Here is a 57,671-nt window from a genome sequence, read left to right as displayed (position 1 = left end):
GGCGCCGAGGTGCTCAAGCGGCTCAAGGCGCTGCCCGGCTACGGCGACGTCAAGGCGCAGATCTTCCTGGCCCTGCTCGGCAAGCAGCGCGGCCTGAAGGCGACCGGCTGGCAGAAGGCGGCCGGCGAGTTCGGCAAGAAGAACACGTACCTGTCGGTCGCGGACATCACCGACCAGGCGAGCCTGCTCGAAGTGCGCGCGTACAAGAAGCAGATGAAGGCGGCCGCGAAGGCGGCGAAGGCCTAGCGCCGAGGGTTGGTCTGCCCGCGGCCTCGGGTGTGGTGAGGGGCTCACGCCCCCACGCCTGCGCGCGTTCCGCGCGGCTGGTGGGGGCACGCCCCGGCACGCTCCAGCCCGCTGACGAGAACCTACTGCTGCTGCGCCTCGGCGCCGCGCATGTTCACGGTCATGGCCGTCATCAGGTTTCTCTCGTTGAAGTTCGCGGTCACGGAGAACGCGGGGCCCTCGATGTGCACCTGGGTGTCGTTCTCCTGCACGCGCAGGCCGCGGTTGACGGCGTAGGAGCGGAAAGCGCGGCGCTGGTCGAAGAACCGCAGCTCGGCGACGCCCTGCTGCAGCACGCGGGACACGCGCGGGCCTTCCGGTGCGGGCAGCACGAACGAGGGGTGCTCGATGAGCATGCCGATGCGCGTGCCGCCGCCGACCGGGCCCTGGTAACCGGTCCAGCGCTTCATGACGGCCTTCGCGGCCTCCATCATCAGCGACGCGACCCGCGCGGGCTCGGTCGGTGACCCGGGCAGGTCGTCGAACGGGACCTCGGCCTCGGTGAACTCGGGGATGCCGTGTTCCTTGCCGAAGTCGCGCAGCTGCTCGGCGAGCCAGGTGACCTCCGGGCGGTAGCCGGACGGGTTGGCCCACGACCACAACCAGGAGCGCGGGCCGGGAGCGGCGCTGCCGAGCAGGTGCACGGCCGAGGCGGTCAGCGGCTGGTCGCCGCCGAAGCCGAACCGCGGGACGGCGAAGTCGACCTCCCACGGCGGGACCCCGACGGTGTCCATCAGGTGGATCTGGTGTTCGAGCGACAGCAGCGCGGCGTCATCCTGAAGATCGAAAAAGGTGGGCACGGCGGTGACGCTACCGGTCCGGGTCGCCTGGGGTGCCCCGAAAGACGCTTTCAGGGCGTTGCGTGCCAGGAAAGCGTCTCCGGGACGTCAGGCCGGGGTCAGAGCTTGCGGCCGACCGCCGCCGCGCTGCATTCCTCCACCTGGCTCAGCGGGCGCAGGCGCGGGCCGTCCGGCCACCAGAGGTCCGACAGTTCGAAGTCGGCGGGCTTGCCGGGGCCCGGCGGGATGATCTCCAGGCCGGGCAGGAACTCCCGCAGCTGCGCCTTCGTGCGGAACCGGCCGGAACCCATGGGGCTGTGGATGAACACGTCCTCCATGCGCCGCGCGAGTTCGCTGTGGCCCGGGGTCTGCGGGTCGAGGAAGTGCGAGATCGCGACGAAGGAACCCGACGGCAGCTCGTCGATGTACTCCTGCATCAACTCGCCGCCGTTCTCCGCGGTGTAGTGGTGCAGGGTGCCGACGTGCAGCAGGCCGATCGGCTTCGTGAAGTCGAGGTACTTGCGCACGGTCGGGTTCTGCAGCACCTTCTGCGGCTCGAAGATGTCCGCCGCCACGAAGTGCGTGAAGTCGTTGTCCTCCAACAGTGCCTCGCCGTGGGCGATGACCACCGGGTCGTTGTCGACGTAGACGACCCGTGCTTCCGGGTCGATGCGCTGCGCGATCTGGTGCGTGTTCTCGGCGGTCGGCAGACCCGACCCGCAGTCGAGGAACTGGCGGATGCCGCCCTGGTCGGTGAGGAACCGCACGGCCCTGGTCAGGAAGTTCCGGTTCGACCAGGCGAGGTCCTGAGCCTCCGGCGCGACCTTCTGCACCTTGTGGAAGACCTCGCGGTCGATCCCGTAGTTGTCCTTGCCGCCAAGGAACGCGTCGTAGACGCGAGCGATGCTCGCCCTGGTCGGATCCACCCCGACCGGAACCATGCTCGGCGCTTCGTACTTGGACGCCGTGTCGGACATCGCAAACCTCACAGGCAGAAGACACGTGGACCGACCCAGCGTAGCGACGCCTGCCACGTCGGTAAACGAGGGAGTGGATCATGAGAACCCACCCATGCGTGCCCGTGCATCTGCACTTGCGCAGGTGAGAAAGCTGCGCTGACCACCGGCTTTGCCTTGGGGCGCCCGGAAAAGTCACCCGAACGGTCTAGCGACAGCTTGCCACGCAAGGAACTTCACGATCATGAGCCTGTCGTCACGGTCCCCGCGGTGCCGTCGGTCAGCGCGGAAAGTCTCCTGAGGCGGCGCCACGCCGCGGTCGCGCACAGCACGGTGACCAGCGCCAGCAGTGTCGCGAACACGGCAGGCCACCACGTGTTCATGGTGATGGCCAGCAGCACGTTGACCACCGTCGCCGCGAGGTACAGCGTGGCCAGGAACAGCGGGGCGACCGCCGGGTGGCGCACCCATGACGGCGCGGTTCGGCGCGGACGGCGTCGAAGCATCGCACCTCCAGGAGCTCACTCCGGAGATCGCGGTACACCGGCCGTCAGTTACCGCGATCCGATCTCGATCTGATCACCAGGAAAACCAGATCGGGCTCGCCGCGCGGGACCGGGATCTCGAGGGTCTCCACCGCGCCGAAGCGCTCCGCCAGTGCGGCCGTGAACGCCGGGGACCGGCCCGCGCTCCACACCGCCAGCACGCCGCCGGGCGCGAGCGCGGTGCCGATCATCGCCAGACCCGTCCGGTCGTACAGCGACGCGTTGCCCTCGTCGACTGTCCACTCTGGACCGTTGTCGATGTCCAGGCACAGCGCGCCGAACCGGCCCGCCGCCGGCAGGTACGTCAGGAGGTCCGCCCGCACGACCCGGACCCGGGGGTCGGCGAGGACACCGGCGTTGCCGAGCTCGTTCCGGTTCCACTCGATCACCGAGGGCTCGCGCTCGACGACGACCACGGACCCCACCGACGGGTGGCCGAGCGCCTCCCGCAGCGAGAAGCCGACACCGAGACCACCGATCAGCATCGTGGTGCCCGCCGGCATGCGGTCGGCGGCCGCGTTGACCATCAGGCGCTCGGACTCGCCGTTGCGGGTGTCCATCAGGAACACGCCGTTCGCGATGATCTCGTGGTGCGGGCCCACGCGCCTCAGCACCAATTCGCCACACACACCGTCGACACGCGCCAGAACCTCGGAGACCACCCCAACAGACTAGAAGCGAACCCGGCCGCGCGGACTTACCCTGAGGGCATGCAGGCCGCGATCGGCGACCGGCTGCACGTGCACGGTCGCACAGTAGGCAACCCGGACCAGACCGCCGAGATCATCGAAGTGCGCGGCGAAGACGGCGCACCGCCCTACGTCGTCCGCTATCCGGACGGCCACGAGGGCCTCGTCTTCCCCGGGCCCGACTCCGTGGTCGAGGCCGCGCCTTCTGGGGAGTGACCCCAGAGGCCCGGGAAACACCATGAGCGGCGCCCGGCAGGACCCGGCACGCCGCCCATGGCTCAACCGCGCGCCCGGTCAGACCCTGGTGAGCTCGTCGATCAGCGCGTCGACGTCGAAGTGGTCGTCCTCGCCGCCGAGCGGGACCAGCTCCTCGGTGGCGTCGAGGAAGTCGTCGACCGACTGGTGGTCCAGCTCCAGCAGGGCGTAGCCCTCCGGCGACTCGATCTCGACGATCAGCATGTGCAGCCCGCGCTCCTCGAGGGGCCGGAACCGGACGTCGCCGACTCCGGCGGACGCGGTCAGCCCCTCGACGAGCAGCTCGCGGGAGAACACCCACTCGACCCAGCGGTCCCGTTCGGTCTGGAACGTGGCGACCACCGTGAACGGGTGGTCGGCACGGTAGGACCAGCGGGAACGGACCGGCGTGGTGCCGTCGTACAATGCGACGAGCTCGGCGTGAACAGCTTCGGTGGTCATCTCTGGCCCTCCTCCTTCGATCCGCCACTGGGATGTGGGTCGGTCGAGGGTGAGATGCGGCGACCGGCCGAATCTGACGAACATCGCCGGATGTTCACGCCATCAGGTGTGACCGGGGCCACACACGTAACACGTGACCTGCGGTTTTACTGGCGTCGCCGCTTCAGATGAGGCCGAGGCCCCGCACCGCGTCGCGCTCCTCGGACAGCTCCTGGACCGAGGCGTCGATGCGCTCGCGGGAGAAGTCGTCGATCTCCAGGCCCTGAATGATCTCCCACTCGCCGTCGGCGCAGCGGACCGGGAACGACGAGATCAGGCCCTCGGGGACGCCGTAGGAGCCGTCGGAGACGACCGCCATCGAGGTCCAGTCGGTGCCGTTGACCCAGTCGTGGACGTGGTCGATCGCGGCGTTGGCGGCGGACGCGGCCGAGGACGCACCCCGGGCCTCGATGATCGCGGCGCCCCGCTTGGCGACGGTCGGGATGAAGGTGTCCTTCAGCCACTCGTCGTCGTTCACGGCGGCCGCGGCGGTCTGGCCACCCACCTCGGCGTGGTACAGGTCCGGGTACTGGGTCGCGGAGTGGTTGCCCCAGATCGTCATCTTCGCGATGTCGGTCACCGAGACGTCCAGCTTGGCCGCGAGCTGCGACAGCGCGCGGTTGTGGTCAAGGCGCGTCATGGCGGTGAACCGCTCGGCCGGCACGTCCGGCGCGTGCGACTGGGCGATCAGCGCGTTGGTGTTGGCCGGGTTGCCGACCACCAGCACGCGCACGTCGTCGGCCGCGCCCGCGTTGATGGCCTCACCCTGCGGCTTGAAGATGCCACCGTTGGCCTCGAGCAGGTCACCGCGCTCCATGCCCTTCGTGCGGGGGCGGGCGCCGACCAGCAGCGCGACGTTCACGCCGTCGAAGGCACGCTTCGGGTCGTCGGTGATGTCGATGCCACTGAGCAGCGGGAAGGCGCAGTCGTCGAGCTCCATGGCGGTGCCCTCGGCGGCCTTCAGCGCCGGGGGGATCTCCAGCAGCGACAGCCGGACGGGCGTGTCCGGCCCGAGGAGCTGCCCGGAGGCGATGCGGAACAGCAGTGCGTAACCGATCTGGCCGGCGGCACCGGTGACGGTGACCTTGACGGCAGCCTTGCTTGCCACGGGGAAGATCCTCCCGAATACGAAGAGAAAAACCGGTGCGGCGAGGCTATCAAGGCACGGTGTTTGCGCGGGTCACGCGGGTGTCGTGGGCGGACATACATCACTTGATGGATTTAGTCCCGGCGCGGTGCGGGCACACAGGTCAGCGCGGCACCCATTCCGCCGACGACTGCCACACGCTGCGGTGCGAGCGGACGGTCACGTCGTCCGGGAGGCCGTCCGGGTGGAAGGAGCGTTCGGCGCCGGCCCGGTCCGCCGCCAGCTCGGTCATCAGCTCCGCCGCGCGGTGCCTGCCGCGCACCAGCAGCACGGTCTCGGAGTGCAGGGCGGGGCGGGTGTGTGCGATCACCTCGACGCGGTACCGCGCGCGGCCCGTCGCCCGTGCGACCGCGAGGACCGCGCCCCCGATGCCGAGCGCGACCAGCTCGACCGCGATGACCGGGGACGCGACCAGCCACAGCAGCGCCGGGCCCATGGCCTCGGAGTAGGTGATCGGCGCGAGGAGGACCTCGATCACGCGGTCACCGGCCGTCTTCTTCTCCTCCGGTGGCGGGGGTGGCGGCGTGCTCAGCTCGCGGCGCGGGTTGAGGCCGAGCAGGTAGGCCATCGGCCGCACCACCCGGCGCCACGGTGAGAACCGCGGCCCGACCGTCCACTGCCGCCCTTTGGCGTCGCGCACCCTGATCATCACGCCCCCGGATCCAGTCGGCCGCAGCCTGCCAGACGCCGTGGGTGCGAGCGGACGGGCGTCAGTTGCCCAGCGGGCCGCCTTCGATGGTCATCGCCACGAGGATCATGCAGGCGCCGAAGGCCGAGTAGGTCAGGACGTCGACACCGCGGCCGCGGATCAGGATCAGGCCGGCCTGCTCGTCGGTCAGCAGGGCCCGCAGGCCCGCCGCCAGGAACAGCGCGATGCCGATCAGGACGGTGCCCTGCCGCCAGTGGTAGAGCACGATCCGGAACAGGCCGAGCGCCACCACCGCCAGCACCATGCCGAACGGCAGGTGGACCAGCACCGGGTGCCTGCGGCGGTGCGGGGTGCTCATGTGCGCTCCGCCGCCAGGACCGTGTTGGTCAGCAGCATCGCGATGGTCATCGGGCCGACGCCGCCCGGCATCGGGGCGAGCCAGCCTGCCACGTCGCGCACGCCCGGGTGCACGTCGCCGACCAGGCCCTCGTCGGTGCGGGTGATGCCCACGTCGAGGACCGCGGCGCCCGGCTTGACCATGTCCGGCGTGATGAGCGCGGGGTTGCCGGCGGCCGCGACGACGATGTCGGCGCGGCAGACCTCGGCGGCCAGGTCCTTCGTGCCGGTGTGGCACAGGGTCACGGTCGCGTTCTCCGAGCGGCGGGTCAGCAGCAGGCCGAGCGGGCGGCCGACCGTCACGCCCCTGCCGACGACCGTCACGTTCGCGCCCGCGAGGGGCACGTCGTAGCGCTTCAGCAGCTCGATGATGCCGAGCGGGGTGCACGGCAGCGGGCCCCTCTCGCCGAGGACCAGCTTGCCGAGGTTCATGGGGTGCAGGCCGTCGGAGTCCTTCGCCGGGTCGACCCGCGCCAGCGCGGCGCCCGCGTCGAGGTGGCCGGGCAGCGGCAGCTGGATGAGGTAGCCGGTGCAGGCCGGGTCGGCGTTCAGCTCGTCGATGACCTCGTGCAGCTGCTCCTGCGTGGTGTCCGCGGGCAGGTCACGGCGGATCGACGTGATGCCGACCTTGGCGCAGGCGTTGTGCTTGCCCCGCACGTAGGAGTGGGAGCCGGGGTCGTCGCCGACCAGCACGGTGCCGAGACCGGGCACCACACCCCGGTCCGCGAGCGCACGCACGCGCACGCTCAGGTCGGAGAAGATCGCGTTGCGGGTGGCCTTGCCGTCCAGGATCGTCGCGGTCACGTGGTCATCCTCTCACCGAGCGGAGCTCGCGGAGCGAGCAGTGCGGTGGAGCAGAGCTCGCGGAGCGAGCAGTGCGGTGGAACAGAGCGAGCAGGGCTAGCGCGGCCGGACCTGGATGGCGGCGATGCCCACCGCGACCATCGTGAGCACGATGCCGACCAGGCTCGTGACCGACAGCTCGGTCCCTTCGGCCGGGACGAACAGGTCCAGCAGCACCGCACCGGTCAGCTGACCGGCCACCGAGGACATGCCGAGCAGCAACACGCCGATCACCCGGACGGCTGTCACGGCGGTCATGATCGCGACGATCCCCATGGTGCCGCCGGTGTAGAGCCACCACTGGGTGGGTAATGACTCCGGAAGGCCGCGGATCAGCACGTCCACCACCGCGGCCACGAGCAGTGCGGAGGTGCCGACGAGGAAGTTCACGATCGTGGGCACGACGACGTTGTCCGCGGCCACCCGGACCTGACCGTTCACAGCCGACTGCCACGCGAGTCCCAGTCCCGCTACTGCCGGTAACACGGCCCACCAAAGTCCACCCGGATCGGTGACGACGCCATGGTCGTAGACCGAAACGATCACGGCGATCACAGCGAGTGATGCGCCCACCGCTCTGGGAAGTGTGATGGGCTGAGGACCGCCCGGTCCGAGCCCGGCTCGGTCGACCGGCAGGCTGGACACGACCTGACCTGCGACGACGGCGACCGTGAACACCGCGACACCGAGGATCGAGACCGTGAGGCCCTGCATGGTCACGAGGAACGCGCCACAGGTGCCGCCGAGCAGCTGCCAGGGTCGTAGTGCGATCGTCCGAAGCGCTTCCCGCAAACGGCCCACGCCCGCACGGGCGGCTGGCAAGATCGGCAGGGCCGCGAGCAGCAGTACCGACCCGACGGAGAAGGAGATCAGAGCAGCGAGAACCCCGTCGTGCAGCTGATGGCCGAGCTGGCCGTTGATCCGGCCTTGCACGGCCAGACCCACCCCGCCGAGAGCGGCGAGCGCGGCACCCGCCGCGCGCAACCGGGCGGTCGGGTGGTGTGCTGAGGAGAGAGCGGGCGTCGTCACGTGTCGTCATCCTCGTTCACGCGGCCTTGCGAGTGCCACGAGGGCCAGGTAGATAAAGCAGGCTGTGACGCCGACCGAAGGACAAGGGAAGATGTCACCGTGGCACAACCGACCCAGCTAACCCCGACTGAGCAGGACGCCCTGGTCAAACAGATCGGGCTGGCGATGCTGCGCGTCGCCCCCGAGGACTGGGAGCAGCTCACCGTCGACTACAGAGCGGTCGGCCGCTACGCCGAGTCGACCGGACAGGTCACCTACTCCGACGGCGGCACAGAGCCGTGGACGATGCCGGCCGACCTGCAGGGCCTGTTCGCGCGCCTCCGCGCCGGTATGTACCGGGAGGGGCGCGGGACCTGGTTCAACGCGCGTTACAAGCTCGACCACCCGTCGAGCTACAACCTGGAGTACGACCGCGAGGAGCCGGGCTGGGAGCATCCCCCGCCCCCGCAGGCCTACCCCGACGACATGCGGATGTTCCCGCGCACGGACGACAACGTGCCGGAGTGGCTGCGCCGCAGGCTCGCGACGGCACCACCGCCCGGGCCGCCGCCGGGCACCCCGATGCCGGAGCGGCCCCCCGGGCCGCCGCGGTTCCGGGTCGCGCGGATCTTCGACGGCCCCGGTGAGGACGGCCGCCCGTCGGTGAACCGCCCCCAGGTCGACGAGATGGACATCCAGGACATCCTGGACTACCTGGACAACGGCCCGCTGGTGGGTCCGGCCCGTGGTTACGACACGGACCGGCTCGACCCGAACGGCCAGCAGTCCGTGCCCGTCGCGTTCCACACCGACGGCACGTGGATCTGGCCCGCGGCGGTGAACTACTTCCTGCGCGAGCACGACATCGCGCCGGAGCCGGACCTGGTGGAGCACATCCGCCGGATGCGGTTCCAGCTGCCGCAGGTCGACGAGCCGACCCGCGCGGCGGCGCAGGCGTTCCTCGGTCCGCCGCCGCCCGGCCCCGGGCCGCGGCCTGGACCGCCGCCGCCCGCGCCGGCTCCGGCACCGACGCGCGCCATGCCGGTGCCCGCACCGGTACCGGCGCCGATGATGCCGCCGGCGCCACCGGCACCGCCGACGCCATCGATGTCGCCACCGCGTGCCGCCCTGCCGTCGCAGGGGCCCGCGTCGGCCGAGATCGACCACCTGCGGGCCCGGCTCGACGACCTGGACGTGCCGGAGACGGCGTACCGGGTCGGCCAGCCGTCCGGCCGCGGCTGGACGATGGAGCAGACGGACGAGGGCTGGCGGGTCGGCTGGCACGACCAGGACTGGGTCGCGCCCGCGGTGTTCGAGGACGTCGCGGACGCGTCGGCGTTCCTGCTGGGCAAGCTGCTGCTGGACACCGACCGGTGGGCGGCCGGGCCGAAGAACCCGGAGCTGCCGTCGCTGCCCCCGCCACCGCCGGACCACGGGTTCGAGCCGATGTCGGCCCCGATCGAGGAATTCGAGCCGACGTCCGCGCCGGTCGAGGACTACTCGCAGGGCGCGGGCGGCCGGGAGGACTTCGCCGGGGCGGGTGCGGGCAGGACGCCCGGTGGCCGGGACTTCGGCTCGCCGGACGACTTCGCCAACGGTGCGAACCGGGAGTTCGGTGCGCCGGGCTCCGGCCGGAACGACTTCGCGGGCGCGGGCCGGGACTTCGGCTCGCCAGGGGACTTCGCCCCGTCCGGTGCCGGACGGGACGAGTACGCCAACGGTGTGGGCCGGGACGACTTCGGCGGCGCGGGTCGCGACGCGGGCCGGGACTTCGGCTCGCCGGGCGACTTCGCCTCGTCCGGGCGCGACGCGGGTGCCGGGCGGGACTTCGGCTCGCCGGGTGACTTCGGGTCCTCCGGGCGCGACGACGTCGGCGACGAGCGGGACGAGTACGGCACGGGCCGGAACGGTCGCGAGGAGTTCGGGACCAGGATCGTCGGGCCGCCGCCCGGCACGCCGGGGTACTCGACGCCTGCCGGTCCGGTCGGGCCACCGCCTGGCACGCCGGGCTTCACGCCGCCGCCGGGCACACCACCGCGTGGCGAGCCAGCGCACACGATGGCGATGGAACAGCCGGGGCGGATGGAGCCGCCGTCACCGCCGCGGGGCGAGCAGCAGGCCACGGTCCTCGCGCCGCGGCCGATCAACGGCGCCGCGTCGGCACCGCCCGGGTCGGAGTGGCCGATCACGCCGCTGCCCGGCGAGCCGCCGCTGACGCTGTTCCGCGGCAAGCGCATGATCGACCTGGAGCCGGGCACGGAGATCGACCGCTTCGGCGACGCCGACGGCAACCTCGTGTACACGGCGGGCACGCCGTTCTCTGAGCGGTCGCTCGTGCCCGAGTGGATCGACCGGCCGTACCACGTGTACCGGGTGCGCCAGCCGTTCCAGGTGCTGACCGGTGCCGCGATCCCGTGGTTCGACCAGCCCGGCGGCGGAACCGCGTTCCTCCTGCCGGACACCATCGGCGACCTGGTCGCACAGGGTCACCTCGTCGAGGTCGACAGCGGGGAACCACCGCGGTCGTAGCGCACCGCTGTCACGGGGCGGGCCCAGGGTCCGCCCCGTGACCTGGCGGTCAGCCGCCCACCTGGAGGCCGTGGGCGGCGGCGAACGCGATGGCCATGTCGATGTCCACGCGGGCCCCGGACAGCGCGCCCTGCCGCAGCCCGTTCGCGTCCAGCTGGGCGCCGCGCAGGTCGGCGCCCGCGAGCTTGGTTTCCAACAGGCGGGCGCCGCGCAGGTCGGTGCCGGTCAGGTCGCACTCGCGGAGGTCGGCGCCGGACAGGTTCGCCTCGCGGAAACGCAGGCCGGACAACCTGGTCTTGCGCAGGTTCGCCCCGGCGAGGCTGACGAGCGTCAGGTCGGTGTCGGTGAACTTCACCGGGCGGAAGCGGCACTCGAAGAAGCTCGCGCCGAGGAACGTGCAGCCGCTGAACTCGCTGTGCGTCAGGTTGGTGCGCTCGAACGTGCACGACCGGAACGCGGACGTCGTGTGCTTGGACTCACCGAGGTCGGCGCGGCTGAAGTCGCAGTGGTCGAACGTGCAGCCCTTGGTCACGAGCCCCCGCAGGTCGGCGTCGACGAACTCGGTGTGCTCGAAGTGCCTGCCCTCCCAGGTCTGGTTGGACAGATCGGCGTCGCGGAAGTCCTCGGTCATGCCCTGCAGACTAGGGAACCACCACGACAGGTCTGCGCGCGTCGTTGACGAGGAACTTCGCGACGCCGCCGCTGCCGCGGCCGACGACGATGCAGTCGGCGTGCAGTTCCTCCGCGACCTTCTCCAGGCCGTGGCCGGGGTCGCCGCGGTGGTGGACCAGCTCCCAGCGCACGCCCATGGTGCCGAGGTAGTCGGCGACGGTGCGGCGCAGCTCGGCGACCAGTTCGCCCGCGGCCTCGGCGGCGGTGGCCATGCCGAACGGCGACCAGTACGCGGGGCTGGTCAGCGGCTCAACGTAGACGAACACGAGCCGTGCCCGTTCGCGGCGGGCCAGCCCGCTGGCCCACGCGGCGGCATGCAGTGCGCACGGCGTCCCGTCGACGCCGACGACGATCACGGCAAGTCCGTCCTTACCGACCTCGTAGTCACGCACGTCCGGATCCTAGAGCCGCGACCACCGGCGGTAGAACGGTTGTTATGCGGGAGTGATGGGCCGCTGCAGGTGGACCATCGACATCGGGGACATGTCGTAGGGCTCGGCGTCGGTGTAGCCGAGGCGGCGGTAGAACTCGATCGCGGCGGTGTGGCCGGGTTCGACGCTCACCACGACGCGGGTGAACCAGTGGTGGGCGGCGTGCCGGTGGGCGTGGCCGACCAGCAGCCGCCCGATCCCGCCGCGCTCGGCCTGCCGCACGTAGAGGCGTTTGATCTCCGCTGTGCCGAGCCCGCGGGACACCACGCCGACGCAGCCGATGGCGCGGCCGTCGTGGTAGGCCAGCAGCAGCGTGCCCGGTGTCCGGTAGACCTGTGCGAGGTTGCGGCATTCGTACTCCAGCGCCGGGTTCAGGTCCTCGACGGTGGCGGGTTCGGGCAGCCCGGCCTCCGCTTGGGTGGCGGCCAGGTACTCGAAGAGGAGCCGGGCGGCGGCCTCTGCGGTGCGCGGGGTCGTGAAGGCGTCCAGGATTTCGACCAGAACCATCCGGGTCAGCGAAAGTCTCGGGAGCGGCTGGGGATGCGCAGGTCCAGGTTCTCCAGGTGGTCCGCCTGCAGGCTGGTCACGCCCTCCGCGTTCTCGACGGTGCCGCGCACGAGCAGGGCGGCCGAGTTCCGCGCGGTGCGGCGGTAGCGGGTCCACAGGCCCTGTGTGCACACCACGTTCACCATGCCGGTCTCGTCTTCCAGGTTCAGGAAGGTGACGCCGCCCGCGGTCGCCGGGCGCTGCCGGTGGGTCACCGCGCCGCCCACGAGCACGCGGGTGCCGCTTTCCACCGCGGGTAGTGCTTCGACCGGTAACGCGCCCTGGCTGGTCAGCCACCCGCGGACGAACTGGGTGGGGAAGCTGTCCGGGGACAGGCCGGTCGCCCACACGTCCGCCACCGCGGTCTCGATGCCGTCCATGCCGGGCAGGGCCGGGGCTTCCGCGCCGACGGTGGTGCCGGGCAGGCGGTCGAGGCGTTCCCCCGAGACCGCGCCCGCGGCCCACAGCGCTTCGCGGCGGGCCAGGTCGAAGCCGGAGAACGCGCCCGCGGTGGCGAGTGCTTCGAGCTGTGCCCTGGTCAGCTGGGTTCTTCGCGCCAGGTCGGCCATGTCCCGGTACGGGCTGTTCTCGCGTTCCGCCACGATCTTCTCCGCGAGGTCCTGGCCGATGGTCCGGACCGTGCCCAGTCCTATCCGGACGGTCTGGTCGCCTCGGTCGTCCGGTTCGAGGGTGGCGTGCGGTTGGCTCCGGTTGATGTCCGGGCCCTGGACCGTCACGCCGTGGCGCCGGGCGTCGGCGACCAGCGACTGCGGGCTGTAGAAGCCCATGGGCTGCGCCTTCAGCAGTGCCGCGCAGAACGCCGCCGGGTAGTACAGCTTGAACCAGGCGCTGGCGAACACCAGGTAGGCGAAGCTCAGCGCGTGGCTCTCGGGGAAGCCGAAGTTGGCGAACGCCATCAGTTTCTCGTAGATCCGGCCGGCCAGCTCTTCGCCGATGCCGTGCCCCGCCGCGCCTTCGTAGAACCGTTCCCGCAGGCGTTCCATGCGTCTGGTGGAGCGTTTGGCCCCCATCGCCCGGCGGAGTTCGTCGGCCTCCGCGGGGGTGAAGTCGGCGACGTCGACCGCCATCTGCATCAGCTGTTCCTGGAACAGCGGGACGCCTTTGGTCTTCTTCAGCGCTTTCTCGAGCAGCGGGTGGTCGAACGTGACGGGTTCCTTCCCGTTGGCCCTGCGGATGTACGGGTGGACCGAGCCGCCCTGGATCGGGCCGGGCCGGATCAGGGCGACCTCGACGACGAGGTCGTAGAACTCCTGGGGTTTCAGGCGCGGGAGGGTGGCCATCTGCGCGCGGCTCTCCACCTGGAACACGCCGACGGAGTCGGCCTTGCACAGCATCTCGTAGACCTTCTCGTCGGCGAGGTCGAGCTTGTCGATGTTCACGTCGACCCCGTGGTGCTCGGCGACGAACTCGACCATGTACCGCAGCGCGGACAGCATGCCGAGGCCGAGCAGGTCGAACTTGACGAGCCCGATCGCGGCGCAGTCGTCCTTGTCCCACTGCAGGACGGTGCGTTTGTCCATGCGGGCCCGTTCGACGGGGCACACCTCGCTGACGGGCCGGTCGCAGATCACCATGCCGCCGGAGTGGATGCCGAGGTGCCGGGGGAAGTCCTCCAGCTGGCCTGCCAGTTCGAGCACGGTCACGGGCACGTCGTGGTCGTTCTCCCCGACTGTTTCCTTCACGGGCGCCCAGCGGTCGATCTGCTTGCTCCACGCGTCCTGTTGCCCTGGCGAGTACCCGAGTGCCTTCGCCATGTCCCGCACCGCGGACTTGGCCCGGTAGGCGATCACGTTGGCGACCTGCGCGGCGTGCCGCCGGTCGTAGCGCTCGTAGACGTACTGGATGGCCTCCTCCCGCCGGTCGGACTCGATGTCGAGGTCGATGTCCGGCGGCCCGTCACGAGCGGGGGCGAGGAACCGTTCGAACAGCAGGTCCCAGCGAACGGCGTCCACTTTGGTGATGCCGAGCGCGTAGCAGACGGCCGAGTTGGCTGCGGAACCCCGTCCCTGGCAGTAGATCCCCTGGGAACGGCAGAAGTCCACGATGTCCGCGACGATGAGGAAGTACCCGGGAAAGCCGAGCTCCTCGATGACGTCGAGTTCGTGGTCCAGCTGCCGGTAGGCCTTGGCCGCCTGCTCCCGGGTGCCGTACCGGACGAGCGCCCCGGCGTACGTCTTCTCCCGCAGGTAACTGATCTCGGTGTGCCCGTCCACCTCGAACGGCGGCAACCGCGGCGCGACGAGCTGCAGGTCGAACGAGAGCTGCACCCCGAGGGCCGCGGCCCGCTGCACGGCCCCCGGGTACCGGACGAACCGCCGCTTCATCTCCTCGCCCGAGCGCAGGTAGGCGGTGGGCGCGGGCGGCAACCAGCCGTCGAGGTCGTCGAGACCGCGCCGGGCCCGCACCGCGGCCATGGCCGCGGCCAGCTCGCCCCGGTGCGGCTGCGCGTAGTGCACGGCGTTGGTGGCCACGATCGGCAACCGCAGCTCGAGCGCCATCTCGGCGAGCAGGTCGTTGCAGCGGGTGTCGAGCGGCAACCCGTGATCGATCAGCTCGACGTAGGTGTGCTCACGCCCGAAGGCGTCGGCCAGCCGGTAGAGCTCGGCGAAGGCCGCGTCGGGCCCGCTTTCCGCCAGCGCCCGCCGCACCGACGCCTTGCGACACCCGGTGAGCGCGACGACCTCGCCGCGCGTCTGGTCGACAACGTCGTCGAAGCGGTAGACGGGGCGGCCTTTCTCACTGTCGTTGGCGAGCTGCCCGTCGGTGACCGCGCGGCACAACCGCCCGTAGCCGGTGACACCGGTGGCGAGCAGGAGGAGGTGTTCCCCTTCCGGATCGGCGACCCCGCTCTGCGACTGGGAAAGCCCGAGGCTCAACTCGGTGCCGAACACCGTCCGGACCCCCAGCTCCCTGGCCGCCTCGGCGAACCGGACGACGCCGTACATGCCGTCGTGATCGGTGATGGCGATCGCGTCGAGCCCGAGCAGCGCCGCCGACTCGACCAGTTCCTCGGGGTGGCTGGCGCCGTCGAGGAAGCTGAAGTTGGAGTGGCAGTGCAGTTCCGCGTAGGGGACCCGGACCTCGCTGCCCGCGAGGTCGGTGACACTGGCCGGGCCGATGCCCGCGGGGGCGCTGTAGCGCTCGCGTCTGTGTGTCCACGCGGGACTGTCGCCGCCGTCGCCGTGTGGAACCGGTCGACCGGAGAGGATGCGTTCCAGCTCCGACCACCGGACGGGCGGGTTGTTCCATCCCATGGACGCACTCCTCTCACAAACTCGGGACGCTGGTGGGGAACCACCGGCCTCGGCAGGCTCGACGGGTTTCGCGGGCGCGGCAGCCGCCGCATGGTCGGCCAGCCCGGCGGGGTCAGCAGGCTTCGCTGACTCTCGAACTCCTCCTCCCCGGACCCGCGCACCCGGCCCGGACGTCACCTCACGCGGAGGTTCTCCGGGGACAGGCGCGGGGCCGGGATGAGTAAATCCAGGACGTCCATCTCGTCGGCGAGGCCGTCCGACAGGGTCACGCGTTGCGGGTAGCCCGCTACGCACACCGGGTTGGGGTGCCCGATGACGAACTGCCGGCAGCTCCCGTCGGCGAAGCGGCATTCCGGGCAGGACTTGGGCATCAGTCGTAGATTCCTTCCACTGTCCACCGCTCCTCGGAAAGGACCAGGAGCAGCGCGGTCTGGGTGTCTTCTTCTTCCAGCAGCACCTGCAGACGCGCACGTCTGCACGGGTTGATCCACCAGCGGGCGTCCGTCGCCCACGGGCCGGCCCACGCGTGTACGCGTCGGGGGCGGCCGCCGTCGACCGAGACCTGGCTCGGTTTGCCGGTCAGCTCGTGTCGTGCGCTGATGTCGATCACGCGGCCGTGCTCGTCGAACACCTTGGCCGGTAAGGGTTTCGCCAGCACTGTCGCGGGCGACGGGGCCGGTAGCCTGCCTGGCCACGGTGCTTCCGGGTCGCGGCGCGGGGACTGTTCGTCGCCCCATGGGACCAGGCGGGCCGCCTCGCCGGGGTCGCGGCCGCCGCCGAGTACCGGGGTGACCACGGCGTCCGGGCCGAGGAGACCTTGCACGTGGACCATGGCGCGGCCCGCGCGTTCGTCGGCCTCGGCACGGCCTTCGCCGCGCCACAGGTCGAGTTGCAGCGCGTGCCCCTCCACGACCTCCACCGGTTCGAGGCGCAGCCTGACGATGCCGGCGGACGGCCGGCCGGTCGTGCCGGTCAGCCAGCCGTCGAGCTGCCAGCGCACGCGGTCGGCGATGCCGCCCGGCGTCAGCGGTTCCGCGCACCGCCACACCCGCAGCCGTTCTTCCCCGTTGGCGGTCATCGCGTGGATGCCGAGGCGGGTGCAGGCCAGGCCGTGCACGGCGAGGCCCGCGTGCAGCTTCTCGGCGAGCGTGCGGGCGACGAACGCGGCCGCGTCCACCCGCTCCACCGGCGGGTCCAGTTCCTCGGCGACCACCAGGTCGGGCGGTGGTCTCCGGCGGGACGGCGGCCGTTCCTGCTCGCCGCGGGCCAGGCGGTGGGCCTGCACCGCGTCGGCGCCGAAGCGGGCCGACACGTCCTTCTCGGGCACCTGCGCGAACGCGCCCAGCGTGCGCAAACCCAGGCGCCGCAACAGGTCGACGAGGTCGGACCGGTAATGGCCCTCCGCGGGCCTGTGCAGCTCGCGGACGGAGAGCGGTGCCAGGAACTCCCTGCTCGTGCCTGGCGGGACCAGCAGCCCGCGCCGGGCGGCGAGGACGGCCGCGAACAACCCGTCGGCCACGCCGATCTCGCACTCCGCACCCGTGCGGTCGGCGACCTGGTCGATCAGGCGTTCCGCGGCGCGGTCCTCGCCGCCGAAGTAGCCGGCGGGGCCGCGGGCAGGGACCGCGACCACGCCAGGTCTGATGATCTCGACGCCGACCGCCATCTCCTCGACGGCGGCGGCGACGGGTTCGAACAGCCGCGCGTCCCGCACCGGGTCGTCGGGGAAGACGACCAGCTCGGGGCAGCGGCCCTGCGCGTCACGACGGCGCATCCCCCTGCGGACACCCTCGACCCGCGCCGGTGCCGAGCAGGCCACGACACGGTTGGCCGCGACCACCGCCACCGGCTGGTGCGGCGTCAGCCTGGCCGCCGCCGCGGCCGCTGTCACCGGCCAGTCAGGGCACCACACGACGAGCATCCGTTCCACGCGGTCGAACATACGTTCGAACGATCAGTGCGTCAAGCGGATCGACGGTATTGTCCCCGAGTGAGTGAAAACCCCTACGCCACAAGGAAAACAGGTATCGCGAGCCGCCAACGACCCCCCGATGTTCATGACACTTCCGCACGGTCGCCGCGCCAGTCGCTGTCGAGCAGGCGCACCGGGATGAGCCGTGGCCGCGCGGCGACGGCGCCACCTGCCGCGGGGAGGTAGGTCTCGGCCTGTCTCGAACGGGCCGCCGCGCCTCTGCCCCGGGCGGCGACGAGGGTTTCACGTGCCTCGAGGAAGCCGTGGCCGTCGCCGAGGCCGGTCCACCGGGTGTCCGACAGGGTGAGTTCCAGGTCCGCGCCGGGCCACTGCCCGGTCGAGATGAGGACGGCGCCGCGGTGCCGGGCACGCGCGGACAGCCTGCGGAGGTGGGAGTCGGTGAGGCGGGCCGGGTTCACCGCGACGAGGTCCATGCCGTCCAGCAGGGCGGCGACCACCGCGGGCAGGTTCGCGCCGGGATGCCGGACGAGGGCGAGCCGCTCCACCGCGACGCCGAGTTCGGACGCCGCGCGGAGGCCGAGGTCGGGCATGCCGACCAACGCCGCCCACGAACCGGTGTCCGTCGGCGGCGCCAGGAGCGCGAACAGGAGCGACGTCGAGCCGCGGACCGCCACCGTGGCGCCCCGCCGCAGGCCGCCCCACGGGAACAGGTCGGCAAGGGCCGGGTGCACGGGTAACATCCGCGCGCGGTCGTCCGGGATGGACGCGAGGTCGCTGGCCACTCCCACCGCACCAGAAGCGGCCAGCGACGACGCTGCACCCAACGCCGGCATTCGCACGCACCTCATTCCCCCGCCAGGCGCTGCGGGGAAGGCAGCGAACTCGAACGCCTGTTCGATAGTAGCACGGGGATGTCGTCGAACGCGAGCCCACCGGGGGACGAGTCGCGCTTGGCGGCCGAGGCGAGCCGGACCTGAGACAGAGGCCGGACTCGGGGTCAGTCGGGCATGTCGTTCAGGTGGTTCTCCAGTGCCGCCAGGCGGCCCGCCCACAGGGTTCGGTACGGGCCAGCCAGGTTTCCAGCTCTCGCAACGGCTCCGGGGTCAGGCGGTAGACGCGGCGCTGGGTGTCCTGGCGGACGGTCACCAGGCCGTGTTCTCTCAGCAGCTTCAGGTGTTTCGACACCGTCGGCTGCGCTATCCCGAGCCGGGCCACCAGGTCGCCGGCCGGAAGCTCGCCCTCGCGCAGCAGGGCCAGGATCTCCCGCCGGTTCGGTTCCGCGAGCACCTCAAAGATCGAGCGCATCGGCCGGCAGCGACGGGGGCACCGACGCCAGGACCTCCCCGCGCCCCGACGGGAAGCCCGGCGCCACGAACGTCAGCCGCGCCCCGGCGAGAAGGTCAGCTCCGAGCGGTCGCAGTCGAGGATCTCCACGAACCACGCGCGCAGTTCGTCAGCCGACGTGAGTGCGCGCCAGACCTTGTCACACGAGTGCGGAAACCAGCGCTCGAACCGCAGTTCCACCCGCCCGTCCGGCAGGGTGCGGACCGTTCCGAACATCGGCGACCTCCTTGTATCGCTCAGCGGCAATATTCCCTAGCGGCAATGAGGAATTGTCACCGTCCTACAAGCAATTGCCGTGAACTTGTCACCGGGCGAACAAACCGTCGGTTTGTTCCGTGCAGATGTGACATCTCGCTTCCCCGGTCCGATACACGATGTGCCACCACTCGACGACGCGTGGTGGTGATTGGGGGCAGCTCATGACAGTCGAGTACCAGCTCGACAACAACGCTCTGCCCCGGCCGCTCGCCGAGGTCCTGCGGCCGGAGCTGGCAAGCCTCGCCACGGAGATCGTCGACGAGATCCGCGCCAAGATCCCCAACTACGCGCGGCCCCTCGACGGCCCGTACGGCAAGTCGATCCGCGCCGGGGTGCACTACGCACTGACCCTGTTCATCGAGCAGATCGCGAATCCCGACGCGTCCGCGCAGAAATGCTACGAGGTCCACCAGAAGCTCGGCCAGAACGAGATGCGCGAGGGCCGCAGCCTCGACGACCTGCAGGCCGCCTACCGCGTCGGCGCGCGGGTGGCGTGGCGGCGGATGATGCGGGTCGGCAAGCGCAACGGGCTGTCGTCGGCGGTGATGTCGCAGCTCGCCGACGCCGTGTTCGCCTACATGGACAAGCTCGCGTCCGTCGCGCTCGACGGGTACCTCGAGGCCAAGGCGACCTCGGCGGGCGCACTGGAGACGTGGCGCCGCCGGCTCCTCGGCATGATCCTGCAGACCCCGCCCGCACCTCCGGCGGCGATCGCGGAGCTGGCGCAGCTGATCGGGTGGACCGTGCCGGACAAGGTGTCCCCGATCGCCGTCCACACGCTCCCCGGCACCGGCCACAACCAGCGGAAACCGACGCTGGACGCGGACGTGCTCGCCGACCTGGACGGGATCGAGCCGCGGATCCTGGTGCCCGGTGAGGTGACCGACGCACGGCTCGCGGCGATCCGGGCGGCGCTGCCGCAGTGCCGGCTCGCGGTCGGTCCCGGCGTGCGGATCGAGGCGACCGCGCACGCGTTGCGGTGGGCCAGGAAGGCACTCACGCTCGCACAGCAGGGTGTGCTGCCGGACCGGCAGGTCATCCGCTGCGAACAGCACCTGTCGACGGTCCTCGTGCACTCCGACGACCGCCTGCTCGCCACCCTGCGGGAACGCCTGCTTGCCCCGCTGCGCGGCCTCACCGCCAAGCAGCGGGAACGGATGCTGGAGACGCTGCGGGCGTGGCTGGACGTGCAGGGCAGCGTGCCGGACATGGCGGCGCTGCTGGACGTGCACCCGCAGACCGTCCGGTACCGCATGCGTCAGCTGGAACAGTCGCTCGGCTCGCTGCTGCACGACCCGCACCAGCGGTTCGAGCTGGAGCTGGTCCTGCGGGCCACCAACGCGCGACGCCGCGAACCCGAGGTCGCGCTCCCGGCACAACGAGACCGGCGTTAGTGCTGTGTCCACCAACATTTGCCGGGTCCTCCGGCGGATCCGGCCAGGCTGACGGTGATCGTCGTGCCGGGGTGGGCTGGTGTGCCGTGAAAGGCGCGTTCAGGACATCGCCGGCGCTGTGAAAGGCGCGTTGAGGGCGGTGAGCGTCCTAAACGCGCCTTTCACAGCATGGCCAACGCCGTGAAAGCGCCTTTCACGGCACAACGGACGTCGTGAGGGTGCGGGAGGCAAACCCGTCCGGCGAACACACCCGTCCGGCAAGAACATCGGGACCTACCAGTACTTCATCTACGCCTCCACACCGGCATCCCAATGGGGCGACATGACGTCGATCATCCACTCGGTGCGTGCGCGTACCCAGGTCACACCATGAGACGGCCCCGGTCGAGCGACAGCGCTCGACGGGGCCGTTCCGTCAGCCTGCGACGGCCGCGTGCCAGCGGTCGGACAGCTGCTTGCCTTGTGTGGGGGCGAAGTTGCGCGGGGTCTGGAAGCCACCGAGGTTGGTGGTCGGGTCGTTCAGCACCAGGCTGTTCTCACCGGCGGGTGATGGCAGGCCCTGCTTGAGGTTCACCGCGCCGGACAGCAGTCCGAACAGGCCGCAGCCGTTGGCGCCGGGCACCGCGAACGTGGTGTCGGCCTGCGAGGCACCGGACAGCGACAGGTAGCCCATCTCACCGGTCGGGTTCGCCGCGCCGTCCGCGTTGAAGCGCACGAAGCGGGCGGCCGGGCGGGCGGTGTTCGCGGGCTTCAGCAGGATCGGGTCGCTGTTCGAGCCGATGTAGCAGTTCGGGTCCAGGAACGGGTTGCTGAGCTTGATCTTCACCGGCAGCGTCACGATCGGCGTACCGGAGCCCGCACCCGCGGCGAGGTTGAAGTCCCTCGGCACGCCCGCGGACTGGATGGTCGCGGTCACCCGGTTGAGCGGGCTGTTCACCACGCGCTCGCAGATGTCGGAGATCACCGGGATGCGGCTCGGGCACATGAGGCCGAGCAGCCCGCCGGGGATCTCGACCGGGGCGCCGACAACCGCGCCGGACCTCGGCGCCACGAGCGTGTACGCGCCACCCTGGTTGAGCACCCCGGCCTGCAGGTCGGTGGCACCGGTGGTGAGGGTGGTCTCGCCGATCGTGAACGTGCCGGACGTCGCGCTGGACGACAGGCACAGCGCCGCGACGGTCGCGCCGTCGGCGGCGAGCATGGCGGGGTCGTCGACCGGGCACCGGTTCAGCGGGGCCCAGGCACCCGCGAGTGTGGTCGCCGAGGCGGGAGTGACAACCGAGAGCAATGACGCGGCCACCGCCGCGACGACCACGAAAACGGTTCTTCGTATTCGGGACACAGGTCACCTCTCAAAGGGTTTCGGAAAGCAGGAAATCGCCGGAAGGCTCAGGGTTTCGGATACTTCGGGTCATTGGGCTCTGCTATCGGGTCGCAGCCGACGTTGTTGCCGGTGATCGTGCAGACCGCGCCCTGGTAGAGCCGGACGCGGTTCCCCGGACCCGAGATCAGGCCGGTGAGAATCGGGTCGAGGTCCTCGTCGGCCCCGCAGCCGCTGAACGGCGGGATCGTCACGGTGCCCATCAGTGGGCCGCCCTTGGTGATCGAGTACTTGTCCGGCCCGTTGTAGGTCGCGGTGAACACGGCGTCGATGGGCTCCGCGCTGCGGCAGTCGGGCCCGACCGGCACGGGGACGCCGTTGACGGTGGCGTCCAGGATCTGGGCCGACAGCTTCACGTTGACCGTGGTGAGGCCCTCGTACTCGCCGGGCTGCCCCGGGATCGGGGTCAGCTTCGACCACTGGTGGACGTTGGCGAGCCCGATCTGGGTCAGCTGCATGGTGCCGGTGGCAGGCATGAAACCGAACGCGTAGAACGATCCCGGTGCGGGCGGGTACTTCGGCTCGCCGTTCAGCTCGGGCAGCACGAGCGCGTCCTGGCACCCCACGGGTGGTTTCTCCGGACACTTGTTGATCATGAGGTTCGTCGCGGTGATGTTCACCATGCCGGTGGGCTGGTAAACCGCCGCGTCCAGCTTCGCGATGTTGGCGCGGCCGTTCACCTTCGCGCAGAACGGGGCCCGGTATTCCACGGGCACGTCGGGGAGGCGGTAGCACTCCGGCGGTGGTGGCGCGGCGATGGCCGGCGGGGCGGCCGACGGGGCGCCCTGGCCCCGCTGTCCCCGCTCGCCGGTCTTGGGCGACGGGACCCGCTCCGCTGTCGGCGCCCCGACCGGCACGGTCGCGAGCGCGGCGGTCTCGCCCTCGGCGAGCACGCAGGTCAGGCCGGCAGAAGGCGGCTCGGTCGGTGCCCCGTCCTCGGCGTAGCCGGTGACCTCGACGGTCAGGCCGCCCGCGGCGAGAGCCAGGTCGCCCACGCGGTGCGGGGTCACCGGCGGGGCGGTGACGGTGCCGCCGAGCACGACGGGGTCGGCGAGCGGCACCGGGTCGGACTGCACGGCCACCCACGTGCTGGGCAGCACGTCGAGCCTGGTCACGACCGTGACGCTGGCCGCGCCCGGCAGCCCGGCGAGCGCCGCGGCGGGCACCGTCAGCTGGAGGCCGACGTCGGCGGGCTCGACCGGCTCACCGACCACACCCGTCGGCGGGAGCGTCGCGGTGACCCGCAGCGTGACCGGGCCCGCCTCGCCGCACACGTAGTCCAGCGAGGTGTCGATCACCAGCGGTTCGGCACGCGGCGGTTCCTGTTGCGCGCCGGCGTTGCCCGCCACGACCACGAGCGAGATCGCCGCGGCCGCGATGACCAGCGCCCGTCGGAACCGCGTCATGTGCCCGCCTTTCGGGAAGTGTGCGGGGCCTGCCCGGGGGGAGCCGGGCAGGCCCCGCTGGGACTACCGGCCGACGACCGTCAGCCCGGGGGTGATGGCGAAGACGCCCGAGAAACCGGCCGCCTCGCCCTGGGTGATCAGCCCGAGGCAGTCGTTGTTCGGGTCGACGGTGCTGACCGTCAGCGTCTGGTCCGGCAGCACCTCCAGCTCGTCGGAGGAGTTCGTGAAGGTGCCGTTCACGGAACCGGTGACCGTCGCCTCACAGAACGGACCCGAGATGTCCGCGACGATGTTGGTGATCCTGCCGGTCGTGACGCCCGACGCGTAGCTGTCACCGTGCAGCTCCCACGTGCCCTGGTGCGCGACCTCGAACGTGAGGCCGAACGGACCCGAGCAGTTGTTGAACTGCGTGCTGCCCGCGGGGAGCGTCGCGATGGGGTTCGCCACGCCGGTGCCGAGGTTCGCCGTGCCGGCCGCCGAGGCCGAGTCGCAGGTCAGCTCGATGCCGGATTCCGTGGTCAGTACCGTCACGCCGGCCGCGCCGGTGAAGCCGCCGCTCGTGCCGCCGTCGTCCCTGGACACGTCCCACACCAGCGGCAGGGCCGAGGCGGTCCCCGCGAACACGGTCGTCGCGACCAGAGCCGCACCGGTGGCAATGGCGCCAATCAATCGTCCACGCATTCGATCGTTCCTTTCCGTGAAGATTTACTACGGAAGGCAATTTCGGCTTTTCGAAGCCCTCGCACAAATGACGTTACCTGCCAGTAACAGGAAGCACAATTGCCTACCGCAAAAGGATCATGTCTATCTTTCTCCGTTCTCCAGAACGAACAGTCCGGGTCAATTTTCTTGTCACTTCCCGATAATTCAGCGCGGCGCCATGTCGGTTATCACCCAATGTCCGCCTTCGCGTTTGGCCGTTACGGACAACTGGGCGGCCGCGCCGTTCGTGGTGTTCGTGTCGACGCGGGTCGCGGACTGGTCGAGGAACACCAGGAGCCTCGCCCGGTCGCCTTCCAGCGACTGCACGGCCGAATACACGACACGTGAGGTGAGCACGAGCTTCTGCGCGGGTGCCTTGTCGCGGACCTCGGCGAAGAGCTTGTCGTAGACCTCGAGCGCCTCACCGCGGAGCACGGCCGCGGCGGCCTCCTCCGTCACCTCGGTCTTGTCATAGGAGTAGGAGAAGATCTGGTTGAGCGCGCTGCTGACGGCCGCGCTCACCTCGGCGGTGCGGCCGGTGTCGACCAGCGCGCTGTTCTGCGCGGCGCCGGACGAGCGCAGGTCGTTCGCGGTCACCAGCGCCCACGTGCCAGCACCGACCAGGAGCGCCGCCAGCACACCGAGTGCCACGGCGACCCGCCTGGGCCGGAAGAACCCGGCGCGCTCCGGTGGATCGACGTCGTCGTCGGGCGGGTCGACGTCCGCTTCTTCCGTCACATCTTCGGTGATGTCGTCGTCCAGCTGTGTGGTCATCGCTCCCCCAACGGCACCTGGTCCAGGGCGGACAGCTTCCACTCACCGTCCACACGCGACATCCCGGCGACGAACCGGTTGCGTTTCGCGGTCGGTGGCGAGCCGTCCGTGGCGGCCGAGATCTCCACGGACACCAGCAACTTCGCCGACCCGGCGCGGGTGTCCAGCTCGCTGACGGCCGCGTCGAGCACCCGGCCGGTCGCGACGGTGGCGTTCGCCGCCAGCTGCCTGCGAGTCGCGGAGTCGGTGGCGGCCAGCTCGTCCCGCAGGCCACCGGTCGACACCGCGAGCCACTTGTCGATGCCCGCGTCCACGTCGTGGTAGTCCAAAGTGGTCAGTGTGGCGACCTGCGCGCGGCCCGCGGCCAGCACCTCGTCGCGGGCGGTCGCGTAGGAGAGCGAGTCGTCGCGGGACGCCTGCCACCACGTGAAGCCGCCCCAGCCGGCGAACGCGAGCGCCAGCACGACGACGCCCAGCATCACCTTCACTTCTCGAGCCACAGCAACCCCTCCAGGTCGGAGACCACCGGCAGGTCCGGTGCGCCGAGCGGGCCGGGCAGGTGCACGCCGCCACCCGGCACCGTGGGCACCGGCACGCCACCGTCCGGCACGTTCTGTGAACCGCGCACGAGCCGCGGGTCGCCGTACGGGAGCGTGCACGCGGTGGTGGTGTCGAACGGCAACGGTGTCACGTCCTCGCCCATGCGGTAGGGCGTGTGGTAGCCGGCCACGCACGGCAGCGGGTCGGTGAAGTTCAGGACGATCGACAGGTTGGCGGTGTCCGGCCGGATCGACGTCGACGTGGCGGCGACCGCCTTCGGCACGTTCACGAACAGCTGCCGCATGCCCGCGATCCGCGACTCGAAGATCTCCGACGTGGTCACGAGGTTCGCCACCAGCACCGACAGGCCCGGGTTCGTGTCGGACAGCAGCGCGGACAGCTGGGTCGCGGCGGCGGGTGCGGCACCGATCAGCTCCCGCAGATCACCGTCCGCGTTCGCCAGCTCGTCGGCGAACAGCTTGGCGTTGCCGGCGAACGACCGCCACGCGGCGGACGAGTCGAGCTGTGTCTGCAGCACGGTCGCGCCGTCGTCGATGAGCATCGTGGTCTGCGGCAGGTGTTCGCGGGCCTCGTCGGTGAACGACATGGTCGAGTCGAGCAGCAGACTCAGGCTCGGGCCGGTGTCGTGCAACGCCGTGTACAGCTCGTCGACCACCACCCGCAGCGACTCGGTCGGCACCGACTGGTTGAAGTCGCTCAGGTTGCCGAGCAGAGTGGTGACCGGCATGGGGACGGACGTCGACTCCTTGCGGATCACCGACCCGTTCTCCAGGTACGGCGCGCCCTCGCCGCGTGGTTGCAGGTCGACGTACTGCTCACCGATCGCGGACCGGTTGGCGACCACGGCTCGCGCGTCGACAGGAATGCGGGCCGCGTCCTCGTCGAGGAGCAGGTCGGCCTCCATGCCGTCGTCGGTGAGCCGCAGCTCGCCGACCCGCCCGACCGCGACGCCGCGGTAGGTGACCTCGCTGTTGGTGAACAGGCCGCCGCCGTCGTCGAGCTGCAGCCGCACGGTGTACGTGCCGCCGCCGAACAACCGGTCAAGCCCGGCGTAGTTGGCGCCGACGAACGCGACCGCGGCGAACGCGAGCACCACGAACGCGAGGACCTGCACCCGGACCGTCCTGGTGAGCATCAGTTGCCCCCTTCCGGGATCGGCAGGGGCGGCAGCGGCTCGGTGAAGTCCGGGTCGACCTCGATGTGCAGGAAGATGTTGATGTAGTCGCCCTTCGTCGCGTCGAGCACCGAGTCGGTGAACGGGAACGTCGGCAGGATCTCCAGCGCCTGCGGCAGGTCCTGGCCCGCGGCGGCGAGCTGGTTGAGGATCGGCGCGAGCGCCTTCAGGTCGGCGACCATGTCGTCGCGGCTGCGGTTGATCGTGTCGACCGCGACGTCCGACAGCGTGTCGAGCGACTGCAGCATCGTGACGAGTGCGCTGCGCTGCTCGGTCAGCGCGGCGAGGCCAGGGGTGAGGTCGGTGAGCGCGCCGCGGATCTGCTCGTCCCGGCTCGCCAGCGTGGCCGACAGCTGGTTGAGCCCGTCGAGCGCGGCGGTGATGTCACCTCGGTGCTCGTCGAGGTTCGTCACCAGCTCGTCCACATTGGACAGGAAGGCCTTGATCTCCGGTTCGTTGCCCGACAGCGCCTTCGTCAGCTCCTGGTTGATGGTCCGCAGCTGCCCGATGCCACCACCGTTGAGCAGCAGCGACAGCGCGCCGAAGACCTCCTCGACCTCGGTGTGCCGGTTCGTGCGGTCGGCGGTGATCACCGCGCCGTCGGCCAGTTTCTTCGCGCCGGTGCTGCCATCGGGTGCGGACAGCTCGACGAACTTCTCCCCGAGCAGGCTCGACTGGCGCAGGCTCGCCCGCGCGTCGGCGGGCAGCGCCACGTCGCCGTTGACGGCGACCACGACCTGCGGTGTCCACCGGTCCGCGCCACCCAGCTCGATCGACTCGACCCGGCCGACGACCACGTCGTTGACCTTCACCGCCGCCTGCGGCACGAGGTCGAGCACGTCGGCGAACTCGACGGTGACCCGGTACGGGTGGTCGCCGAGGTCCGCGCCGCCGGGCAGCGGCACGTCGTAGATGCCGTTCGTGCCGGTCGCGGTGCACCCGGCGAGCGCGAGGACCGCGGCACAGGCGGCGAGAACGCGCCTCATGTCGCCGCCCCCTCGCAGGCTCCGGGGCGCCGCTGTGCTTGAGCATTCGCTCCGCAAGCTCCGCTCATCGCGGTCCCTCCAACGGCATGCCGTCCGTGAACGGCAGCGGGACGACCGGCGCGTCCGAGCCGGCCAGGTACTCGAGGAGAATCCCGCGGCCCTGGAGGGTCCCGGTCGCCGGGTCGAACGCGTTCACCACGTTGGTCGCCGCGATCGGTACCACGTCGAGCGCCTCCGCGATCGACGCGCGGTTGTCCACCAGCAGCTGGGTCGTCCGCGCCAGCTTGTCCACATTGGACTTGATGGCGGTGCGGTTGTCGCGGATGAACGCCTGGATGTCGGCGAGCGCGGACGCGAGCGTGCCCAGTGCCGTGCTCAGCTCGTCGCGGTCGGCGGCCAGGGTGCGCCACACCTGGTCGAGCTGGGTGTTCACGCCCCTGACCTGGTCGTCGTTGGTGGCGAGCATGGTCGTGAACTTCTGCAGCTCGTCGACCGTGCCGAACAGGTCGCCCGCCGAGCCGGACAGCGTGCGCGCGGCCTCGGCGAAGTTGCGGACGCTCTCGTTGAACGCCTCGCCGTTGCCCTCGAGGTTCGCGGCACCGGTGTCGAGCAGCTCCGACAGCGCGCCGTCGGAGTTCGACCCGTCCGGGCCCAGCGCCGAGACCAGCGTGTTCAGGCTCGCGTACAGCTCGTCCAGCTCGACCGGGGTCGCGGTGCGCGACTCGGGGATCACGGCGCCGTCGGCGATCACGGGGCCGCCGCGGGACAGGTCGGTGAGCTGCACGTACCGGTCGGACACGACGCTCGGCGCGACGACGACCGCCTTCGTGCCTGGCGACACCCCGACCTCACCGTCCACGGTGAACACGACTTCGACGCGGTCGCCGCGCGGGGTCACGGACTCGACCGCACCGACCCGCACGCCGAGCACCTGCACGTCCGAGCCCGCATACACGCCGACCGCGCGGGAGAAGTACGCGGTGATCCGCTTCTGGTCGTCGCCGCCGAACACCCACCACAGCACGCCCGCGGCGACCACGGCGAGCACCGTGGCCAGCGCGACCATCCGGCCGAGACGGCGGCGGGCCCTCGTGTCGTTCACCGGGGTCCCCCTTGCGGAAGTCGTGGCGGCGTACAGGGTTCGCGGTTCTCTTCGACCAGACCGCAGACGTAGGTGTCGAGCCAGCGGCCGCTGCCGGTCGCGTTGTTGATCACGCGGAAGTACGGGCCCGCGAGCTGGAGGCCGCGGTCGAGCTGGGCGCCGTAGCGCGTGAGCACGTCGGTGACGACCTCGAGCTGGGTGAGCGCGCCGTCGAGCTGCTCGGAGTTGTCGGCCACCAGCCCGGACAGCTGCTTCGCGAGGTCGGTGGTACCGGTCAGCAGGTCGTGGATGGCGTCGCGCCTGCCCGCCAGCTCGGTCAGCAGCAGCTCGCCGTCGTCGAGCAGCTTGTCGAACTCCTCGTTGGTGCCTGCCAGCGTCGAGGTGATCTGGCGGGTGTTGCGCAGCAGCTCGGCGAGCTGGTCGTCGCGGGAGGAGATGGTGCGGGACAAGGAGGTCAGCCCGTCTAGGGCGGACCGGACGTGTGTCGGCGAGTCCGCGAACGTGTCGGAGATCGTGCGGAAGCTCTCGGCGAGCTGGTCGGTGTCGATGGCGCCCGCGGTGTCGGCGAGGCCCTCGAACGCCTGCGTCACGTCGTAGGGCGTGACCGTGCGGTCCAGCCCGATGCGCACGTCCGGGTCCTGGTCGCGGCCGCCCGTCGGGTGCAGGGCGAGGAACTTGCGGCCCAGCAACGTCTTGATCTTGATGGCGGCGGTGGTGTGGTCGCCGATCCACGTGTCCTCGACGCGGAACGTGACCAGCACCCGGTCCACGTCCAGCTCGACCCCGGTGACCTCGCCGACCTTGATGCCGGCGACCCGCACCTCGTCGTCCGGCCGCAGCCCGGCGGCCTCGGAGAACTCGGCCTCGTAGGTGGAGCCGTTGATGCCGGGCAGGTCGGGCCAGAAGTACACGAGCGCGGTGATCGCGAGCAGTGCCACGGTGCCGATGACGCCGATCGGCCCCGGCCTGCGTTCGCGGAAGGACTTCCTCACGAGTCACACCTCGCCGCGCCGCTGACGTAGCTGTGCTCCTCGTGGCCGATGGGGATCGCCTCGCACAGGTAGAAGTTGAGCCAGGACCCGTAGGACGCGGTGCGGCCGACCGCCTCGAACTTGGCCGGGGTGGCCGTGAGGAACTGTTCGAGCGCTTCCTGGCCGGTGACCAGGTTCGACGCGAGCATCCCGAGGCCGGAGATGCTCTGCTTGAGCGGTGCCCTGGCTTGTTCGAGCAGGCCGGCGGTGGCGCCGGTCAGGTCGGCCATGCCCTGGATCGCGTCGCCGATCGCGGCCCGGTCGCCCGCGAGGCCCGACACCAGCCGCTGCAGCGTGCCGACCAGTGTGGACAGTGCGTCGCCCTGCCCGTTGATGTTGGCGAGGACCGAGTTCAGGTTCGTGATCACGTCACCGATGACCTGGTCGCGGTCGGCGAGCGTGGTGGTCAGCGAACCGGTGTGGGCGAGCAGCGAGTCGACCGTGCCGCTTTCACCCTGCAGCACCTGGACGATCTCGCCGGACAGGTCGTTGACGTCCTTCGGCGACAGCGCCTGGAACAGCGGCTTGAAGCCGTTGAACAGGTCGGTCAGGTCCAGGGCGGGCCGGGTCCGATCGAGCGGGATCTCGTCGTCCTCGGCGAGGAGGGCCGCCGACAGCTTCTCGCCGCGTTCGAGCGCGATGTACCGCTGCCCGACCATGTTGCGGTACTTGATGGTCGCGGTGACGTCCGCGGGCAGGGGTTTGGACTTGTCGACCGAGAACGTCACGAGCGCGAGGTGACCGTCCACAACGGACATCTCGTCGACCTGCCCGACACGCACGCCGTGGATCCGCACGTCGTCGCCGGGGTTGAGCGACGTGACATCGGTGAACCGGGCCGAGTAGGTCAGCGTGTCGCCGACGCCCCCGTTGCCGATCGAGATCGCGAGCACGGCCGTGGCGAGGCCGGTGACCAGCACGAAGATCAGGCCCTTGATCAGCGGCGCGGCCAGTTTCCTCATCGCAGTGTCACCTCCGTGCCGCGGTAGAGCGGGCCGACGAGCACGCTCGACCAGCCGGGCACCTCGCCGATCGCGGGCGCCAGCAGGGTGCCGATCAGTTCCTGTTCCTGCGGCGAGTTCGCGAGCCCGAGGTCGTCGCCGGACAGCAGCGGGTGCCCCGCGCCACCGGCCGGTGCCGCGACCGTGCCCTGCGTCGGCGCGACCCCGCTCGGGTAGCAGCGGGGGCCACCGGTCGCGTCGTAGACCGGGTCGTCGCGGCCGGGGACGTACTTGCCGCGGTCCTCGGTGACGACCAGGTCGACGTGCACACCGCCGTCACGCAACAGGTTGTCCACCGACGGCTTCAGGTCGGTCAGCGCCTCGAGCGTGCACGGGAAGCTCGGCGAGTACTCGGCGGCGATCTCGAGCGGTGCGCGGCTCGACGCGGCCAGCCGGATCAGGTTCTCGGAGTTGTTGCGCAGGAACACGGTGACGTCCTGCGCGGACCTGGTGACCTGCGCGTACAGGTCGGTGAGCTGGACGCGCTGGTCGGCGACGGTGTTGAGGGTGACCGACGAGTCGGTGAGCGAGTCGAGCAGGTCGGGCGCGATGTCGCCGTACAGCTCGCTGACCTCCGCCAGGGCACGCAGGTCGTCGGTGAGCGTCGGCAGGTTCGGGTTGAACTCCTCCAGGTACGTGGCGGTGTCGACCATCGTGCGGCCGAGCTGTTCGCCGCGACCTTCGAGTGCGGTGGCGATCGCGGTGAGCGTGGTGGCGAGCTTCTCCGGCTGCACGGCCTTCAGCACCGGCATCAGGTCGTCGAACACGCGCTCCAGCTCGATCGCGTTCCGCGACCGGTCCTGGCGGATGACGTCACCCCCTTCGAGGGGGTCCGCCACCGAGTCGTCCGGAATGGACAGTTGGACGTACCGCTCACCGAACAGGGTCTTCGGGATCAGCAGCGCGGTGACGTCCTTGGGGAGGCGTTCCAGGGTCTCCGCCTTCATGGCCAGCTCGATGGTCGCGCCGTCCGGCCCGGCGCGCACCGCGCGCACGTCACCGACGACCACACCGCGCGCCTTGACCTGCGACGCCTCGTTGAGCTGGTTGCCGATCCGGTCGGTCTTCAGCGTCACGAGCACGTCGTCGGAGAACGCTTCCTCGTACACCTGCACTGACAGCCACGCGAGCACGGCCATCACCAGCAGGAACGCGATCCCCGCCGACCGTCTGACGAGTTTGCCGGTCATGACCGCTCCTCGCAGGCTCCGAGCGGCGACTGTGCTCGATGATTCGCTCCGCAGGCGCCGCTCATCCCGCCACCTGCACCGTCGTGGTGGCGCCCCACAGCGCGAGGCTCAGGAACAGGTCGATCACGCTGACCGCGACCAGGGACGTGCGCACCGACCGGCCCACCGCGACACCCACGCCCGCGGGCCCGCCGGTCGCGCGGAAGCCGTAGTAACAGTGCGCGAGCACGACGACGATGCTGAACACCAGCACCTTGCCGAACGAGTAGAGCACGTCGATAGGCGGCAAGAAGAGGTGGAAGTAGTGGTCGTACGTGCCCGCCGACTGGCCGAAGAACCAGATCGTCACCTGTCTGGACGCGACGTAGGAGGTCAGCAGGCCGATCGCGTACAACGGGATGATCGCGAGGAACCCGGCGATGATCCGGGTGGTGACGAGGTACGGGATGCTCGGCACGCCCATCACCTCGAGCGCGTCGATCTCCTCGGAGATCCGCATGGCGCCCAGCTGTGCGGTGAACCCGCAGCCGACCGTGGCCGACAGCGCGATGCCCGCGACGAGCGGCGCGATCTCGCGGGTGTTGAAGTACGCGGAGATGAACCCGGCGAGCGCGGGCGTGCCGACCTGGTTCAGTGCCGAGTAGCCCTGCATGCCGACGACGAAACCGGTGAACGCGGTCATGCCGACCATCACGCCGATGGTGCCGCCGATGACCGCGAGCGCGCCGGAGCCGAAGCTGACCTCGGCCATCAGGCGCATGATCTCCTTGCCGTAGCGGCGGATCGCGCGCGGGATCCACGCGATCGCCTTGAGGAAGAAGAAGATCTGGTCGCCGAGGACGTCGAGGAACGTGAACCGCCGGTCCACTGCCTTCAGGAAGGCCTTGTCCGCCTTGGGTCTGTCCGTCGCCTTGTCACTGAGGAGGGCCACTTCACGCCCCCTTCGGCGGCACGACCTGCAGGTACAGGGTCGTGAGGATGAGGTTGAGCAGGAACAGGAGCAGGAACGTGATCACCACGGACTGGTTGACCGCGTCCCCGACGCCCTTCGGCCCGCGCCCAGGGTTGAGGCCGCGGTAGGACGCGACCACCCCGGCGACGAAACCGAAGATCACGGCCTTGATCTCGGAGATCCACAGGTCCGGCAGCTGCGCCAGCGCGGAGAAGCTCGCGAGGTACGCGCCGGGGGTGCCGCCCTGCATGACCACGTTGAAGAAGTAGCCACCGAGCACGCCGACCACGGAGACGAGGCCGTTGAGGAACGCGGCGACCCCCATCGCGGCGAGCACGCGCGGCACGATGAGGCGCTGCACCGGGTTGACGCCCAGCACCTCCATCGCGTCGATCTCCTCGCGGATCGTGCGGGAGCCGAGGTCCGCGCACATGGCCGAGCCACCGGCGCCCGCGATGAGCAGCGCGGTGACGACCGGGCTGGCCTGCTGGATGATCGCGAGGACGCTGGCCGCGCCGGTGAACGACTGCGCGCCGATCTGCTGCGTCAGCGACCCGAGGTGCAGCGCGATGACCGCACCGAACGGGATCGACACGAGCGCGGCGGGCAGGAGCGAAACGCTGGCGATGAACCAGAACTGCCCGATGAACTCGCGGAACTGGAAGGGGCGCTTGGGGATGCAGCGGATGACGTCGAGGCCGAGCGCGTAGAGGCGACCGGTCTCCCGCATCGCGGCAGCGCCGGGGAAGGTGGCATGCCTGGTCATCGCACTCCGATGCCGTAGCGGAGCCGGTCCTCGGCGTCGAGGCTGGACACGATGCCGTGCCGCGCCTCGGGCGGCAGGGTGTGGATGATGCGCATGACGCGGTCCTTGCGGCGGCGCACGGCCTCCCGGTACGGCAGGCCAGGGGTCGGCTGCAGCTGCGGCACCACCCCGCGAACGTCCTCTGTGGACCCGTCGTGGTGGCCTGCCTGGGCGTGTGCCTGCTCGGCGGCCATCGTGGCCTCGTCCTTCTCCTCCGACATGCCGATCGGCCCGATGCGCGAGCCGTTGAGGAACTGCTTGACCGCGGGGACCTCGCTGGTGAGCAGCACCTCGCGCGGGCCGAACATGACCAGTTCGCGGCGGAACAGCATGCCGATGTTGTCCGGCACGGTCCGCGCGAGGTTGATGTTGTGCGAGACGATCAGGATCGTCGCGTCGACCTGCGCGTTGAGGTCGATGAGCAGCTGCGAGATGTAGGACGTGCGCACGGGGTCGAGCCCGGAGTCCGGCTCGTCGACGAGGATGATCTCCGGCTCCAGCATGAGCGCCCGTGCGAGCCCGGCTCGCTTGCGCATACCGCCGGAGATCTCGCCGGGCAACTTCTTCTCCGCGCCCGCGAGCCCGACCATGTCCATCCGGCCGAGCACGAGCCCCCGGATTTCGGTCTCGCTTTTCCTCGTGTGCTCGCGCAGCGGGAACGCGATGTTGTCGAAGAGGTTCATCGAGCCGAACAGCGCACCGTCCTGGAAGAGGACGCCGAAGAGTTTCCTGGTTTCGTACAACTGGCGTTCGGAACATCTGACCAGGTCGATCCCGTTGATCAGGATCTTGCCGGATTCGGGTTTGAGCAAACCGATCAGACATTTCAGGAACACCGATTTCCCGGTGCCGGAGGGGCCGAGCATGACGCTGACCTCACCCGCGGGCAGCGTCAGCGTGACGTCCTGCCAGATCCGCTGGTTTCCGAACGACTTGGAGAGGTCCTCGACCACGACCTCGACTCCCAACACACACCTCCATTGGTGCCAAGGCCGCTTATCTACTGGCGAGTACGCTAACGACGGCCACTCTGGCAGGCAACAATCCGCCGCTTTTTCTGATTGCCGTGACAATTCCCGGCAGCGGATTTGTGGAGATGTGAGTGAAAACCCGAGGATTACCCCGTTCGGGCTATTACCATACGCGAAACGGCGTGCGCGGAGGCCGCCTTACGGTCGGCGAAGCGCCTCGGCGCCGTCGGACGGCGGTGCGCGGTTAGGCCGCTCGGATGAGGTGTGCGCGACGCGGAAGGGGCGCGCCCGGGTGTCCCGGACGCGCCCCCTTCGAGTTTTTGTCAGTGCGCGAAGTGGCGCGTGCCCGTCAGGTACACCGGCACCCCGGCGGCCTCCGCGGCCGCGATCACCTCGGCGTCCCGCACGGAACCGCCCGGCTGGACGATCGCGCGGACACCGGCGTCGATCAGCAACTGCGGCCCGTCCGGGAACGGGAAGAACGCGTCCGAGGCCGCGACCGACCCGCTCGCCCGGGCACCGGCCCGCTCGATCGCCAGCTTGGCCGCGTCGACGCGGTTGACCTGCCCCATCCCGACGCCGACGGTCGCGCCGGCGGCGGCCAGGACGATCGCGTTCGACTTGACCGCGCGGCACGTGCGCCACGCGAAGGCCAGGTCGGCGAGGGTCGCCTCGTCCACCGGGGTGCCCGTGGCGAGGGACCACTTCGCCGGGTCGTCACCGGGGGCGTCGATGATGTCGGACTGCTGCATCAGCAACCCGCCGGACACCGGGCGGAACTCGGGGCCACCACGCGACGGCGGCGTGGCCACCAGGATGCGGATGTTCTTCTTGCGCATCAGCACGTCCACGGCCCCCGGCACGTAGGCGGGGGCCACGATGACCTCGGTGAACACCTCCGCCACCTGCTCGGCCATCTCGACCGACACCTCGCGGTTCGCCGCGATCACGCCGCCGTAGGCGGACACCGGGTCGCACGCGTGCGCCTTGCGGTGCGCGTCCGCGAGTTCCGTCTCCGACACCGCGATGCCACACGGGTTGTTGTGCTTGATGATCGCGACACACGGCAGCTCGTGGTCGTACGCGGCACGCCACGCCGCGTCCGAGTCGAGGTAGTTGTTGTACGACATCTCCTTGCCGTGCAACTGTTCCGCGGTCGCGAGGCCCGGACGGCCGGACGTGTACAGCGCCGCCTTCTGGTGCGGGTTCTCGCCGTACCGCAGCACGCTGCGCCGCTCCCAGCTCGCGCCGGCCCAGGACGGGAAGACCTCCGCGTCCGGCGCCAGCACCGACCCCATCCACGACGCGACCGCGATGTCGTAGGTCGCCGTGTGGCGGTACGCGTCCGCGGCAAGGCTCTGCCGGTCGGCGAGCGTGAACCCGCCGGACCGCACCGACTCCAGCACCCAGTCGTACCGCGCGGGGTCCACGACCACGGCCACGCTCGGGTGGTTCTTCGCCGCCGCGCGCACCATCGCCGGGCCACCGATGTCGATCTGCTCGACGCACTCGTCCGGCGACGCGCCCGACGCGACCGTCCGCTCGAACGGGTACAGGTTCACCACCAGCAGGTCGAACGGCTCGATGCCCAGCTCCGACAGCTGTTCGACGTGCTCGGGCTTGCGCAGGTCCGCCAGCAGACCGGCGTGCACGCGCGGGTGCAGCGTCTTCACCCGCCCGTCGAACGACTCCGGGAACCCGGTCACCTGCTCGACCGGCGTCACCGGCACGCCGGCGTCCGCGATGACCTTGGCCGTGCCACCGGTCGACACGATCTCCACGCCGTTCGCGGAAAGGCCCGTCGCCAGTTCCAGCAGACCCGCCTTGTCCGAAACCCCGATGAGGGCCCGGCGAACCGGGCGCCGCTCGTCAGTCACGGGATGCTCACCTTTCGTCCATGCACCGTGTAACCCTGCCGGGTCAGCAATGCGATCACGTCGACCAGCAGCCGACGCTCGACAACCTTGATGCGCTCGTGCAGCGCGCCGACGTCCTCGCCCGGCGTCACGCTCACCGCCTCCTGCGCGACGATCGGCCCGGTGTCCACACCGGCGTCCACGAGGTGCACCGTGCAACCGGTGACCCGCACGCCGTAGGCGACCGCGTCGGCCACGGCGTGCGCACCGGGGAACGCGGGCAGCAGCGCGGGGTGCGTGTTGATCACCCGGCCGCCGAACGTGTCGAGGAACTCCGGCCCGAGGATCTTCATGAACCCGGCCGACACGACCAGGTCCGGCTCGTGCGCCGCGACCGCCTTGGTCAGCGCGCGGTCCCACGCGGCGCGGTCCTGGTGGTCCTTCAGCCGCACCACGAAACCCGGCACCCCGGCCCGTTCCGCGCGCGCGAGACCTTCGATGCCCGGCCGGTCGGCGCCGACCGCGACCACGCGCACGGGGAGATCGGCCGCGTCGAGCACGGCCTGGAGGAGGGTGCCGGAACCGGAGACCAGCACGACGAGCCGCGCGGGCACGTCCGGTCTCACCGAGATGAGCTCGCTCAGCGGTGGCTCCCAGTCATACGCGCAGCTTAGGCGGCCAGTGATCCCCGCCCTAAACCGGTCGCCCGGCACGTTCGGGGCACACTAGGTTCTCGTGGTGCACATCACCGAGCGCGTGCCCGGCGAACCGCTGATCCGGAAGCGGTACGCCGAGGAGTCGCGGTGGCGGCAAGCCAAAGAGGTCCACGTCTACTCGCTGCTGGCGGGTGTGCCGGGGGTGCCGTCGGTCGTGGCCGTCGAGGACGGCGTCACGACCATGACGCTGGTGCCGGGAACGCCGCTGTCGGACGCGCAGGTGCCGCCGCAGTGCCACCGCGACGTGTACCGCCAGATCGGCGAGCTGCTCCACACCATCCACCAGCTGACCCAGCCCGAGTTCGGGTACATCACGACCGAGATCGTGGACCCGGAGCACCACAACACGGCCTACATGCGCAGGCAGTTCCGCGTGACGCTCGACCGGTTCCGCGAGTTGGGCGGCGACCCCGCGACACACGAGCTGGCGACCGAACGGGTGGCGGAGCGGGCGGGCCTGTTCGGGCTGTGCGCCGGCGCGGTGCTGTGCCACAACGACCTGCACGAGGGGAACGTGCTCGTCGAGCCGGACGGCGACCGGTGGCGGGTGAGCGGGTTCATCGACGTGGAGAACGCGATCTCCGCCGACCCGATGACCGACCTCGCCAAGACCATCCAGTACGAGCTGTCCCGGTCGCCGGCCAAGTACGCGGGCCTGCTGGCGGGGTACGGGCCGCTGCCGCGCAGCGGGCTCGCACGGATCGAGCTGTACCGGCTCTACCACGCGCTCGAGCTGTGGAACTTCTTCCGCGAGAACGGCACGACGGCCCCGCTGAACGACATCGCGTTCGACATCCGGCAACTGGCCCACCTGCCCTGAGAGGCGCCGCCGGGACGTTCGACGTCCTGGCGGTCACCGTCGGGACATCAGTCGCGGACCACCTCGCCGGACTTCTCGACCGCGTCCCGCGGCCCGGGCAGCTCGTCAGGCTCGTCGTCCGCTTCTTCCGCCTCGTCCTCTTCTTCCCCGGGTTCCTCGTCGGCGTCCTCCTGCCGGTCCTCCGGTTCCGCTTCCTGGTCCACCACCACGGGTTCCGGCTCGTCATCGATCAGGCCCGGCAGGCGTTGCGCGGCCGGGCGCGGCCCGCCGAACCACGCCGCCACCGCGGCGGGCACGGCCGTCCACAACACGAGCGCAATCGACAACGCGGCCGCACGCATGCTGACCGGGTCGAACGGGCCGCGCCCCAGGTGCCCGCCCGCGCTGCCGCCCAGCACCACGAACGCCATCGCGACCACACCTGCGGCCACCGCGACCCCACGAAGTCGCGCCAGCGGGTCGTCGTCGACGAACCGCAGCCGCCACCCCACCAGCACCCCCACCGCGAGCGGCACCACGAACAGCACGGGCCACCACACGGCTTCGTGCTCGGGCAACGCCGCGAGCAGCGGCACCGCGGGTATCGGCCCACCGTCGAACTCGAGCGGTGACATCGCGACCGAGCCGATCGAGAACCCCAAACCGGCGAGGAACCCGGTCGCGGCGACCATGGCGTTCGGCAGGTACCCGATCGACAACAACAGCATGCCGATCGCGTTGCCCGCGCCGGCCGGAAGCATGTCGCGGGTCGCCGCGATGGACGTGAGCAGCCCGAACGTCAACAGCGCCCCGCCCGCGGCGAGCAGCAGCACGACCGCGAGCGCGCCGGCGCGGAGCCCGGCGACGGCGACCTGGTCGGCGCGGCGGCCGATCGCGGCGAGCACGCCGCCGCGGCGCGCGACCCCGGCGGTGGCGGCCAGCGCGGACACCAGTGCCGGGTAGTACAGGGCCGAGAGCGGGTCGGCGGTGACGTCCCCGTGGGCCGACAGCGCGGCGACGACCATGCCCGCCATCCCGTGTGCCGCCGCGATGATCGCGATCAGCTTGGCCGCCTGAGCGGGTCTCTGCAGGTCCAGCCGTGCCGCCGCGCTGGACGCGGCCTTCGCGGTGAGCGCGGCGAGGCCGATGGTCGGCAGCAGTGGCAGCACACCCAGTTCGAGCCCGGAGATCCGCACCGGCACCTGGTGCGCGGCGAGCCACACGGGCAGTGCCGCGTCCAGCACGCCGGCGGTCGTGACGTGCGCGTTGGTGGCGATCGCGGTGACGAGCGCGAGCAGCGCGGCGAGCGCGAGGTAACCGGTGAGGAGCGGGCCGAGCGTGGCGAGTGCCAGGACGCGGATCCTGGTCAGCGTCGGCGCCTCGGCCCGGAGACCGGCCGTGTCGCTGGCCGCGGCTTCCGCTAGTTCGTGGCTGAGTGCTCCCGGCTGGGCGGGTTCGTCGAGGTCAGGGGCCATGCGGCCACGGTCGCATGTGGACTTGGCCGGGCGGGTGAGCCACGCCGCCGATACCGGATCAGGTGAACGGCCCGACACACGTCGATGGGGTGGCCGCCGTCCGGCGACCACCCCATCGAGTGAAATGCGTGGGCTCAGCCCTGCTGCGGGTAACCACCCGGCGGAGTACCGGGTTGCCCCGGCTGCTGGCCGGGCTGGCCGAACTGGCCCTGCTGCGGCGCGAAGGTGGTCTGCTGCCCGGGAGGGGCACCGAACTGGCCGGGCTGACCCGGCTGCTGCTGGGGCGGGGCCGGGAACTGACCGGAGGGCGGGAAGGCGCCACCTGCCTGGCCGTGGCCGTACGGGTTCGGTGCGGGCATCTTGAGGATGCCCTGGTCGAGCAGGAACGCACCGATCGAGCCGAGCCCCTGCAGGATGCCGAACACCATGATCAGGATGGTGCCGGTGCCCACGTCCGGGTCGGTGGAGAAGGTGAGGAACAGGACCGTGAGCATGGCCGCGACGGAGAAGGCGGCGGGCGGGATGCCCGGCTTCTTGTTGTCGCCGGGCAGGATCGCGGGCAGCGAGAACAGGCCGCCGAGCAGGAACAGTGCCGGGATCGTGGAGGCGTTGGCGAAGTAGCCGTCACCGCCGTCGAACACGTCCGCGAAGCCGACGAAGAAGTTGATCAAGCCGAGACCGAGGATCACCAGGTGCAGGATCGTCGGCAGGCCGAGCTTCATGCCGCCGCCGGGCGGAGGCCCGTAGGGACCGGGTTGGTGCTGCTGCGGCCCTTGGCCCGGGTAACCACCCGGAGCCCCGCCTGGGAAGGTCATCGCGTTGCTCTCCTCGACTCACTCGACGCGATCGGTGGACATACTTGTACTCAGACCTTCCGACGGCCGGCGGTACGAAGCGGTTCCCCCGAACACCAGACCATCGTGGGGCCGGACGCTACACCAGCGTCCGGCCCCACGGTCACATGCCTGTCAGCTGGGAGATCAGGCCTTCGCGGCCACGATCTGCCGTGCCAGCTCAGCGGTCTCGGACGGCGTCTTGCCGACCTTCACACCCGCCGCCTCGAGGGCTTCCTTCTTCGCCTGCGCGGTGCCGGACGAGCCGGACACGATCGCGCCCGCGTGCCCCATCGTCTTGCCCTCCGGCGCGGTGAAGCCCGCGACGTAACCCACGACCGGCTTGGTGACGTGCTCGGCGATGTAGGCCGCGGCCCGCTCCTCCGCGTCGCCGCCGATCTCGCCGATCATCACGATGACCTCGGTCTGCGGGTCCGCCTCGAACGCGGCGAGCGCGTCGATGTGCGTGGTGCCGATGATCGGGTCACCGCCGATGCCGACCGCGGTGGAGAAGCCGATGTCCGACAGCTCGTACATCATCTGGTAGGTCAGCGTGCCGGACTTCGACACCAGGCCGATGCGGCCGGGGCCGGTGATGTCCGCGGGGATGATGCCCGCGTTGGACTTGCCGGGGCTGATGACACCCGGGCAGTTCGGGCCGATGATCCGCGTCGTGTTGCCGGTGGCGCAGGCGTGCGCCCAGAAGAAGGCGGTGTCGTGCACCGGGATGCCCTCGGTGATCACGACCGCGAGCGGGATGCCCGCGTCGATGGCCTCGATGGCCGCGTCCTTCGCGAACTTCGGCGGCACGAACAGGACCGACACGTCCGCGCCGGTCTCCTTCATCGCCTCGGCGACCGTGCCGAACACCGGCAGGGTCAGGCCGTCCTTGACGTCGGAGAAGTCGGCGCTCTGCCCCGCCTTGCGGGCGTTGACGCCGCCGACCACGTTGGCGCCGGAGGCGAGCATGCGGCGCGTGTGCTTGGTGCCCTCGGCGCCGGTCATGCCCTGAACGATGATCTTGCTGTCCTCGTTGAGGAAGATCGCCATGACTAGGCCCCCTTCGAGGCAAGTTCGGCGGCCTTGCGTGCCGCGTTGTCCATCGTGTCGACCTGCTCGAGGCCGGCCAGTGCGGCCTCGGTGAGGATGCGGCGGCCCTCCTCGGCGTTGTTGCCGTCCAGGCGCACCACGATCGGCTTGTTCACCGGCTCGCCCCGGGACTCCAGCAGCTGGAACGCCTGCACGATGCCGTTGGCGACCGCGTCGCACGCGGTGATGCCGCCGAACACGTTGACGAACACCGACTTCACGTCGCGGTCGCCGAGGATGATCTCCAGGCCGTTGGCCATGACCTCGGCCGACGCGCCGCCGCCGATGTCGAGGAAGTTGGCGGGCTTCATGCCGCCGAACTCCTCACCGGCGTAGGCGACGACGTCGAGCGTCGACATGACGAGGCCCGCGCCGTTGCCGATGATGCCGACCTGGCCGTCGAGCTTGACGTAGTTGAGGTCCTTGGCCTTCGCCGCGGCCTCGAGCGGGTCCTCGGCGGCGGTGTCGACGAGGGCCGCGTGGCCCGGGTGGCGGAAAGACGCGTTCTCGTCCAGCGTGACCTTGCCGTCCAGCGCGATGATCTTGTCCTGCGGGTCGCGGACCAGCGGGTTGACCTCGACGAGGGTCGCGTCCTCGCTGACGAAGGTCTCCCACAGCTTCACGACGACCTCGGCGGCCTCGTCCAGGATCGGCTCCGGGAAGCGGCCCGCGGTCAGGATTTCCTTGGCCTTGGCCAGGTCCACGCCCTTGATGGCGTCGACGGGCACCTTCGCGAGCGCGTCGGGGCGTTCGACCGCGAGCTGCTCGATGTCCATGCCGCCCTCGGCGGACGCCATGGCGAGGAAGGTGCGGTTGGCGCGGTCCAGCAGGAAGGAGAAGTAGTACTCCTCCGCGATGTCGGACGCGGGCGCGATGAGGACGCGGCGCACGATGTGGCCCTTGATGTCCAGGCCCAGGATGCCCTCGGCCTTCGCCTTGGCGTCAGCGGCGTCGTCGGCGAGCTTGACGCCGCCGGCCTTGCCGCGGCCCCCGGTCTTCACCTGCGCCTTGACGACGACGCGCTGACCGAGGTCGCCCGCGATGCGTGCGGCGTCGTCGGGAGTGTCGGCGACGTCCCCCGGCAGAACCGGGACGCCGTGGGCCCCGAAGAGGTCCTTCGCCTGGTACTCGTACAGATCCACTACGACGGTCTCCTGTATCTACGGCTCGACTTGGGGGTTCGGCACGCAGAAGACCCTAGCGACCAGCGACTTAGGGTCGACGGGCGGCGTCCGTGAGGTCCCTCACTCGGTGCGATCGGTCATAGCCGCCACCGCACCCGCCACGAGCGCGACGAGGCAGGCCAGCGACAACCACGTGCCCTGCCCGGCCGACGCGTCCGCGACCCGGTCCCCGGTCATCGGCAGTTCGAGCAGGTGCACCCCGACCACGACCGCGCCACCGAACAGCAACCCGGCGGCCCGCACCGGCCGGGAGAACGCGGCGACGGCGGCGGCCCCGGCGACGACCGCGAACCCGATGAGCAGTCCCCAGGACGCGAGCCGGAACTCGGAGAAGATCCCGGGCGCGGTGAACTCCGGCGCGACGATCATCGGCGCGGCGAAGGCCCCGACGGCGAGGAGGATCGCCGCCCCGACGGGAATGGCGACCCGGGTGTGCAGCTTCCGCTCGCTGAGGTCCACGTCGTCCCGCTCCGCCCCACCCGCGATCGCGGCGGCGACAGCGGCGAACGCGGCGAGCACGATCGCGGCGATCGCGAACCAGACCCCGGCCCCGACATGCACCTCGGCGGTGACGACCGGCATGTTGAACGCCGTGCCGGGGATGGTGGTCCCGGTGAACGCGGCGTCGAGGCTCGCGAGCCCGACCAGAGCGACGGCACCGAGCGAGACGACGAACGCGGGCCGCACCGCCCCGGCCCACCTGGTGAACAGGGCCGCCCCCAACAGGATGACGACGATCCCGGCGGGGATCAGCTGCCGGTTGGCGTAGCTCGCGGGCTGGTCGCCACCCTCGACCACCACGAGCGCACCGACAGCACCGCCGATCGCGGCCACCCCGGTCAGCACTCCGAGCACCCCGGTGAGGAGGTGGAGGGGGCTGGTCTCGAGCTGCAGCTCGGCGGGTTCGTCGGCAGGCTCCCGATCCCCGCGCAGCACGAACAGCATGCCGACGAGCACGACGAGCGGCACGAGCGTGAGCAGCCCGCCACCCCGCTCGAAGTGCAACCAGTCGATCGCGGCGACCGCGAAGACCTGCGGCAGAGCAAGCCAGGCCAGCGCGAGAAGCAACCCGACCGACATCCCGCGTGCGGTGGGAGGTCGCGCGTTCCCCGCGGCGGCCACCCAGCCCACCAGGAGGGTCAGCGCGAGCAGGATCCCGCCGTACCGGACGAGGGCCGGGCTGTCGACGAGGTCGTGCGCGAGCAGGAACGCGTTGTCAGACCGGAACGGCGGGAAGAACAGCCCGGCGACGCTGATGGTGGCGGCGGCAAGCGCCCACCCCACCGCGGCCCCGCGCCGGGAGACGGAGGCCGTGCTGTCGAGGGCGGCGAAGTAGTCGGAGCTGGGGTCGGCCCCGGCCCGCCCCGCGGCGAGCACCCCGGCGACCCCAGCGGCGACATGCCCGGCGAGCACCAGGTAGGCCCCGGCCCCGGGTGTGAGCGCGGCAAGCGAGGTGGGCACCAGCATCTCGGGCCGAGCCGCCTGCAACGCGTCGACGAGGAACTGCGCGTCGACGAGCGCCAGCCCGGGCGCGAGCAGCGCGGCGCCGGTGAGCACACCGGCCCCGACGATCGCCCGCCCGAAGAGCACAAAAAGGACGGCCGCCGCCGTGGGCGCGACCGCGAGCACGGTGAGAAGGAACCCACTGCCGAACCCGGCCGCCGGCGAGTCGACGACCAGTCCCTGCCCGACCCCGACGACGGTGAGCACGGCCCCGGCCAGCGAGACCAGCAGCGCGACCCGAAGACGGGGAGGGGAGGCGGCCAAACCGAGCCGGTCTACCGCGCCGTCCTGTGGTGTCCCACGCTCCCGGCCACCGGCCGCACCGAGCGTTGATGGAGTCCGCGCAGTCATTGTGTGAAGACGCTAGCAAGGCTCCTTCCGCCGCACATGTCGCGCCCACCCCTGATCGGCCGACGGCACATCCGCGCGCCTGCCCACCCGCCACTGACCGCACCGGGGCCCGCTTCACCGACCACCCTGAACGACCAGCTCTCACGGCAGCGCTGGGTCGCGCATGGGCCCGGCCAAAGCGTCCGGCAGGCAGGCAACACCAAGTCGTCAGGCAGTCAGGCAGCCCACCCGCCAGCAACCCGCCAGCCAGCAACCCGCCAGGCGGCGGCCAGCGGTGGCCAGCCAGCTGCTCACCCGCCAGCAGCCTGGCCGCGGCCCAGCCAAGCGTCGGCCGGGCAGGGAGCGCCAGGCAGCCAGGCAGCCCACCCGCCAGCAACCCGCCAGGCGGCGGCCAGCGGTGGCCAGCCGGCTGCTCACCCGCCAGCAGCCTGGCCGCGGCCCAGCCGAGCGTCGGCCGGGCAGGCAACGCCAAGAGGCCAGGCAGCCAGCCCACCCGCCAGCCACCAGCAACCACACCGGGCGTGGGCCAGTCGGGGCGTCGGCCAGGCGGGCAACGCCCGGAGGCCAGGCCGGCAGTCAGCGTTCAGCCGGCCAGGCAACCAGTGACCAGGCATGCAGGCGTGCTGCCAGGCAGCCGGCGTCCAGGAACCGGCGTGCCTGAGTCCGATGTCGCGGGTCTCGGCTTGCGGGTCTCGGCCTGTTTCGGGAGCCCGGTGCTCGGGCCACGCCGTCCGCTCGGGCTCCGCCGTGCGCGCCGCGTCGGGCGGAAGTCGCTTCCTTGTTGGTGCTTTTGGTGGTTGTGCTGGTGACCTTCTCTCTTGGGTCGTTCGCCTGACTGGAGGCCGAACCTTGTGGGTGTGTGGCTCCCGCGCGGGGCTCGGGTTTGGTTACGGAACACCTCGCGGGGCGGCCGTTGGGTGGTCCTGGACCGCTGGTTGCGGGCCGGGAATTGGTGTCTTGGGTCACATCGGGTAGGTAACCTTCGATTCACTTTGGGTTATCAGGCCTGGTTACAGAAGGTTTTGGCGCCACCCGTTTGGCGGACCTGGTTCACGGAAGTTGCCCTCAGCGGTGCCCCTTCGTTATCTTCCCCCGGTCCGTTGTCACGGTCCGGTCACGAATTGGACAGGACGGCAACCAAGAGGTTTGGTTCCGTCCAACTGGGATCCCCCGCCCGGTGTCCACGCCGACAGCTCGGCCCCAACGAGCCAGGCGCATGTCGAGGCCCGGACTCCCCGAAGACGGAAGGGCAGGCCTTGTCTCGACACCGCTCCCCCGGCGGCGACACCACACGGGAGTGCGCAGCGCTCGATGCTGCGTTGGCTGAACGCAACAGCTCCGCCCGTATCCGTGCCGCGCAACACCGGATGAGCCCACCTTCGTCCCAGCTTCGTGGGCGGGTGGTCGTCGCCGCTGTCGCGATCGGTGCGTTCGCTGCCGCCACGGCTGGTCAGACGCTCAAGGCCGGAGAGTCCTCGTCCGACGACATCGCTCCGCTCGCGGACGCCAAGAACGCCTCCGCCCAGCTCGGCGGTGGCATCGGTGGCCAGTCGTCATCCGCCGCCGCGCCAGAGGTGCTGACGGTGGCGAAGATGTCCACCGCCCCGGTCGAGGCGCAGAAGATCGCCTCCACCAACCAGATCGTTCAGGCCCGTGTCGCGGCCGCCGCGGCGGCGAGGGCCGAGGCTGAGCGGCCCAAGTTCGTACGGCCGGCCGAGGGCCGGTTCACCTCCGGTTTCGGTGCCCGCTGGGGTGGCAGCCACCTCGGCATCGACATCGCCAACAGCATCGGCACGCCGATCTACGCCGCCGCCGACGGTGTGGTCATCGAGGCGGGCCCGGCCAGCGGCTTCGGCCTCTGGGTCCGCATCCAGCACGACGACGGCACGATCACCGTCTACGGCCACATGCAGGACTACTCGGTCAGCGAGGGCGAGCGGGTCAAGGCCGGCGAGCAGATCGCCCGCATCGGCAACCGCGGTCAGTCCACCGGCCCGCACCTCCACTTCGAGGTCTGGGACGAAGGCACCCGCAAGATCAACCCCCGTACCTGGCTCCTCGACCACGGCGTGGTCATCTGATCCCTGCGGGTACCCACCCGACTCCAGGACTACACGCCACCGCTCCGCCAGCCATTCAGCCGCCGCGGACGAAGAACGCGTTGGCGACCCGCCAGACGCTGCACATGCCGCCCTTGCGATGACGAGCCGCGGCGCAGCCCGCGCAGCTCCCTCGACGGCCCTCCGGCCGGTGCAGGTCGAGCAGCGCCCGCCACGCGGCGACGAGCAACCGCAGCTCTTCCGAGTGCTCAGCGCGCCGGTCGACTCCGTCCAGGTACTTGCCGATGTTCTCGGCGAGCACACCGAACAACACCTCGTCCACATCTAGGACCCCCTGCCTCACCAGGCGGGACCCGTGTGGTCCCGCGCGATGATTAGTCAACCGGATGGCACCGACAGTTTCGCACACCCGTTCGACCATGAGAAGCGGGATTCACCCGAAAGTGGCGGAGGGCGGGCAAGCGACGGTTTCGGGGGTGTCGGGAGGGCGCCGACGGGCTCACAGGAGGCGCAGGAGAGGCGAGGGCGAGCCGAGGGGGCCGGGGCGGACAGGCAGGACAAGGCGAAGACGTCCCAGACATGACGGGTCCCGTCGTGAGGGCGCGTTGGGGACGCTGAAGGTCTCTTCGCGCACCCTGCACCCGGCCTGGGTGGGTCAGGTCCCGAAAGACGCTCTCAGGGCGTTGAGTGCCCTGAAGCGCCCTTACGCACCGCGCCAGCCCGCGGAGGCGCGCTCAGAGCTTCTGAATGGGCACGCTGCCGATCAACATCAGCCGGATGGAACCCGCGGTGCCGAAGTCGATCGTGGCGGTCGCCCGGGGGCCGACGCCGTCCGTGGCGACCACGGTGCCGAGGCCGTACTTGTCGTGTGTGACGCGGTCGCCCACGTTCAGCGACAGCGCCGGGGTGTCCTTCCAGCCCTTCGCGGGGCCGAACGACGGCGCCGACGAGCCGCCGCCGGAGCCACCACCGAAGGACCGGCGGCCCCAGCCCGTGGTCGGCGCGCTGGGCGCGGAGCGCTCCGGCTGCACGCGGCGCCAGTCGACGAGGTCGGCCGGGATCTCGTCCAGGAACCGGGACGGCGGGTTGGTCATCGGCTGGCCCCACGCGGACCGCACGATCGCGCGCGACAGGTACAGCCGCTGCTGTGCCCGCGTGATGCCCACGTACGCCAGGCGCCGCTCCTCCGCCAGCTCCGTCGGGTCGCCGAGCGCCCGCATGTGCGGGAACACGCCGTCCTCCCAGCCGGTGCAGAACACGATCGGGTACTCGAGGCCCTTCGCGGTGTGCAGCGTCATCAGCGTGACCACGCCGGTGGCCTCGCTGTCCTCGTCCGGGATCTGGTCCGCGTCCGCCACCAGCGACACCCGCTCCAGGAACGCGGCCAGTGAGCCCGGCTCGACCAGGCCCTCGTCGGCCGCGCCGTCACCGTCACCGTCGGGGTCCTCTGGCGGCAGCTCGTGCGCGAACTCGCGGGCCACGGTGACCAGCTCGGTCAGGTTCTCCACCCGCGTCTCGTCCTGCGGGTCGTCGGACGCCTCCAGCTCGGCGCGGTAGCCGGTGCGCTCCAGCACCGACTCCAGGATGTCCGCGGTCTCGTGCCCGTCCGTGACGAGCCCGCGCAGGTCGTCGATCAGCTCGACGAAGCCGACGATCGCGTTGCGGGACCGGGCGTTGAGCATCGGCACCTTGTCGTCCACGGCGTCGCGCAGCGCGTCGTTGAACGAGATCCGCTGCTTGTCGGCGTGCGCGGACACGCAGGCCTCCGCGCGGTCGCCGATGCCGCGCTTGGGCACGTTCAGGATCCGCCGCAGGCTGACCGCGTCGTCCGGGTTGGCGAGCACCCGCAGGTAGGCCAGGGCGTCGCGGACCTCTTTGCGCTCGTAGAACCGCACGCCGCCGACCACGCGGTACGGCAGGCCCATGCGGACGAAGATCTCCTCGAACACACGGGACTGGTTGTTGGTGCGGTAGAAGACGGCGATGTCGCTGTACTTGACCTCACCCGTGTCGCCACCGTCCATGAGGCTGTCGATCTCGCGCGCGACGAACGCGGCCTCGTCGTGGTCGTTGTCGCCCACGTAGCCGACGATCTTCTCGCCGTCGCCGAGCGCGGTCCACAGTCGCTTGTCGCGCCGGTTGGGGTTGCGCGAGATGACCGCGTTGGCCGCGGACAGGATCGTCTGCGTGGAGCGGTAGTTCTGCTCCAGCATGATCGTGGTGGCCTGCGGGTAGTCGGACTCGAAGTCCACGATGTTGCGGATGGTCGCGCCGCGGAACGCGTAGATCGACTGGTCCGCGTCGCCGACCACGCACAGCTCGCCCGGCTCGAGACCGTTCTCCCCGGTGCCCACCAGCTCGCGGACGAGCGTGTACTGCGCGTGGTTGGTGTCCTGGTACTCGTCGACGAGCACGTGCCGGAACCGGCGCCGGTAGTACTCGGCGACGGCCGGGAACGTCTGCAGCAGCTCGACCGTGCGCATGATCAGGTCGTCGAAGTCGAACGCGTTGGCCAGCCCGAGGCGCCGCTGGTACTCGACGTAGACCTCGGCGGTGCGACGCTCGAAGTCGTTGGCCGCCTTGTCCTTCGCGCTCTCCGGGTCGATCAGTTCGTTCTTGAGGTTCGAGATGGCCGACGCGAGCCCGCGCGGGGTGTACCGCTTCGGGTCGATGTCCAGGTCGCGGGACACGAGCGTGATCAGCCTGCGCGTGTCGTCCGCGTCGTAGACCGAGAAGCTCGACTTCATGCCCAGCGTGGTGGCCTCGCGGCGCAGCACCCGCACGCACATGGAGTGGAACGTCGACACCCACATGACGTTGGCGCGCCTGCCCACCAGCTCGACCACGCGCTCGCGCATCTCGGCGGCGGCCTTGTTGGTGAACGTGATCGCCATGATCTGGCCGGGGTGCACGTCCCGTTCGGCCAGCAGGTAGGCGATCCGTCTGGTCAGCACCCGCGTCTTGCCCGACCCGGCGCCCGCGACCACGAGCAGCGGCGTGCCTGCGTGCTGCACGGCGCGTCGCTGCTGGTCGTTGAGGCCGTCGAGCAGCTCAGCCCCTGCCTTGCGCCGGGGCTGCGGGGACGTCTGGGGAGATGGCAATTCGAACAGAGTGCTCACGACTCCCCCTCGCAGGCTCCGGGGAGCCGCTCGCGGTCGCCCTGTGTCTGATGATTCGCTCCGCAAGCTGCGCTCATGATGCGTCCACGTTACCGGCCCCCACCGACAACGAGGCGCATGACGGGCCGGGTGGACAGGTTCATGGCGGGCAGTGCAGAATCGATGACGTGCGCGACCACAACTTCGTGTTTTTTTACGGGACCCGGACTCCGGCTCCCGTGGTTGTCTAGCGCGCGAAACGACCATCGAAGCCCCGGAGTCCTCGGACCCGGGGCTTTTTGCTCGGGGCCAGAGGGATTCCGCCACATGAGCGAGGAACACGACATGCCCCCCACCACCTCCGCGAACGACACCACCGGCACCACTGACGCCGCGGGCACAGAGGACACCGCCGGCACCCCGGTCGACGACATCGCCGAGCTGCGCAAGGAGATCGACTGGCTCGACACCGAGATCCTGCGGCTGGTCAAACGCAGGGCCGAGGTCTCGCAGACGATCGGCGCCACCAGGATGGCCGCGGGTGGCACCCGCATCGTGGTGAACCGGGAGATGGACGTGCTCGCGCGCTACCGGGACCTCGGTCCGGAGGGTCGCAAGATCGCGATGGCCCTGCTCGCGCTCGGCCGGGGACCGCTCGGCAGATAACCATTGCGAATCTCAGGGTTCCCACCGATCCGGGAGGTGCCGGACGCGGGCACACTGGTGACATGGTGCTCAACCTGATCGCGGTCCTCATCGCCATCGCATCGGTCCTGGCTGCCCTCGGACACGCCGGATACCTCGCGATGCTCACCTCCGCCGCCGCCAAACGGGCAGGCGGCACGCCTGTCGCCCAGTACGTCCGCAGCCGGTGGCCGATCGCCGGTGTCACCACCGCCGGCGCGCTGCTCGCGTGGATCCTGACGAACGGGACCGGGTTCGCCGACGTGCTGGCGATCCTGCTCGCTGCCGGGTCGGGCGGGGTCGCCGTGAAGGCGCTCCAGTCGACGCAGCAGCGGTACCGCACCGGCGAATAGGTTGCGGGGCGTGCGCACGCCACCCGATGGGGTGACACGTTGGGGACATGCGCACCCAGCCCTTCACACCGACCGCAACCACATACCCTGGCTTGGGTGAGTACCGCGAACGTTCGGTCGGCGCTGGTGGTCACCGCACATCCTGACGACGTCGACTTCGGCGCCGCCGGCACGGTCGCGGTGTGGACGTCGGCCGGGATCGAGGTTTCCTATTGCATCTGCACGTCCGGCGAGGCCAGTGGTGACGGCTCGCCGGGCATGGCAGCGGTGCGGGAGGCCGAGCAGCGGGCCGCCGCCGCACACGTCGGCGTCGAGGACGTCACCTTTCTGGGTTACCCGGACGGCGCCGTCACGGCGTCGCTCGAGCTGCGCCGCGACATCTCCCGGGTGATCCGCCGCGTGCGCCCCGGCCGGGTGCTCACCTGGTCGCCGGAGATCAACTGGGACTTCGTGCCCACCTCGCACCCCGACCACCGCGCGGTCGGCGAGGCCGCGTTCGCGGCCGTGTACCCGGACGCCCGCAACCCGTACGCGCACCGGTCGCTCCTCGACGATGAGGGTCTCGAGCCGTGGTCCGTGCGTGAGCTGTGGCTGGCCGACGGGCCGTTGCACCTGCGGAACCAGCCGGTCGACATCACCGCCGCGTTCGACAAGAAGATGGCCGCGCTGCGCTCCCACTCGTCGCAGGCGGGTCCCGCGGGCGAGGCCATCGAGCAGGACCTCCGGCAGTACCACGCGGCCACCGCGGCCCAGTTCGGGCTGGATGAGGGCCGTCTCGCGGAAGCGTTCCAGCTCGTCGACACCAGCCGTTAGGTGATCAGTCGGTCGCAGCGCGTCACGAACCGGAGGGAGCGGAGTCACACAGTCATGACAAGCGGGGGCTGGTACAGCCAGGACCAACGTCATGGGCGGCACCGTCAGGGCGCGACGGGTGCGGCATGGACGCCGACGGTGCGCCCCACCGACTCCACCCCGGCCCACGCGCGGTACGACGGCGTGTCCGCCTTCCGGCCGGCGGACACGGGCCCGCCGTCCGCGTGGCCGACCAGTGAAGTACTGACCCGCCGCCCCGGCTGGCCTGCGGACCCCGAGGTGCCGAAGGCCCGGACGGCGACCGACGCACCCGCGTGGCCCGCGCCCCGGCACCGCGCCGAGCTGGGCCTGGCCCGCGTACCCCGCGGCCCGCTGTCGCCCAGGCCGGCGCAGTCCCCGCCGAGCTTCCTGCGGGAGCCCATCGTCGGCCGGAACGTCCCCGCGCCGCCGCCCCGGCACGCCGAGCCGGACATGGCCGACACCGTGCCCATCGGCCGCGGGGCACGGCACAGCATGGGCGAGCCGCCCGACGCGGAGTCCGGCGCCGTCGCGTACGCGCTGCCCGAGGCGCCGGTGACCGGCCTGCGCAAGTTCGACCTCGGCACCGTGCCCGCCTCGGTCACGCCGCCGAGGAGCTGGCGCAAGGCCGCCTGGTTCGCCGTCAGCACGTCCGCCGCGGTGGCACTGGGCCTGACCGTCGCCACGACCGAGCTGATGAGCAGGCCGGTCAACGACGGCGCGCTGATCGACGCGCTGCCTGCTTATCCGACCGGACCGCTGACGCTGGCCGAGCTGCCCCACGAGGCGACGACGTCCGACGCGCAGACCACCGCCACGCCATCGAGGCCGAGCGACAGGCCGGGTCCGGGGGACGCGACCACGCCGGCGTCCCAGGACAGCCCGCCTCGGGACACGGTCATCGGCAGCACCACCGGTGAGGAGTCGGTCGTGCCGACCGAGCCGCCGAGCGAGGGCGCGACCACCCCGCCGCCGACCACGCCCAGCGAACCGACGCGGCGGACCGTCGGTCTCGCCGCCGTGACGCCGACCGACCCGGCGAAGATGGGCGACCGCACCCAGGAGTACTTCGAGCTGGTCACCACCGACCCGGCGGCCGCGCACGCGATGACCACCGGCAGCATGGCCCGCGAGGGCGCGGACGGCATCGCGGCGCGCTACGACGGCGTCGAGCGGATCGAGGTCCAGGAGATCACCATCGACCGCAACGAGGCCATCACCACGTCCAAGGTCAAGGTCGTCCACAAGGACGGCACGGAGACCGTCGAGCACCGCCAGCTGACCTTCACCTGGGGTGGCGACCCGAAGATCACCGGCGAAACCACTACAGAGTGACCTAGATCATACTCCATTCGAGTGAAGATCCCGCCGTCAAGCAACCCCGTTCGGGTGATCCACTTCGATTGACTAGCGCCAGGACAGCGGACCGGAGTACCAGTGGCCCCTAACGCTACGCACGGAGGCCATCACACAGTGGACCGACTGACGACCGGTCGGCGGCACGCACGCGCCGGCTCGGTGACCGTCACGGAGCTGCTCATCAGACAGGCGTCACCAGCGCGCTGCACCGACAGCTCCCCAGCAGAGCCGGACGACATCACCGACACGATCCCGGTGGTCGCCCCGGCCTCGCACCGGCGACCGCCCGCACGGAACACCCAGTTCGCCAAACTGGCGAGCATCGGTGTCGCCGGCGTGGTGCTGTGCGGCGCGGTCACCGTGTCGTCGATGATCTACCAACAGCGACGCGAGAACGCGCAGTCCGCGGTGAGACCCGCGGTCCAGATCACCGGTGACCAGGCACTTCTGCCCGACCGGCTCGACCGGGGACTGCCGAGGGCCTACGTCCCGGCGGAGTCGCCGCGGCAGGTCCCGCCCACCGATGGAGCGAGTGCGGCGACCGCCGCGCCGAGCACGACCCCTCCGCCCTCGGCACCCGTCACGCCCGTGCACGCGCCGCCCGGCGGCACGACCGCCAGCGCGAACACGGACGACGACGAGGCCGGCCCGGCGAACGACCTGGCACTGGTGCGCGAGTTCTACGAGAACCTGCCTGGCGCGCCCGCCGCCGCGTTCCAGCTCCTGTCCCCGGAACTGCTGAACAGCAGCCTTGGCGAGTTCCTCCAGTCGTGGTCGCTGGTCGTCGCGATCGACTCGCTCGAGCTGGTCCAGCAGGCCGACGGCGTGCTCGCCACTGTGCGTATGCGCCTGCTGGGCGGCGGGCACCTGCGCATCCAGCAACTGCTCACGGTCGCGGAAAGCCCCCGTCGGATCGTCGGGGTACAGCTCCTGTCAGCGCAACGCAACTGAACCGGTAGCCTGCGACCCCCTGCTCATTCAGCCCGCAATACCAAGCACGTTTCCGGTGTGCACGATGTGGTCCCTGTTCGTGCGCGCAGAGTGAACGCCTAGCCTGGTGCGGGTTGGCGCACGCGGGGCCAGACAGCCGTTCCCAAAATAATCCCGGAGTCGGCATGTACACCGATCACCTGCAGGCAGGGGGGACTCGGCGCGATGACCGATGAAGGTCGCCTGGTCGCCGGCCGTTACCGCCTGGTGCACCGCATCGGAACCGGTGCCATGGGCGTCGTGTGGACGGCGCACGACGAGAGACTGAACCGCACCGTCGCCGTCAAGAGACTGCTGCTCCAGCCCGGCCTCCCGCCGGAGGAGCAGGCCGAAGCCGTCGCGCGGTGCATGCGCGAGGGTCGCATCGCCGCCCGCCTGCACCACCCGAACGCGATCTCGGTGTTCGACGTGGTCGACGAGGACGGCGCGCCCTGCCTGATCATGGAGTACCTGCCGTCGAAGTCCCTCGCGATGGTGATGTCGGAGCGCGGCCCGCTCCCCGCCCGTGAGGTGGCGCGGATCGGCGCCCAGTCGGCCGCCGCGCTGGCGGCCGCGCACGCGGCGGGCATCGTGCACCGGGACGTCAAGCCGGGCAACATCCTGCTCGGCGACGACGGCACCGTGAAGATCACCGACTTCGGCATCTCGCGGGCCAGCGACGACGTGACGGTCACCAAGACCGGCATGATCGCCGGCACGCCCGCCTACCTGGCGCCGGAGGCCGCGGTCGGCAACGACCCGACGCCCGCGTCGGACGTGTTCTCGCTGGGTTCGACGCTGTACGCGGCGGTCGAGGGCGAGCCGCCGTTCGGGCTGACGGAGAACACGCTGCAGCTGCTCCACGCGGTCGCGGCCGGCCGGATCAACCCGCCGCAGCTGGCGGGCCCGCTCACCGGTGTGCTGGTGGCGATGCTCGCGGCCGAGCCGGAGCAGCGGCCGACGACGTCGCGGACCAGGGACCTGCTGCATTCGGTCGCCATGGGTGAGGTGCCGGACGTCCCGCTGCCGATGGCCTCGGGTACCCGCCAGACCGAGCTGATCGACGACTACGACGACTACGACGACGGGTACTACGGCGACTCGGCCACGCAGATGGTCGGCACCGACGACCGGACCCGGGCCGTGCGCGCATCGCGGGTGGGCCCGCCGCCTCCTCGGCCGAAGAAGTCCCGCGCGCCGATCGTGGTGGGTGCCGGGCTGGCGCTGGTGGCCGTGATCGCGGCGGTGGCGTTCCTGATGTCCGGCCGGGACAACAACGAGACGCCGACGACCGATCCGAGCCAGACGAAGCAGACCCAGTCGAGTGAGGTCGTACCGACGTCAGAGCTGACCACGTCATCCGAGCCGACGACGGTCGAGGAAGAGCCGGAGCCGACGACCACCACGACCACACAGCCGCCGGTGACGACCACGACGGTCGGAGCCGAAGGCTGATGGTGCACTTTCGGGGGGTCACTCCATGACGGCGGAGGGTGCGCTCGTCGCCGGGCGATACCAGCTGGGCCGCCAGATCGGCAGCGGCGCGATGGGCATCGTGTGGCAGGCGCACGACGAGCGGTTGCACCGCACGGTCGCCGTCAAGCAGCTGCTGCTGCAGCCCGGTCTCTCGGCCGCGCAGGCCGAGGAGGCGCGCCGAAGATGCATGCGGGAAGGGCGGATCGCGGCACGACTGACGCATCCCAACGCCATCACGGTGTATGACGTCGCGGAACACGACGGCGACCCGTGGCTGATCATGGAGTACCTGCCGTCGAAGAGCCTCGCGACGGTGTTGACCGAACAGGGCACCCTGCCACCCACCGAGGTCGCGCGGATCGGCGCGCAGGTGGCGTCGGCGCTGGTCGCCGCACACGCCGCGGGCATCGTGCACCGCGACATCAAGCCGGCGAACGTGCTGCTCGGCGACGACGGCACAGTGAAGATCACCGACTTCGGCATCTCCCGCGCCACCGGTGACGTGACGGTCACCGCGACCGGGATGCTCGCCGGTACCCCCGCGTACCTGGCCCCCGAGGTCGCGAAGGGCGAGGACCCCAAGCCCGCGGCGGACGTCTTCTCGCTGGGTTCGACCCTGTACACGGCGATCGAGGGCCACTCCCCGTTCGGACTGAGCGAGAACACCCTGGCGCTGCTGTACGCGGTGGCGGCGGGCAAGATCACGCCGCCCAGGCAGGCCGGTCCGCTGACCGCGCTGTTGATGCAGCTGCTGCGGGTGGAACCGTCCGAGCGGCCGTCGCTGACCGTGACCAGGGACAGCCTGCTGGCGGTCGCCGACGGCAGGCAGCCGACGCTCAGCGCCGCCGCGGCGCCAACCGACCGGATCGCCGGCAACCGGCTGCCCGCGCGTCCGCCCGTCCCGCCGCCCACCCCGCCGAGGTGGTCCGCGCCGCCTCCGCCGGTGGCAGCGCCCCCGCACGAGGGCACGCGGCTGGACGTGCACCCGTTCGCGGAGCCGGTGCCGAGCGGCCCGATCATGCGGGAGCAGACGCCGCCCCCGCCGCAGCAGCGGCCCGCGGCGGCCCCGGGTGCCTCGCGGGTGCGGTCGATCGTGCTGACGGTGCTGGCGATCATCGCGGCGGCGCTGGTGGGGATCCTGGTGGCGAGCCTGCTGGCGAACACCAACGACGACAACGGCGCGGCGCCATCACCGTCGGCCACCTCTGCCACGTCGGCGACCTCTGCCACGTCGGCCACCTCCGAGGAGCCGACGCCGGAGGACTACGAGGCGGCGGTCCGGGACTACTACGACCGGCTCCCGGACGACGTGGACGCGGCGTGGGCGATGATGACGGCGAACGCGCAGGAGAAGTCCGGCGGTGTGCGGGCGTACAAGCGGTTCTGGAAAACCGTGGAGTCGGTGGACGTGGTGTCGACGACCGCGTCGGGCGCCGTCGTCGACGCGACGCTCGAGTTCGTGACGAAGCGGGACCGGACGTCCACTGAGGAGTACCGGCTGACGCTTGTCGAACAGGACGACGAGCTGCTGATCGACTCCTACAAGAAGCTGGGCAACGCGTCCGACGAGGACGACGAGGACGACGGCTGAGCCGTCCGGTCCTGGTCCTGTTGTTGTGCTTGGGGCGGCCGCCAGCCCCCGATCACCAGCGTAGCGGCGCGCACCGACAACGACGGTCGCCGCGAGGGCAGTTGTCCACAGCAGGGTGAGTTGTCCACAGTTCGGCTCGCGCGCTGGATTCTGCCGCCGTCAACTGGTAGACTGGCAAGGCGGGACGCCCACGGGACAGGGTGGGGGTTGCGTTCCGGCTGGTTCGCGGAGTTTGTGCAGGTCGGGTGCGTGGTTGGGCCGGCTCCGGCTGCTTCGGGGATCGCCGGGGACCTCTTCTGATCTTTCAGTTTTGCTAACGCGTCAGTGTGCTTCTATTTGCTTGTCCTACCGGGCCGCCGAGTGCACCGTGGGTCTCGTGATCCGTGGTGGTGGTGCGACGCTCGTTCGCATGGGGCTGTTGGCGTTGTTCTGGGGGTCCAGTTTTCTCTGGATCAAGATGGGGCTCGCCAGTTTCACGCCGGTCCAGATGACCTTCGTGCGGCTCGTGCTCGGGGCGGCCGTGCTCGTCACGCTCTGCTGGGGTGGTCGGCGCAGGCTGCCGCGCGACCGGCGGCTGTGGGGGCACCTCACCGTCGCCGCGTTGATCGGGAACGCCATTCCCTTCACGCTGTTCGGTATCGGTGAGCAGACCGTCGACTCCGGGGTCGCCGGGGTGCTCAACGCCACGACCCCGCTGTGGGTGCTGCTCATCGCGATCGTGCTGCGGTCCGAACAGGACCTGTCCGCCGCGAAGATCAGCGGGCTCGTGCTCGGGTTCGTCGGTACCCTGCTGATCTTCTCGCCGTGGGAGGCGGAGGTCGCGAGCTGGGGCGCGCTGATCATCCTCGTCGCCGCGATCTGTTACTCGATCAGCTTCGCCTACATCGGGAGGTTCGTGTCCGGGCGCGGGGTCGCGCCGATCGCGCTGTCCGCGTCGCAGATCCTCGCCGCCACCGGGCTCATGGCGCTCGCCCTGCCCTTCGACGGGTTCGCG

Annotated in this window: 56 protein-coding genes (2 of these 56 only partly in view); 14 read left to right on the top strand and 42 right to left on the bottom strand. The window is 70.7% G+C overall.

The window, feature by feature from the left end; genetic code table 11:
- Window positions 1-246, top strand: the end of a protein-coding gene (locus FHR82_RS41355; RefSeq protein ID WP_184816100.1) for an HhH-GPD-type base excision DNA repair protein. Its footprint begins 330 nt before the window's first position; the window shows 246 of its 576 coding nt (coding positions 331-576); its start codon lies beyond the left edge, outside the window; it ends in the stop codon at window positions 244-246.
- 122 nt (window positions 247-368) lie between these two features.
- Here the strand turns inward: FHR82_RS41355 and FHR82_RS41350 are convergent, their stop codons facing one another.
- The 4 genes from FHR82_RS41350 to FHR82_RS41335 all read right to left on the bottom strand — a co-directional run bounded on the left by FHR82_RS41350 (window position 369) and on the right by FHR82_RS41335 (window position 3,179).
- Complete coding sequence (locus FHR82_RS41350; protein ID WP_184816099.1) at window positions 369-1,085, bottom strand: DUF6882 domain-containing protein; 717 nt, start codon at window positions 1,083-1,085, stop codon at window positions 369-371.
- A 98-nt stretch (window positions 1,086-1,183) separates the two neighbouring features.
- Window positions 1,184-2,041: an SAM-dependent methyltransferase gene (locus FHR82_RS41345; RefSeq protein WP_184816098.1), complete on the bottom strand. Its 858-nt coding sequence runs from the start codon at window positions 2,039-2,041 to the stop codon at window positions 1,184-1,186.
- A 221-nt stretch (window positions 2,042-2,262) separates the two neighbouring features.
- Window positions 2,263-2,526, bottom strand: coding sequence for a hypothetical protein (locus FHR82_RS41340; protein ID WP_184816097.1), 264 nt, complete (start codon window positions 2,524-2,526; stop codon window positions 2,263-2,265).
- A 44-nt stretch (window positions 2,527-2,570) separates the two neighbouring features.
- Entirely contained in the window at window positions 2,571-3,179 is a 609-nt protein-coding gene (locus FHR82_RS41335; RefSeq protein WP_311771530.1) for a spermine/spermidine synthase domain-containing protein, read from the bottom strand.
- A gap of 96 nt (window positions 3,180-3,275) precedes the next feature.
- Between FHR82_RS41335 and FHR82_RS41330 the strand changes: the two genes are divergently transcribed.
- A complete protein-coding gene (locus FHR82_RS41330; RefSeq protein ID WP_184816095.1) occupies window positions 3,276-3,470 on the top strand; it encodes a DUF1918 domain-containing protein in 195 nt (64 codons plus the stop codon).
- Window positions 3,471-3,548: 78 nt separating this feature from the next.
- On the opposite strand, the gene FHR82_RS41325 is transcribed toward FHR82_RS41330, so the two are convergent.
- The 6 genes from FHR82_RS41325 to FHR82_RS41300 form a co-directional block, all read right to left on the bottom strand.
- A complete protein-coding gene (locus tag FHR82_RS41325) occupies window positions 3,549-3,950 on the bottom strand; it encodes an SsgA family sporulation/cell division regulator (protein ID WP_184816094.1) in 402 nt (133 codons plus the stop codon).
- Between the two features lie 163 nt (window positions 3,951-4,113).
- Window positions 4,114-5,097, bottom strand: a complete 984-nt coding sequence (locus tag FHR82_RS41320) for a malate dehydrogenase (protein WP_184816093.1) — start codon at window positions 5,095-5,097, stop codon at window positions 4,114-4,116.
- A gap of 142 nt (window positions 5,098-5,239) precedes the next feature.
- On the bottom strand, window positions 5,240-5,788 hold the full coding sequence (locus tag FHR82_RS41315) for a hypothetical protein (RefSeq protein ID WP_184816092.1): 549 nt from the start codon (window positions 5,786-5,788) through the stop codon (window positions 5,240-5,242).
- A 58-nt stretch (window positions 5,789-5,846) separates the two neighbouring features.
- Entirely contained in the window at window positions 5,847-6,143 is a 297-nt protein-coding gene (locus FHR82_RS41310) for a DUF3017 domain-containing protein (RefSeq protein WP_184816091.1), read from the bottom strand.
- Window positions 6,140-6,985, bottom strand: coding sequence for a bifunctional methylenetetrahydrofolate dehydrogenase/methenyltetrahydrofolate cyclohydrolase (locus FHR82_RS41305; RefSeq protein ID WP_184816090.1), 846 nt, complete (start codon window positions 6,983-6,985; stop codon window positions 6,140-6,142). The genes FHR82_RS41310 and FHR82_RS41305 overlap by 4 nt, the downstream gene beginning before the upstream one ends.
- 96 nt (window positions 6,986-7,081) lie before the next feature.
- Window positions 7,082-8,053, bottom strand: a complete 972-nt coding sequence (locus FHR82_RS41300; protein WP_311771529.1) for a DMT family transporter — start codon at window positions 8,051-8,053, stop codon at window positions 7,082-7,084.
- A gap of 99 nt (window positions 8,054-8,152) precedes the next feature.
- On the opposite strand from FHR82_RS41300, the gene FHR82_RS46975 reads away from it, so the two are divergent.
- Window positions 8,153-10,561, top strand: a complete 2,409-nt coding sequence (locus FHR82_RS46975; protein ID WP_311771528.1) for a TNT domain-containing protein — start codon at window positions 8,153-8,155, stop codon at window positions 10,559-10,561.
- 49 nt (window positions 10,562-10,610) lie between these two features.
- Here FHR82_RS46975 and FHR82_RS41290 read toward each other — a convergent pair whose 3' ends face one another.
- The 9 genes from FHR82_RS41290 to FHR82_RS41250 all read right to left on the bottom strand — a co-directional run bounded on the left by FHR82_RS41290 (window position 10,611) and on the right by FHR82_RS41250 (window position 18,978).
- On the bottom strand, window positions 10,611-11,192 hold the full coding sequence (locus tag FHR82_RS41290; protein ID WP_184816089.1) for a pentapeptide repeat-containing protein: 582 nt from the start codon (window positions 11,190-11,192) through the stop codon (window positions 10,611-10,613).
- Between the two features lie 10 nt (window positions 11,193-11,202).
- Window positions 11,203-11,625, bottom strand: a complete 423-nt coding sequence (locus FHR82_RS41285) for a universal stress protein (RefSeq protein WP_184816088.1) — start codon at window positions 11,623-11,625, stop codon at window positions 11,203-11,205.
- A 42-nt stretch (window positions 11,626-11,667) separates the two neighbouring features.
- Window positions 11,668-12,171, bottom strand: a complete 504-nt coding sequence (locus FHR82_RS41280) for a GNAT family N-acetyltransferase (protein ID WP_184816087.1) — start codon at window positions 12,169-12,171, stop codon at window positions 11,668-11,670.
- Between the two features lie 5 nt (window positions 12,172-12,176).
- Entirely contained in the window at window positions 12,177-15,485 is a 3,309-nt protein-coding gene (locus tag FHR82_RS41275) for an error-prone DNA polymerase (RefSeq protein WP_184816086.1), read from the bottom strand.
- Between the two features lie 173 nt (window positions 15,486-15,658).
- The gene (locus tag FHR82_RS41270; protein ID WP_184816085.1) at window positions 15,659-15,856 is read right to left on the bottom strand and encodes a hypothetical protein; all 198 of its coding nucleotides are present in this window, start codon (window positions 15,854-15,856) and stop codon (window positions 15,659-15,661) included.
- On the bottom strand, window positions 15,856-17,427 hold the full coding sequence (locus FHR82_RS41265) for a DNA polymerase Y family protein (RefSeq protein WP_225943989.1): 1,572 nt from the start codon (window positions 17,425-17,427) through the stop codon (window positions 15,856-15,858). Before FHR82_RS41265 ends, FHR82_RS41270 begins: the two co-directional genes overlap by 1 nt.
- A 113-nt stretch (window positions 17,428-17,540) precedes the next feature.
- Window positions 17,541-18,251, bottom strand: a complete 711-nt coding sequence (imuA', locus tag FHR82_RS41260; RefSeq protein ID WP_225943990.1) for a DnaE2-dependent mutagenesis accessory factor ImuA' — start codon at window positions 18,249-18,251, stop codon at window positions 17,541-17,543.
- A 181-nt stretch (window positions 18,252-18,432) separates the two neighbouring features.
- A complete protein-coding gene (locus tag FHR82_RS47840) occupies window positions 18,433-18,723 on the bottom strand; it encodes an ArsR/SmtB family transcription factor (RefSeq protein WP_311771527.1) in 291 nt (96 codons plus the stop codon).
- Window positions 18,724-18,795: 72 nt separating this feature from the next.
- A complete protein-coding gene (locus FHR82_RS41250; protein ID WP_184816084.1) occupies window positions 18,796-18,978 on the bottom strand; it encodes an SRPBCC family protein in 183 nt (60 codons plus the stop codon).
- Between the two features lie 203 nt (window positions 18,979-19,181).
- On the opposite strand from FHR82_RS41250, the gene FHR82_RS41245 reads away from it, so the two are divergent.
- Window positions 19,182-20,414, top strand: a complete 1,233-nt coding sequence (locus tag FHR82_RS41245; protein WP_184816083.1) for a PucR family transcriptional regulator — start codon at window positions 19,182-19,184, stop codon at window positions 20,412-20,414.
- A gap of 415 nt (window positions 20,415-20,829) precedes the next feature.
- Here the strand turns inward: FHR82_RS41245 and FHR82_RS41240 are convergent, their stop codons facing one another.
- From FHR82_RS41240 to purN, 16 genes are all read right to left on the bottom strand, one after another.
- Window positions 20,830-21,756 (bottom strand): hypothetical protein, encoded by a 927-nt coding sequence (locus FHR82_RS41240; protein WP_184816082.1) that lies wholly within the window; start codon window positions 21,754-21,756, stop codon window positions 20,830-20,832.
- Window positions 21,757-21,803: 47 nt separating this feature from the next.
- Complete coding sequence (locus FHR82_RS41235; RefSeq protein ID WP_184816081.1) at window positions 21,804-23,201, bottom strand: DUF6801 domain-containing protein; 1,398 nt, start codon at window positions 23,199-23,201, stop codon at window positions 21,804-21,806.
- Window positions 23,202-23,264: 63 nt separating this feature from the next.
- Window positions 23,265-23,882, bottom strand: a complete 618-nt coding sequence (locus FHR82_RS41230; RefSeq protein ID WP_184816080.1) for a hypothetical protein — start codon at window positions 23,880-23,882, stop codon at window positions 23,265-23,267.
- A gap of 186 nt (window positions 23,883-24,068) precedes the next feature.
- Window positions 24,069-24,677 (bottom strand): YqhG/Tai3 family protein, encoded by a 609-nt coding sequence (locus tag FHR82_RS41225; protein ID WP_184816079.1) that lies wholly within the window; start codon window positions 24,675-24,677, stop codon window positions 24,069-24,071.
- Window positions 24,674-25,177: an Rv1363c family protein gene (locus tag FHR82_RS41220; protein ID WP_311771526.1), complete on the bottom strand. Its 504-nt coding sequence runs from the start codon at window positions 25,175-25,177 to the stop codon at window positions 24,674-24,676. The genes FHR82_RS41225 and FHR82_RS41220 overlap by 4 nt, the downstream gene beginning before the upstream one ends.
- Window positions 25,162-26,373 (bottom strand): MCE family protein, encoded by a 1,212-nt coding sequence (locus tag FHR82_RS41215; protein WP_184816078.1) that lies wholly within the window; start codon window positions 26,371-26,373, stop codon window positions 25,162-25,164. Before FHR82_RS41215 ends, FHR82_RS41220 begins: the two co-directional genes overlap by 16 nt.
- Window positions 26,373-27,398 carry an MCE family protein gene (locus FHR82_RS41210; RefSeq protein WP_184816077.1) on the bottom strand — a complete coding sequence of 342 codons (1,026 nt, stop codon included), beginning with the start codon at window positions 27,396-27,398 and terminating at the stop codon, window positions 26,373-26,375. The genes FHR82_RS41215 and FHR82_RS41210 overlap by 1 nt, the downstream gene beginning before the upstream one ends.
- 64 nt (window positions 27,399-27,462) lie before the next feature.
- A complete protein-coding gene (locus tag FHR82_RS41205; protein WP_184816162.1) occupies window positions 27,463-28,464 on the bottom strand; it encodes an MCE family protein in 1,002 nt (333 codons plus the stop codon).
- A 32-nt stretch (window positions 28,465-28,496) separates the two neighbouring features.
- Window positions 28,497-29,492, bottom strand: coding sequence for an MCE family protein (locus tag FHR82_RS41200; protein ID WP_184816076.1), 996 nt, complete (start codon window positions 29,490-29,492; stop codon window positions 28,497-28,499).
- The gene (locus FHR82_RS41195) at window positions 29,489-30,493 is read right to left on the bottom strand and encodes an MCE family protein (RefSeq protein WP_184816075.1); all 1,005 of its coding nucleotides are present in this window, start codon (window positions 30,491-30,493) and stop codon (window positions 29,489-29,491) included. The genes FHR82_RS41200 and FHR82_RS41195 overlap by 4 nt, the downstream gene beginning before the upstream one ends.
- Entirely contained in the window at window positions 30,490-31,722 is a 1,233-nt protein-coding gene (locus tag FHR82_RS41190; protein ID WP_184816074.1) for an MCE family protein, read from the bottom strand. Before FHR82_RS41190 ends, FHR82_RS41195 begins: the two co-directional genes overlap by 4 nt.
- A gap of 61 nt (window positions 31,723-31,783) precedes the next feature.
- Window positions 31,784-32,599, bottom strand: coding sequence for an MlaE family ABC transporter permease (locus tag FHR82_RS41185; RefSeq protein WP_184816161.1), 816 nt, complete (start codon window positions 32,597-32,599; stop codon window positions 31,784-31,786).
- A gap of 55 nt (window positions 32,600-32,654) precedes the next feature.
- Window positions 32,655-33,440, bottom strand: a complete 786-nt coding sequence (locus FHR82_RS41180) for an MlaE family ABC transporter permease (RefSeq protein WP_184816073.1) — start codon at window positions 33,438-33,440, stop codon at window positions 32,655-32,657.
- The gene (locus FHR82_RS41175) at window positions 33,437-34,447 is read right to left on the bottom strand and encodes an ABC transporter ATP-binding protein (protein WP_184816160.1); all 1,011 of its coding nucleotides are present in this window, start codon (window positions 34,445-34,447) and stop codon (window positions 33,437-33,439) included. Before FHR82_RS41175 ends, FHR82_RS41180 begins: the two co-directional genes overlap by 4 nt.
- A 326-nt stretch (window positions 34,448-34,773) precedes the next feature.
- Window positions 34,774-36,327 carry a bifunctional phosphoribosylaminoimidazolecarboxamide formyltransferase/IMP cyclohydrolase gene (gene purH, locus FHR82_RS41170; RefSeq protein WP_184816072.1) on the bottom strand — a complete coding sequence of 518 codons (1,554 nt, stop codon included), beginning with the start codon at window positions 36,325-36,327 and terminating at the stop codon, window positions 34,774-34,776.
- On the bottom strand, window positions 36,324-36,932 hold the full coding sequence (gene purN, locus FHR82_RS41165) for a phosphoribosylglycinamide formyltransferase (RefSeq protein ID WP_311771525.1): 609 nt from the start codon (window positions 36,930-36,932) through the stop codon (window positions 36,324-36,326). The genes purH and purN overlap by 4 nt, the downstream gene beginning before the upstream one ends.
- 112 nt (window positions 36,933-37,044) lie before the next feature.
- Between purN and FHR82_RS41160 the strand changes: the two genes are divergently transcribed.
- Complete coding sequence (locus tag FHR82_RS41160) at window positions 37,045-37,842, top strand: phosphotransferase family protein (RefSeq protein ID WP_221464894.1); 798 nt, start codon at window positions 37,045-37,047, stop codon at window positions 37,840-37,842.
- 47 nt (window positions 37,843-37,889) lie between these two features.
- Here FHR82_RS41160 and FHR82_RS41155 read toward each other — a convergent pair whose 3' ends face one another.
- From FHR82_RS41155 to FHR82_RS41135, 5 genes are all read right to left on the bottom strand, one after another.
- Window positions 37,890-39,296 (bottom strand): cell division protein PerM, encoded by a 1,407-nt coding sequence (locus tag FHR82_RS41155; protein ID WP_184816071.1) that lies wholly within the window; start codon window positions 39,294-39,296, stop codon window positions 37,890-37,892.
- Between the two features lie 134 nt (window positions 39,297-39,430).
- Window positions 39,431-40,111, bottom strand: coding sequence for a DUF5336 domain-containing protein (locus tag FHR82_RS41150; protein ID WP_184816070.1), 681 nt, complete (start codon window positions 40,109-40,111; stop codon window positions 39,431-39,433).
- Between the two features lie 165 nt (window positions 40,112-40,276).
- Window positions 40,277-41,179 carry a succinate--CoA ligase subunit alpha gene (gene sucD / locus FHR82_RS41145; RefSeq protein WP_184816069.1) on the bottom strand — a complete coding sequence of 301 codons (903 nt, stop codon included), beginning with the start codon at window positions 41,177-41,179 and terminating at the stop codon, window positions 40,277-40,279.
- A 2-nt stretch (window positions 41,180-41,181) separates the two neighbouring features.
- Window positions 41,182-42,360: an ADP-forming succinate--CoA ligase subunit beta gene (gene sucC / locus FHR82_RS41140; protein WP_184816068.1), complete on the bottom strand. Its 1,179-nt coding sequence runs from the start codon at window positions 42,358-42,360 to the stop codon at window positions 41,182-41,184.
- 102 nt (window positions 42,361-42,462) lie between these two features.
- On the bottom strand, window positions 42,463-44,169 hold the full coding sequence (locus FHR82_RS41135; RefSeq protein WP_221464893.1) for a hypothetical protein: 1,707 nt from the start codon (window positions 44,167-44,169) through the stop codon (window positions 42,463-42,465).
- A 1,343-nt stretch (window positions 44,170-45,512) separates the two neighbouring features.
- Here FHR82_RS41135 and FHR82_RS41130 point away from each other — a divergent pair.
- Window positions 45,513-46,337, top strand: coding sequence for a M23 family metallopeptidase (locus FHR82_RS41130; protein WP_376706491.1), 825 nt, complete (start codon window positions 45,513-45,515; stop codon window positions 46,335-46,337).
- Window positions 46,338-46,392: 55 nt separating this feature from the next.
- Here the strand turns inward: FHR82_RS41130 and FHR82_RS41125 are convergent, their stop codons facing one another.
- Complete coding sequence (locus FHR82_RS41125) at window positions 46,393-46,638, bottom strand: hypothetical protein (protein ID WP_184816065.1); 246 nt, start codon at window positions 46,636-46,638, stop codon at window positions 46,393-46,395.
- Between the two features lie 412 nt (window positions 46,639-47,050).
- Window positions 47,051-49,435: a DNA helicase PcrA gene (gene pcrA / locus FHR82_RS41120; protein WP_184816064.1), complete on the bottom strand. Its 2,385-nt coding sequence runs from the start codon at window positions 49,433-49,435 to the stop codon at window positions 47,051-47,053.
- Between the two features lie 306 nt (window positions 49,436-49,741).
- On the opposite strand from pcrA, the gene FHR82_RS41115 reads away from it, so the two are divergent.
- From FHR82_RS41115 to FHR82_RS41080, 8 genes are all read left to right on the top strand, one after another.
- On the top strand, window positions 49,742-50,080 hold the full coding sequence (locus tag FHR82_RS41115; protein WP_376706490.1) for a chorismate mutase: 339 nt from the start codon (window positions 49,742-49,744) through the stop codon (window positions 50,078-50,080).
- 65 nt (window positions 50,081-50,145) lie between these two features.
- Window positions 50,146-50,451, top strand: a complete 306-nt coding sequence (locus tag FHR82_RS41110; protein WP_184816156.1) for a hypothetical protein — start codon at window positions 50,146-50,148, stop codon at window positions 50,449-50,451.
- A 96-nt stretch (window positions 50,452-50,547) separates the two neighbouring features.
- Entirely contained in the window at window positions 50,548-51,264 is a 717-nt protein-coding gene (locus FHR82_RS41105; protein WP_311771523.1) for a PIG-L deacetylase family protein, read from the top strand.
- A gap of 138 nt (window positions 51,265-51,402) precedes the next feature.
- Window positions 51,403-52,617, top strand: coding sequence for a hypothetical protein (locus FHR82_RS41100; RefSeq protein ID WP_184816063.1), 1,215 nt, complete (start codon window positions 51,403-51,405; stop codon window positions 52,615-52,617).
- Between the two features lie 138 nt (window positions 52,618-52,755).
- Window positions 52,756-53,592, top strand: a complete 837-nt coding sequence (locus tag FHR82_RS41095) for a hypothetical protein (protein WP_184816062.1) — start codon at window positions 52,756-52,758, stop codon at window positions 53,590-53,592.
- A gap of 204 nt (window positions 53,593-53,796) precedes the next feature.
- A complete protein-coding gene (locus FHR82_RS41090) occupies window positions 53,797-55,065 on the top strand; it encodes a serine/threonine-protein kinase (protein ID WP_184816061.1) in 1,269 nt (422 codons plus the stop codon).
- A 25-nt stretch (window positions 55,066-55,090) separates the two neighbouring features.
- Complete coding sequence (locus FHR82_RS41085; protein WP_184816060.1) at window positions 55,091-56,677, top strand: serine/threonine-protein kinase; 1,587 nt, start codon at window positions 55,091-55,093, stop codon at window positions 56,675-56,677.
- 409 nt (window positions 56,678-57,086) lie between these two features.
- Window positions 57,087-57,671, top strand: the 5' portion of a protein-coding gene (locus tag FHR82_RS41080; protein WP_184816059.1) for a DMT family transporter. It continues 306 nt past the right edge of the window; only the first 585 of its 891 coding nucleotides appear in the window; the start codon lies at window positions 57,087-57,089; its stop codon lies off the right edge, out of view.

This window comes from Actinophytocola algeriensis (assembly GCF_014203735.1).
Taxonomy (GTDB): Bacteria; Actinomycetota; Actinomycetes; order Mycobacteriales; family Pseudonocardiaceae; genus Actinophytocola; species Actinophytocola algeriensis.
This window is presented reverse-complemented; position numbering and strand designations above follow the sequence as displayed.

Bases quoted from the DNA above. Each gene is read 5' to 3' on its own strand.
- FHR82_RS41230 (WP_184816080.1), bottom strand. From the start codon at position 23,882: ATGCGTGGACGATTGATTGGCGCCATTGCCACCGGTGCGGCTCTGGTC.
- FHR82_RS41345 (WP_184816098.1), bottom strand. From the start codon at position 2,041: ATGTCCGACACGGCGTCCAAGTACGAAGCGCCGAGCATGGTTCCGGTC.
- FHR82_RS41085 (WP_184816060.1), top strand. From the start codon at position 55,091: ATGACGGCGGAGGGTGCGCTCGTCGCCGGGCGATACCAGCTGGGCCGC.
- FHR82_RS41150 (WP_184816070.1), bottom strand. From the start codon at position 40,111: ATGACCTTCCCAGGCGGGGCTCCGGGTGGTTACCCGGGCCAAGGGCCG.
- FHR82_RS41325 (WP_184816094.1), bottom strand. From the start codon at position 3,950: ATGACCACCGAAGCTGTTCACGCCGAGCTCGTCGCATTGTACGACGGC.
- FHR82_RS47840 (WP_311771527.1), bottom strand. From the start codon at position 18,723: ATGCGCTCGATCTTTGAGGTGCTCGCGGAACCGAACCGGCGGGAGATC.
- FHR82_RS41195 (WP_184816075.1), bottom strand. From the start codon at position 30,493: ATGAGGAAACTGGCCGCGCCGCTGATCAAGGGCCTGATCTTCGTGCTG.
- FHR82_RS41265 (WP_225943989.1), bottom strand. From the start codon at position 17,427: ATGTTCGACCGCGTGGAACGGATGCTCGTCGTGTGGTGCCCTGACTGG.
- FHR82_RS41115 (WP_376706490.1), top strand. From the start codon at position 49,742: ATGAGCGAGGAACACGACATGCCCCCCACCACCTCCGCGAACGACACC.
- FHR82_RS41225 (WP_184816079.1), bottom strand. From the start codon at position 24,677: ATGACCACACAGCTGGACGACGACATCACCGAAGATGTGACGGAAGAA.
- FHR82_RS41235 (WP_184816081.1), bottom strand. From the start codon at position 23,201: ATGACGCGGTTCCGACGGGCGCTGGTCATCGCGGCCGCGGCGATCTCG.
- sucD (WP_184816069.1), bottom strand. From the start codon at position 41,179: ATGGCGATCTTCCTCAACGAGGACAGCAAGATCATCGTTCAGGGCATG.
- FHR82_RS41180 (WP_184816073.1), bottom strand. From the start codon at position 33,440: ATGACCAGGCATGCCACCTTCCCCGGCGCTGCCGCGATGCGGGAGACC.
- FHR82_RS41245 (WP_184816083.1), top strand. From the start codon at position 19,182: ATGACAGTCGAGTACCAGCTCGACAACAACGCTCTGCCCCGGCCGCTC.
- FHR82_RS41090 (WP_184816061.1), top strand. From the start codon at position 53,797: ATGACCGATGAAGGTCGCCTGGTCGCCGGCCGTTACCGCCTGGTGCAC.
- FHR82_RS41310 (WP_184816091.1), bottom strand. From the start codon at position 6,143: ATGAGCACCCCGCACCGCCGCAGGCACCCGGTGCTGGTCCACCTGCCG.
- FHR82_RS41250 (WP_184816084.1), bottom strand. From the start codon at position 18,978: ATGTTCGGAACGGTCCGCACCCTGCCGGACGGGCGGGTGGAACTGCGG.
- FHR82_RS41340 (WP_184816097.1), bottom strand. From the start codon at position 2,526: ATGCTTCGACGCCGTCCGCGCCGAACCGCGCCGTCATGGGTGCGCCAC.
- imuA' (WP_225943990.1), bottom strand. From the start codon at position 18,251: ATGCCGGCGTTGGGTGCAGCGTCGTCGCTGGCCGCTTCTGGTGCGGTG.
- FHR82_RS41270 (WP_184816085.1), bottom strand. From the start codon at position 15,856: ATGCCCAAGTCCTGCCCGGAATGCCGCTTCGCCGACGGGAGCTGCCGG.
- FHR82_RS41290 (WP_184816089.1), bottom strand. From the start codon at position 11,192: ATGACCGAGGACTTCCGCGACGCCGATCTGTCCAACCAGACCTGGGAG.
- FHR82_RS41215 (WP_184816078.1), bottom strand. From the start codon at position 26,373: ATGCTCACCAGGACGGTCCGGGTGCAGGTCCTCGCGTTCGTGGTGCTC.
- FHR82_RS41275 (WP_184816086.1), bottom strand. From the start codon at position 15,485: ATGGGATGGAACAACCCGCCCGTCCGGTGGTCGGAGCTGGAACGCATC.
- FHR82_RS41155 (WP_184816071.1), bottom strand. From the start codon at position 39,296: ATGGCCCCTGACCTCGACGAACCCGCCCAGCCGGGAGCACTCAGCCAC.
- FHR82_RS41280 (WP_184816087.1), bottom strand. From the start codon at position 12,171: ATGGTTCTGGTCGAAATCCTGGACGCCTTCACGACCCCGCGCACCGCA.
- FHR82_RS41210 (WP_184816077.1), bottom strand. From the start codon at position 27,398: ATGAGGCGCGTTCTCGCCGCCTGTGCCGCGGTCCTCGCGCTCGCCGGG.
- FHR82_RS41330 (WP_184816095.1), top strand. From the start codon at position 3,276: ATGCAGGCCGCGATCGGCGACCGGCTGCACGTGCACGGTCGCACAGTA.
- FHR82_RS41190 (WP_184816074.1), bottom strand. From the start codon at position 31,722: ATGACCGGCAAACTCGTCAGACGGTCGGCGGGGATCGCGTTCCTGCTG.
- FHR82_RS41205 (WP_184816162.1), bottom strand. From the start codon at position 28,464: ATGGTCGCGCTGGCCACGGTGCTCGCCGTGGTCGCCGCGGGCGTGCTG.